This window comes from Pseudomonas lactis, assembly GCF_001439845.1.
Classification (GTDB): domain Bacteria; phylum Pseudomonadota; class Gammaproteobacteria; order Pseudomonadales; family Pseudomonadaceae; genus Aquipseudomonas; species Aquipseudomonas lactis.
In genome coordinates this window covers 1-57,671 of sequence record NZ_JYLO01000021.1, presented here as the reverse complement: position 1 = coordinate 57,671, position 57,671 = coordinate 1, and the positions used below count along the sequence as shown (strand labels likewise).

54 protein-coding genes (1 of these 54 running past the window's edge) are annotated in these 57,671 nt (G+C 61.1%); 15 read left to right on the top strand and 39 right to left on the bottom strand.

The window, feature by feature from the left end; genetic code table 11:
• The 3 genes from TX24_RS32770 to TX24_RS28160 all read left to right on the top strand — a co-directional run.
• A protein-coding gene (locus TX24_RS32770; protein WP_003189321.1) for a M91 family zinc metallopeptidase crosses the window boundary here: on the top strand, window positions 1–112 show its 3' portion. It extends 296 nt beyond the left edge of the window; the window shows 112 of its 408 coding nt (coding positions 297–408); its start codon lies off the left edge, out of view; it ends in the stop codon at window positions 110–112.
• A gap of 23 nt (window positions 113–135) precedes the next feature.
• Window positions 136–501, top strand: coding sequence for a M91 family zinc metallopeptidase (locus TX24_RS32765; RefSeq protein WP_144020139.1), 366 nt, complete (start codon window positions 136–138; stop codon window positions 499–501).
• A 164-nt stretch (window positions 502–665) separates the two neighbouring features.
• A complete protein-coding gene (locus tag TX24_RS28160) occupies window positions 666–1,556 on the top strand; it encodes a polysaccharide deacetylase family protein (protein ID WP_057711895.1) in 891 nt (296 codons plus the stop codon).
• A gap of 131 nt (window positions 1,557–1,687) precedes the next feature.
• Here the strand turns inward: TX24_RS28160 and pcaC are convergent, their stop codons facing one another.
• From pcaC to pcaR, 11 genes are all read right to left on the bottom strand, one after another.
• The gene (gene pcaC / locus TX24_RS28155) at window positions 1,688–2,086 is read right to left on the bottom strand and encodes a 4-carboxymuconolactone decarboxylase (protein WP_003189316.1); all 399 of its coding nucleotides are present in this window, start codon (window positions 2,084–2,086) and stop codon (window positions 1,688–1,690) included.
• Window positions 2,087–2,096: 10 nt separating this feature from the next.
• Window positions 2,097–2,888: a 3-oxoadipate enol-lactonase gene (gene pcaD, locus TX24_RS28150; protein WP_057711894.1), complete on the bottom strand. Its 792-nt coding sequence runs from the start codon at window positions 2,886–2,888 to the stop codon at window positions 2,097–2,099.
• Window positions 2,889–2,898: 10 nt separating this feature from the next.
• Window positions 2,899–4,263, bottom strand: a complete 1,365-nt coding sequence (locus tag TX24_RS28145) for a 3-carboxy-cis,cis-muconate cycloisomerase (RefSeq protein ID WP_057711893.1) — start codon at window positions 4,261–4,263, stop codon at window positions 2,899–2,901.
• A 10-nt stretch (window positions 4,264–4,273) separates the two neighbouring features.
• Window positions 4,274–5,569 (bottom strand): MFS family transporter, encoded by a 1,296-nt coding sequence (locus TX24_RS28140; RefSeq protein ID WP_003189310.1) that lies wholly within the window; start codon window positions 5,567–5,569, stop codon window positions 4,274–4,276.
• Window positions 5,570–5,835: 266 nt separating this feature from the next.
• Complete coding sequence (pcaG, locus tag TX24_RS28135) at window positions 5,836–6,402, bottom strand: protocatechuate 3,4-dioxygenase subunit alpha (RefSeq protein WP_057711892.1); 567 nt, start codon at window positions 6,400–6,402, stop codon at window positions 5,836–5,838.
• Between the two features lies 1 nt (window position 6,403).
• Window positions 6,404–7,108 carry a protocatechuate 3,4-dioxygenase subunit beta gene (gene pcaH, locus TX24_RS28130; RefSeq protein WP_003189306.1) on the bottom strand — a complete coding sequence of 235 codons (705 nt, stop codon included), beginning with the start codon at window positions 7,106–7,108 and terminating at the stop codon, window positions 6,404–6,406.
• Between the two features lie 21 nt (window positions 7,109–7,129).
• On the bottom strand, window positions 7,130–8,332 hold the full coding sequence (gene pcaF / locus TX24_RS28125) for a 3-oxoadipyl-CoA thiolase (RefSeq protein WP_169855585.1): 1,203 nt from the start codon (window positions 8,330–8,332) through the stop codon (window positions 7,130–7,132).
• Window positions 8,329–9,108 carry a CoA-transferase subunit beta gene (locus TX24_RS28120; RefSeq protein ID WP_057711891.1) on the bottom strand — a complete coding sequence of 260 codons (780 nt, stop codon included), beginning with the start codon at window positions 9,106–9,108 and terminating at the stop codon, window positions 8,329–8,331. The genes pcaF and TX24_RS28120 overlap by 4 nt, the downstream gene beginning before the upstream one ends.
• Window positions 9,108–9,965 (bottom strand): CoA transferase subunit A, encoded by an 858-nt coding sequence (locus TX24_RS28115; protein ID WP_057711890.1) that lies wholly within the window; start codon window positions 9,963–9,965, stop codon window positions 9,108–9,110. The genes TX24_RS28120 and TX24_RS28115 overlap by 1 nt, the downstream gene beginning before the upstream one ends.
• Before the next feature lie 248 nt (window positions 9,966–10,213).
• Entirely contained in the window at window positions 10,214–11,554 is a 1,341-nt protein-coding gene (pcaK, locus tag TX24_RS28110) for a 4-hydroxybenzoate transporter PcaK (RefSeq protein ID WP_003189298.1), read from the bottom strand.
• 152 nt (window positions 11,555–11,706) lie between these two features.
• Entirely contained in the window at window positions 11,707–12,549 is an 843-nt protein-coding gene (gene pcaR / locus TX24_RS28105; protein WP_003189296.1) for a pca regulon transcriptional regulator PcaR, read from the bottom strand.
• A gap of 685 nt (window positions 12,550–13,234) precedes the next feature.
• Here pcaR and TX24_RS28100 point away from each other — a divergent pair.
• Both TX24_RS28100 and TX24_RS28095 read left to right on the top strand, forming a co-directional pair.
• Window positions 13,235–13,435 (top strand): hypothetical protein, encoded by a 201-nt coding sequence (locus TX24_RS28100; protein WP_003189295.1) that lies wholly within the window; start codon window positions 13,235–13,237, stop codon window positions 13,433–13,435.
• A gap of 332 nt (window positions 13,436–13,767) precedes the next feature.
• A complete protein-coding gene (locus TX24_RS28095) occupies window positions 13,768–15,243 on the top strand; it encodes an inorganic phosphate transporter (RefSeq protein ID WP_003189291.1) in 1,476 nt (491 codons plus the stop codon).
• A gap of 626 nt (window positions 15,244–15,869) precedes the next feature.
• On the opposite strand, the gene TX24_RS28090 is transcribed toward TX24_RS28095, so the two are convergent.
• The 14 genes from TX24_RS28090 to TX24_RS28025 all read right to left on the bottom strand — a co-directional run bounded on the left by TX24_RS28090 (window position 15,870) and on the right by TX24_RS28025 (window position 27,881).
• The gene (locus TX24_RS28090; RefSeq protein WP_003189288.1) at window positions 15,870–16,838 is read right to left on the bottom strand and encodes a GTP 3',8-cyclase MoaA; all 969 of its coding nucleotides are present in this window, start codon (window positions 16,836–16,838) and stop codon (window positions 15,870–15,872) included.
• Window positions 16,839–16,977: 139 nt separating this feature from the next.
• Window positions 16,978–17,643 carry a TetR/AcrR family transcriptional regulator gene (locus tag TX24_RS28085; RefSeq protein WP_003189287.1) on the bottom strand — a complete coding sequence of 222 codons (666 nt, stop codon included), beginning with the start codon at window positions 17,641–17,643 and terminating at the stop codon, window positions 16,978–16,980.
• Window positions 17,644–18,088: 445 nt separating this feature from the next.
• Complete coding sequence (locus TX24_RS28080) at window positions 18,089–18,874, bottom strand: TatD family hydrolase (RefSeq protein ID WP_003189285.1); 786 nt, start codon at window positions 18,872–18,874, stop codon at window positions 18,089–18,091.
• A gap of 62 nt (window positions 18,875–18,936) precedes the next feature.
• A complete protein-coding gene (locus tag TX24_RS28075) occupies window positions 18,937–19,926 on the bottom strand; it encodes a DNA polymerase III subunit delta' (protein ID WP_057711889.1) in 990 nt (329 codons plus the stop codon).
• A complete protein-coding gene (tmk, locus tag TX24_RS28070; protein ID WP_003189281.1) occupies window positions 19,919–20,551 on the bottom strand; it encodes a dTMP kinase in 633 nt (210 codons plus the stop codon). The genes TX24_RS28075 and tmk overlap by 8 nt, the downstream gene beginning before the upstream one ends.
• 19 nt (window positions 20,552–20,570) lie before the next feature.
• Complete coding sequence (mltG, locus tag TX24_RS28065; RefSeq protein ID WP_003189280.1) at window positions 20,571–21,707, bottom strand: endolytic transglycosylase MltG; 1,137 nt, start codon at window positions 21,705–21,707, stop codon at window positions 20,571–20,573.
• A gap of 1 nt (window position 21,708) precedes the next feature.
• On the bottom strand, window positions 21,709–22,524 hold the full coding sequence (pabC, locus tag TX24_RS28060; protein ID WP_034134970.1) for an aminodeoxychorismate lyase: 816 nt from the start codon (window positions 22,522–22,524) through the stop codon (window positions 21,709–21,711).
• A complete protein-coding gene (fabF, locus tag TX24_RS28055) occupies window positions 22,524–23,768 on the bottom strand; it encodes a beta-ketoacyl-ACP synthase II (RefSeq protein ID WP_003189277.1) in 1,245 nt (414 codons plus the stop codon). Before fabF ends, pabC begins: the two co-directional genes overlap by 1 nt.
• Window positions 23,769–23,878: 110 nt before the next feature.
• Entirely contained in the window at window positions 23,879–24,115 is a 237-nt protein-coding gene (gene acpP, locus TX24_RS28050; RefSeq protein WP_003175607.1) for an acyl carrier protein, read from the bottom strand.
• Window positions 24,116–24,306: 191 nt separating this feature from the next.
• Entirely contained in the window at window positions 24,307–25,050 is a 744-nt protein-coding gene (gene fabG / locus TX24_RS28045) for a 3-oxoacyl-ACP reductase FabG (protein ID WP_003189275.1), read from the bottom strand.
• A gap of 24 nt (window positions 25,051–25,074) precedes the next feature.
• A complete protein-coding gene (gene fabD, locus TX24_RS28040) occupies window positions 25,075–26,013 on the bottom strand; it encodes an ACP S-malonyltransferase (RefSeq protein ID WP_034134932.1) in 939 nt (312 codons plus the stop codon).
• Between the two features lie 126 nt (window positions 26,014–26,139).
• Entirely contained in the window at window positions 26,140–27,150 is a 1,011-nt protein-coding gene (gene plsX / locus TX24_RS28035; protein WP_003189271.1) for a phosphate acyltransferase PlsX, read from the bottom strand.
• 4 nt (window positions 27,151–27,154) lie between these two features.
• The gene (rpmF, locus tag TX24_RS28030) at window positions 27,155–27,337 is read right to left on the bottom strand and encodes a 50S ribosomal protein L32 (protein WP_003179396.1); all 183 of its coding nucleotides are present in this window, start codon (window positions 27,335–27,337) and stop codon (window positions 27,155–27,157) included.
• 13 nt (window positions 27,338–27,350) lie between these two features.
• Window positions 27,351–27,881 carry a YceD family protein gene (locus TX24_RS28025; protein ID WP_003175611.1) on the bottom strand — a complete coding sequence of 177 codons (531 nt, stop codon included), beginning with the start codon at window positions 27,879–27,881 and terminating at the stop codon, window positions 27,351–27,353.
• Between the two features lie 105 nt (window positions 27,882–27,986).
• On the opposite strand from TX24_RS28025, the gene TX24_RS28020 reads away from it, so the two are divergent.
• Window positions 27,987–28,565: a Maf family protein gene (locus TX24_RS28020; protein WP_003189269.1), complete on the top strand. Its 579-nt coding sequence runs from the start codon at window positions 27,987–27,989 to the stop codon at window positions 28,563–28,565.
• 133 nt (window positions 28,566–28,698) lie between these two features.
• Here TX24_RS28020 and TX24_RS28015 read toward each other — a convergent pair whose 3' ends face one another.
• The 3 genes from TX24_RS28015 to rluC are packed head-to-tail and all read right to left on the bottom strand — an operon-like array spanning window position 28,699 to window position 31,312.
• The gene (locus tag TX24_RS28015) at window positions 28,699–29,682 is read right to left on the bottom strand and encodes a S49 family peptidase (protein ID WP_003189267.1); all 984 of its coding nucleotides are present in this window, start codon (window positions 29,680–29,682) and stop codon (window positions 28,699–28,701) included.
• A gap of 21 nt (window positions 29,683–29,703) precedes the next feature.
• A complete protein-coding gene (locus TX24_RS28010) occupies window positions 29,704–30,366 on the bottom strand; it encodes an HAD-IA family hydrolase (RefSeq protein ID WP_003189266.1) in 663 nt (220 codons plus the stop codon).
• Window positions 30,353–31,312, bottom strand: a complete 960-nt coding sequence (gene rluC / locus TX24_RS28005; RefSeq protein ID WP_003189264.1) for a 23S rRNA pseudouridine(955/2504/2580) synthase RluC — start codon at window positions 31,310–31,312, stop codon at window positions 30,353–30,355. Before rluC ends, TX24_RS28010 begins: the two co-directional genes overlap by 14 nt.
• A 757-nt stretch (window positions 31,313–32,069) precedes the next feature.
• On the opposite strand from rluC, the gene rne reads away from it, so the two are divergent.
• Window positions 32,070–35,228, top strand: a complete 3,159-nt coding sequence (rne, locus tag TX24_RS28000) for a ribonuclease E (protein ID WP_477749709.1) — start codon at window positions 32,070–32,072, stop codon at window positions 35,226–35,228.
• Between the two features lie 656 nt (window positions 35,229–35,884).
• Here the strand turns inward: rne and TX24_RS27995 are convergent.
• The 3 genes from TX24_RS27995 to TX24_RS27985 all read right to left on the bottom strand — a co-directional run bounded on the left by TX24_RS27995 (window position 35,885) and on the right by TX24_RS27985 (window position 38,917).
• Window positions 35,885–36,469: a nucleotidyltransferase family protein gene (locus TX24_RS27995; RefSeq protein ID WP_057711887.1), complete on the bottom strand. Its 585-nt coding sequence runs from the start codon at window positions 36,467–36,469 to the stop codon at window positions 35,885–35,887.
• Window positions 36,466–37,452 (bottom strand): XdhC family protein, encoded by a 987-nt coding sequence (locus tag TX24_RS27990; protein ID WP_003189259.1) that lies wholly within the window; start codon window positions 37,450–37,452, stop codon window positions 36,466–36,468. Before TX24_RS27990 ends, TX24_RS27995 begins: the two co-directional genes overlap by 4 nt.
• A gap of 133 nt (window positions 37,453–37,585) precedes the next feature.
• Window positions 37,586–38,917, bottom strand: coding sequence for a dicarboxylate/amino acid:cation symporter (locus TX24_RS27985; protein ID WP_003189258.1), 1,332 nt, complete (start codon window positions 38,915–38,917; stop codon window positions 37,586–37,588).
• Window positions 38,918–39,255: 338 nt separating this feature from the next.
• Here TX24_RS27985 and TX24_RS27980 point away from each other — a divergent pair, with 338 nt between their 5' ends.
• Window positions 39,256–40,254: an AraC family transcriptional regulator gene (locus TX24_RS27980; RefSeq protein WP_057711886.1), complete on the top strand. Its 999-nt coding sequence runs from the start codon at window positions 39,256–39,258 to the stop codon at window positions 40,252–40,254.
• Between the two features lie 63 nt (window positions 40,255–40,317).
• Here the strand turns inward: TX24_RS27980 and TX24_RS27975 are convergent, their stop codons facing one another.
• Window positions 40,318–41,412, bottom strand: coding sequence for a PLP-dependent cysteine synthase family protein (locus TX24_RS27975; protein WP_057711885.1), 1,095 nt, complete (start codon window positions 41,410–41,412; stop codon window positions 40,318–40,320).
• A gap of 216 nt (window positions 41,413–41,628) precedes the next feature.
• Between TX24_RS27975 and nhaA the strand changes: the two genes are divergently transcribed.
• Window positions 41,629–42,813 (top strand): Na+/H+ antiporter NhaA, encoded by a 1,185-nt coding sequence (nhaA, locus tag TX24_RS27970; RefSeq protein WP_003189252.1) that lies wholly within the window; start codon window positions 41,629–41,631, stop codon window positions 42,811–42,813.
• A 163-nt stretch (window positions 42,814–42,976) separates the two neighbouring features.
• Here the strand turns inward: nhaA and TX24_RS27965 are convergent, their stop codons facing one another.
• From TX24_RS27965 to dinG, 6 genes are all read right to left on the bottom strand, one after another.
• Window positions 42,977–43,441: an outer membrane lipoprotein gene (locus TX24_RS27965; RefSeq protein WP_003189251.1), complete on the bottom strand. Its 465-nt coding sequence runs from the start codon at window positions 43,439–43,441 to the stop codon at window positions 42,977–42,979.
• Between the two features lie 265 nt (window positions 43,442–43,706).
• The gene (pdxH, locus tag TX24_RS27960; RefSeq protein ID WP_057711884.1) at window positions 43,707–44,354 is read right to left on the bottom strand and encodes a pyridoxamine 5'-phosphate oxidase; all 648 of its coding nucleotides are present in this window, start codon (window positions 44,352–44,354) and stop codon (window positions 43,707–43,709) included.
• Between the two features lie 27 nt (window positions 44,355–44,381).
• Window positions 44,382–45,527, bottom strand: a complete 1,146-nt coding sequence (locus tag TX24_RS27955) for an OmpA family protein (RefSeq protein WP_082628894.1) — start codon at window positions 45,525–45,527, stop codon at window positions 44,382–44,384.
• Between the two features lie 142 nt (window positions 45,528–45,669).
• On the bottom strand, window positions 45,670–46,815 hold the full coding sequence (locus TX24_RS27950) for a serine hydrolase domain-containing protein (protein ID WP_057711882.1): 1,146 nt from the start codon (window positions 46,813–46,815) through the stop codon (window positions 45,670–45,672).
• An 82-nt stretch (window positions 46,816–46,897) separates the two neighbouring features.
• A complete protein-coding gene (locus TX24_RS27945; RefSeq protein WP_057711881.1) occupies window positions 46,898–49,195 on the bottom strand; it encodes a beta-galactosidase in 2,298 nt (765 codons plus the stop codon).
• An 88-nt stretch (window positions 49,196–49,283) separates the two neighbouring features.
• On the bottom strand, window positions 49,284–51,428 hold the full coding sequence (gene dinG, locus TX24_RS27940) for an ATP-dependent DNA helicase DinG (RefSeq protein WP_003189244.1): 2,145 nt from the start codon (window positions 51,426–51,428) through the stop codon (window positions 49,284–49,286).
• A 99-nt stretch (window positions 51,429–51,527) separates the two neighbouring features.
• On the opposite strand from dinG, the gene TX24_RS27935 reads away from it, so the two are divergent.
• Window positions 51,528–51,992 (top strand): CopD family protein, encoded by a 465-nt coding sequence (locus TX24_RS27935; protein ID WP_003189242.1) that lies wholly within the window; start codon window positions 51,528–51,530, stop codon window positions 51,990–51,992.
• A gap of 103 nt (window positions 51,993–52,095) precedes the next feature.
• Here the strand turns inward: TX24_RS27935 and TX24_RS27930 are convergent, their stop codons facing one another.
• Window positions 52,096–52,854, bottom strand: coding sequence for a collagen-like triple helix repeat-containing protein (locus TX24_RS27930; protein WP_032900445.1), 759 nt, complete (start codon window positions 52,852–52,854; stop codon window positions 52,096–52,098).
• 179 nt (window positions 52,855–53,033) lie between these two features.
• Here TX24_RS27930 and TX24_RS27925 point away from each other — a divergent pair, with 179 nt between their 5' ends.
• From TX24_RS27925 to TX24_RS27905, 5 genes are all read left to right on the top strand, one after another.
• Window positions 53,034–53,531, top strand: a complete 498-nt coding sequence (locus TX24_RS27925; RefSeq protein ID WP_003189239.1) for a DUF6231 family protein — start codon at window positions 53,034–53,036, stop codon at window positions 53,529–53,531.
• A gap of 4 nt (window positions 53,532–53,535) precedes the next feature.
• Window positions 53,536–54,006, top strand: a complete 471-nt coding sequence (locus TX24_RS27920) for a YchJ family protein (RefSeq protein ID WP_003189238.1) — start codon at window positions 53,536–53,538, stop codon at window positions 54,004–54,006.
• A gap of 21 nt (window positions 54,007–54,027) precedes the next feature.
• Window positions 54,028–54,510, top strand: a complete 483-nt coding sequence (locus tag TX24_RS27915; RefSeq protein WP_032893153.1) for an LEA/WHy family protein — start codon at window positions 54,028–54,030, stop codon at window positions 54,508–54,510.
• Window positions 54,507–54,707, top strand: a complete 201-nt coding sequence (locus tag TX24_RS27910) for an SEC-C metal-binding domain-containing protein (RefSeq protein ID WP_003189235.1) — start codon at window positions 54,507–54,509, stop codon at window positions 54,705–54,707. The genes TX24_RS27915 and TX24_RS27910 overlap by 4 nt, the downstream gene beginning before the upstream one ends.
• 246 nt (window positions 54,708–54,953) lie before the next feature.
• Complete coding sequence (locus TX24_RS27905; RefSeq protein WP_057711880.1) at window positions 54,954–57,395, top strand: penicillin acylase family protein; 2,442 nt, start codon at window positions 54,954–54,956, stop codon at window positions 57,393–57,395.
• The last annotated feature ends 276 nt before the right edge of the window (window positions 57,396–57,671 follow it).

Below are 57,671 nucleotides of genomic sequence, written 5' to 3'. Positions count from 1 at the left end.
CAAAGCCGCTGATAGAAACGGTGCGCCGGTCACTATCATGCAATCCGATTTCATTAACATGTATGGGTTCAATACCACTGAGCTGGAAAACTCACGCGCAGCGAACAGTTGAAAATCCCACACGACGACTCGAAAATGGGTGTGATAAACGACGGAGTAGCCGGTGCCGCTGCTGACCAGGGTATGATTTTTTACTATCCGAGCGAGTCCAATCGGAAGACAAACGCATCACCGATCGCCCAGTTCTACCACGAGATGGCACATGCCTGGAACGGCGCCAACGGTACGTTCCTAAGCGGCTCCAGCGACCCACTTCCAGAGCTCCCTGAGCGCCCTGGACCGGAAAATTCTGAGCTGCAGGCAATCGGCCTGCCGACTAACGCACCGCCCTTCGACTTCGACAACGACCCATCCACCCCGCCCACCTCCACCAACCCGGCGCCGTTTACCGAAAATGCGCTGAATTTGGAAATGGGCAAACCACCGCGAACAGGCTACTGATACCTAACGGCGGACACGGACACACCGCCATGAGCCGATGCAGCAATCAATCTGGAGGTGACCTGTATCAAGGCATAGCCCCAGAACGTTGATCTTGCTGTATCGTGCGAGCCTGCCGCTGCAGTTTCGCCCTGCAGCGGCCACTATTCGAGCCCGTGCACACCATGAAACCCTTCGCCATCACAATGGCCCTGGCGTTGAGCCTCAGCGGCTGCATCGGCCCGCCCCTCGCCCTGACGCCACAGACCGAGCAACGCCTGCAAACCCAGGCGCCGATCCGCTTTCTGCTGACCTTCGACGATGGCCCAAGTGCCTCAGGCTACAACAACCCGAGCCGCTCGGTAGTGGCCGACCTGGCCAATAACCCGGTACTGCCGGGGATCAAGGCGGTGTTTTTCCTGCAGACCGAAGCCGCTCGCTCCGGCGGCAGTTCTCGGGGGCGCAAGACCATGGAACGTGAGTTCGCCGCTGACCATGTATTAGCCTTTCACACCGCCACGGCGTTTCACACCAATCACCGCTGGTTGAACGACGCCACGCTGGAACACACCCTGACCGAAGGTGCTGCGGATATTGCCGCCATCACGGGCGCGCCACCTGTGCTGGTACGCCCGCCCTTCTGGAACTACGACAAGCGCACCTTCGCCGCCTACCAACGCCACGGCATGCGGGTACTGTTGACGGACTTGAGTGCCAATGACGGCAAGATCTGGGGCTTCAACGCCAGCCCACGTCGGCGCGCCAATCTGTATCGGCAACTGTCGGTGGTGCGCGAGCGTATTGCCTTGGGTGAGCTGCCGACGGTGGAGGGGGTGATTCCGGTAGTGGTGACCTTCCATGACATCAACCGCTACACCGCGCGGCATATGCAGGAGTACTTGCAGATCCTAATGGACAGCGCGCGGGTCAACGGATTGAAGACAGCGGCAGAGCCGTTCTATACCGACCACGCCGCGCTGGAACGTGCAGCGCTGGCACGTACGGTTAAGGCTGTGAACGAGCCGGTGCATCTGCCGGGGGTGTGGAATTGGCTGTGGGATGCTGATTCCCACTAACGCCCTGAACCTGTGACGATCCCCTGTGGGAGCTGGCTTGCCTGCGATAGCAATCTGTCAGTCAGCCCAATATTGACTGGCCCACCGCAATCGCAGGCAAGCCAGCTCCCACAGGAGATCGCATTTCATATTCAGTCTTGTTGGCGAGACTCCACACCCAACTCATCCCACACTGACTCCGCCAGGTGAAACGTCGCATTCGCCGCCGGGATCCCGCAGTAGATCGCACTCTGCATCAGCACTTCCTTGATCTCGGCGCGGGTCACGCCGTTGCTGGCGGCAGCACGCAGGTGCAGTTTCAGTTCTTCACTGCGGTTCATGCCGATCAGCATCGCGATGGTGATCAGGCTGCGGGTATGCCGAGGCAGGCCGGGGCGGGTCCAGATGTCACCCCAGGCGTGGCGGGTGATCATTTCCTGGAACTCGCTGTTGAACTCGGTCAGGGCATTGAGGCTGCGGTCGACGTGGGCATCGCCCAGTACTTCGCGGCGCACCTGCAGGCCCTCGGCGTAACGTTGTTTCTCGTCCACAAATAGCTCCTCAGCGGGCCAGCAGAAATTCGATCACCCGGTCGCTGAACGCAGCACCGGCCTGAACGTTGGACAGGTGCGCCGCATAGAACTCGGCATACTCGGCACCCTGCACATGGCTCTGGATAAAGTGGCCACCGGCTGGCGGCGTCACTGCGTCTTCGGTGCCGGCAATCACCAGGGTCGGCACCTTGATCGAGGACAATTGCTCACGAAAATCCGCATCGCGCACAGCGCCGCAGTTGGCGGCATACCCCTCGGGCGACGTGGCCGCGAGCATGTCAGTGATCTGCTTGGCCTGGTGCGGGTGGGCGGCGGCGAAATCTGCGGTGAACCAGCGCGCAATCGACGCATCGCGCAGCGCTACCATCGCGGCTGCGCCATCACGCAGGACCATTTCGATACGCGGGTTCCACACCTCGGGCGTGCCGATCTTGGCCGCGGTGTTACACACCACCAGGCGTTGCAGGCGCTCGCCGGCATGAATGCCCAGCCATTGGCCGATCAAGCCGCCCATGGACAGCCCGCAAAAATGCGCCTTCTGGATATCCAGCGCATCCAGCAGTGCGATCACGTCTTGGCCCAGTTGCTCAATGCTGTAAGGCCCCTCGGTCACCAGGGATTGGCCGTGGCCGCGGGTGTCGAAGCGCAGTACGCGAAAATGCTCGGTGAAGGCCGGAATCTGGATATCCCACATATGCAGGTCGGTACCCAGGGAATTGGACAGCACCAATAACGGTGCGTCGGCGGGCCCCTCGAGTTGGTAATGCAGTTCGCCCTCGGCGAGTTGTACAAAAGCCACAGCGTTCTCCTCAGGCAGTCAAAGCAAAATGTTCGGTCACTGCACGCGTAACCCAGGTGGACGCCTGGCCCAGGTAGTGGGCCGGGTCGAGCAGGCGGTCCAGTTCAGCCGCTGACAACTCGGCGGTGACGTGCGGCTCATCCGCCAGCACCGCGCGCAAATGGCGCTGCTCGGCGACCGCACGTTTGCAGCACTGTTCAAGCAGATGGTGCGCGGTGTCGCGGCCCAAGCGTTGGGCGAGCACGATACTCACCGCTTCGGCCAGCACCAGGCCCTGGGTCAGGTCGAGGTTCTGTGCCATGCGTTCGGCATTCACTTCCAACCCTTCACTGACCAGAATTGCCTGGTGCAAGGCACCGGACACCAAGCGGCAAATCTCCGGCAAGGTCTCCCATTCGGCGTGCCACAAGCCCAGGCTGCGTTCGTGCTCTTGGGGCATGGCGCTGAACATCGTCGCCACCAGGCCCGGTACACGGGTGGCCGCGCTGATCAACACTGCGGCACCCACCGGGTTGCGTTTGTGGGGCATGGTGGACGAACCGCCCTTGCCCGGCGCCGAGGGCTCGAACACCTCCGCCGCTTCGGTCTGCATCAACAGGCTGATATCGCGGCCCAACTTGCCGAGGCTGCCGGCGATCAGGCCAAGCAGGCTGGCAAATTCCACCAGGCGGTCACGCTGGGTGTGCCAGGGTTGTTCCGGCAAGCCCAGTTGCAACTCGGCGGCCAAGGCTTCGGCCACGGGCATGGCGTATTCGCCGAGCGCCGCCAACGTGCCTGATGCGCCGCCAAATTGCAGCACCAACAGGCGCGGCTTCAATTCGGCCAGGCGCTGGCGACTGCGCGTCACCGCGCCCAGCCAACCGGCGATTTTCATCCCCAGGGTGACCGGCGTCGCGTGCTGCAACCAGGTGCGCCCGGCCAACGGCACGACGGCGTAACGCTGGGCCTGGGCGGCCAATACCTCCCCCAGGCGAGCCAGGTCGGCCTCGATCAGTTCCACCCCACGGCGCAGTTGCAGCACCAGGCCGGTGTCCATCACGTCCTGGCTGGTGGCACCCAGGTGTACATAACGCTCGGCGTCGGCGTCCTCACTGGCGATCAACTTGCCCAACGCCTTCACCAATGGAATCGCTGAGTTGCCCGCCGTGGCAATCGCGCTGCCAAGGGCATCCACGTCATACAGCGACGCCAGGCACGCCTGGGCAATCGGTGCGACGGCGGCCTGGGGAATCAACCCGACCCGCGCCTGCGCCCGGGCCAGTGCGGCTTCGAAATCCAGCATACCCTGCAAGCGCCCCTGGTCACAGAACACGTCGGCCATGCTGTCAGCAGTGAAATAAGCGTCGAACAGTTGATTGCTCGTGCGCAACGTCATAACTCATCCCTTACAGATCGTGATGCAGGTACGCCGCCTGTTTCGGCAAGCGCAAGCTGAACAGGAAGGCCACCGCCATCATCGCGGTGACGTACCAATAAAAGGTGTTTTCCATGCCGATGGATTTGAGGCTCAGCGCAACCACTTCTGCCGAACCGCCAAACACCGCGTTAGCCACTGCATACGCCAGGCCCACGCCCAATGCACGCACCTGCGGCGGGAACATCTCCGCTTTGACCAGGCCGCTGATGGAGGTGTAGAAGCTGACAATCGCCAAGGCCAGGGTGATCAGCACAAAGGCCAGAAACGGGCTGGTCACGGTTTTCAAGGTCAGCAGGATTGGCACGGTAAACAGCGTGCCAAGGCCAGCGAACCAGAGCATCGAATTACGTCGGCCGATCTTGTCGGCCAACATGCCGAACAACGGCTGCATGCACATGTACAGAAACAGCGCGCCGGTCATGATGTAGCTCGAGGTCTTGGCGTGCATGCCCACGGTGTTCACCAGGTACTTCTGCATGTAGGTGGTGAAGGTGTAGAAAATCAGCGAGCCGCCGGCGGTGTAGCCCAGCACCGTGATGAAGGCTTTGCCGTGGTCGCGAAACAGCGCGACGATACTGCCGGCGTCCTTGTCTTCGCGCATTTCCTTGCTGGTGGTTTCTTTGAGGGTCCGACGCAGCAGCAGGGAGATCACGGCAGCTATGGCACCGATCACAAACGGAATGCGCCAGCCCCAGGCGCGCAGTTCTTCTTCGGTGAGGACCTGTTGCAGGATCACCACCACCAGCACCGCCAGCAACTGGCCGCCGATCAGGGTCACGTACTGGAACGAGGCGAAGAAGCCACGCTGGCCCTTGAGCGCGACTTCACTCATGTAGGTGGCCGTGGTGCCGTACTCGCCGCCCACCGACAAGCCCTGGAACAGTCGCGCCACCAACAGCAACGCCGGGGCCCAGGCACCGATGTCGTTATAGGTGGGCAGGAAGGCGATGACCAGGGAACCGCCGCACATCATCAGCACCGAGATCATCATCGAGTTCTTACGCCCGTGCTTGTCGGCCACCCGGCCAAACAACCAGCCGCCAATCGGGCGCATCAGGAACCCGGCGGCAAACACACCGGCGGTGTTGAGCAACTGCACCGTAGGGTCATCCGAGGGGAAAAACGCCGGGGCAAAATAAATCGCGCAGAAGGCATAGACGTAGAAGTCGAACCATTCGACCAGGTTGCCGGAGGACGCACCGACAATCGCAAAGATCCTTTTGCTGCGTTCTTCTCCGGTGTAGTGGCTGGTTTTTGTTGTCATGTTTTTTTACTCAGTGGGAACGGTTATAGCCTAGACATACTTTGCAACAACCCTGTTCCGCAAGCAGACTTTTGGATAGGTGGAGCCTGAGAGGGCCTCATCGCGGGCAAGCCCGGCTCCCACATTGGATGATCGTTCCCACGCTCTGCGTGGGAATGCCGCATGGGACGCTCCGCGTCCTGCCGTTCGCGGGTGACGCGGAGCGTCACGGGATGCATTACCACGCAGAGCGTGGGAACGATCGTCAATGGGGCCCTACAGCCAACTCAATAGTCGAAGAACACCGTTTCCTTATCTGTGCCCTGCAAAATCACATTCCACTGATACACCCCTGCCGCATCCGCCTTGGCAATCAGGGTGCTACGACGTTCGGCCGGTACACACGCCAGCAACGGGTCATCGCCATTCAAGGCCTCACCGTCAAAATAAATCCGCGTCAGCAAGTGCTTCACCAACCCACGGGCAAACACCAGCACCACCAAGTGCGGCGCCTGGGTGGTGCCCTTGAGCCCCGGCACACTGCCAGGCTTGATGGTGGTAAAGCGAAAACGCCCTTGGGCATCCACCGGCACGCGGCCGAAGCCTTCGAAGTTCGGGTCGAGCGCTTTGTCCTGCTCGTCTTCGGGGTGGGCATATTTGCCGGCGGCATTGGCCTGCCAGACTTCCAGCATGGCGTCGTTGACGACATCACCGTTGCCGTCCACCACTTGCCCGGTGATTGCCACGCGTTCGCCGAGGGTGGCAGTGACGGTCAGGTCTTCACGGTTCAGCCAGGTCAGGCCAATGTGGTAATACGGCCCGACGGTGTGGGACGTGGTCGCGTTGAGTGTCATCTCATTTCTCCATCGGCGTGGCGTCGCGGCCGCGCAGGACGATGTCCCAGCGGTAGCCGAGGGCATAGGAAGGAATGGTTTTTTCCAGATCGAAGCGAGCGATCAAGCGTTGCTTGGCGCTGGTGTCCGGCACGCAGTTGTAGATCGGGTCGTATTCCAGCAACGGATCGCCCGGAAAATACATCTGCGTCACCAAGCGCGTCAGCACGCTGGGGCCAAACAGCGAAAAGTGGATATGCGCCGGGCGCCACGCGTTGTGGTGGTTGCCCCACGGGTAGGCGCCAGGCTTGATGGTCTGGAACTGGTACCAGCCGTCGGCGTCGGTGACGGTGCGCCCGGTTCCGGTGAAATTCGGGTCCAGGGGTGCATCGTGCAGGTCGCGCTTGTGGTTGTAGCGGCCGGCGGCGTTGGCCTGCCAGATCTCCACAAGAATGCCCGGCACTGGCAGGCCGTTTTCGTCCAGCACGCGGCCATGAATGATGATGCGCTCGCCTTGCGGCTCGCCGTCATGCTGGGCTGTCAGGTCGTTGTCCTTGTCATTGATACGTTCGGCGCCGATGGTCGGGCCGGTGATTTCCGACAAGGAATGGGGCAGGAACACCAAAGGCTGGGACGGCGAACGCAGGTTCGTCGACTGGTAGGCCGGGTGCAGGTAATCAGGTTGAGTGCCCGCTTGCGGGCGCCGGTAACCGGGCTTGTCACTCATGGAGCAATCCTCTTTTAGTTATCAGACGCGTTCAATCGCCAGGGCCAGGCCTTGGCCAACGCCAACGCACATGGTTGCCAGGCCTTTTCTGCCGCCGGTTTTTTCCAATTGGTGCAGGGCCGTCAGTACCAACCGCGCACCACTCATCCCCAAGGGGTGGCCGAGGGCAATGGCGCCGCCGTTGGGGTTGACCTGGGGCGCATCGTCGGCAATACCCAGCTCGCGCAGCACCGCCAGGCCTTGGCTGGCGAAGGCTTCGTTGAGTTCGATCACGTCAAAATCGGTGACCGCCAACCCCAGGCGCTCCACCAGCTTGCGCACCGCCGGCACCGGGCCGATGCCCATCACCCGCGGGGCGACACCGGCACTGGCCATGCCCAGCACACGGGCGCGAGCGGTGAGGCCGTGTTGCTTGACGGCCTCGGCGCTGGCGAGGATCAACGCGGCGGCGCCGTCGTTGACGCCCGAGGCATTGCCGGCGGTGACGGTCTTGTCCGCACCGTTGACCGGCTTGAGCTTGGCCAAGGCTTCCAACGTGGTGTCCCGTGGGTGTTCATCGTGTTCCACCAGGGTTTCGCCTTTTTTATGCGCGACCCGCACCGGTACGATTTCCTCGGCAAAGAATCCGGCGGCCTGGGCGGCGGCGGTGCGTTGCTGGCTGCGCAGGGCGAAAGCGTCCTGGTCGGCGCGGGAAACCTGGTAGTCGTCGGCCACGTTATCGGCGGTCTGCGGCATGGCATCCACGCCGTACTGGGCCTTCATCAGCGGGTTGATAAAACGCCAGCCAATGGTGGTGTCTTCCAACTTCATGTTGCGCGAAAACGCCGCGTCGGCCTTGCCCATCACAAACGGAGCGCGGGACATCGATTCGACGCCACCGGCAATCGCCAGCTCCATTTCACCGCTGGCAATCGCACGAAAGGCGGTGCCGATGGCATCCATGCCCGAGGCGCACAGGCGGTTGAGGGTCACGCCGGGAATGCTTTCCGGCAGCCCCGCCAGCAGCAACGCCATGCGTGCCACGTTGCGGTTATCTTCACCGGCCTGGTTGGCGCAGCCGAGGAAGACTTCGTCTACGGCGCTCCAGTCCACCGATGGGTTGCGCTCGATCAACGCCTTGATTGGCAGCGCCGCCAGGTCGTCGGCACGCACCGTGGACAGGCCACCGCCGAAACGGCCGATAGGTGTGCGAATGGCATCACAGATATAAACCTCGCGCATCAGGCTTCTCCCGGTGCTTGGCCGTGGGCAGCCGCAGTGCGCGCTTCGAGGTCACGCAGGGCGGTCAATTCGGTCTCGGTGGGCTCAGCGGTGGTGCTCACCTGGTCGGCAAAGCGAATCGCCCAGCCGGTGGCGGCGACCACTTGCTCGCGGGTCACGCCGGGGTGCAGCGCAGTGACCACGAACTCATGGCTGCCATCCTCCGGTTCCATGATGCACAGGTCGGTAATGATGCCCACCGGGCCGGCGCCGGGCAGGCCCAGACGCTTGCGCGAGTCGCCACCTTCGCCGTGCCCCACAGAGGTGATGAAATCGAGTTTGTCGACAAACGAACGGGACGACTGCTTCAGGATGATCAGCACGCTCTTGGCGGAACCGGCGATTTCCGGCGCGCCACCGGCACCCGGCAAACGCACTTTGGGCTGGTGATAATCACCGACCACGGTGGTGTTGATATTGCCGAAACGGTCGACCTGGGCCGCGCCGAGAAAACCCACATCAATACGCCCGCCCTGCAGCCAGTAGCGAAAGATCTCACCGGTGGGCACCACAGTGTCAGCGGTCTCCGCCAGCTCGCCATCACCGATGGACAGCGGCAATACGCTGGGCTTGGCCCCAATCGGGCCCGACTCGTAGATCAGCACCACATCCGGCGACGATGTCAGGCGCGCCAGGTTGGCGGCCTTCGATGGCAGGCCGATGCCGACGAAGCACACCGAGCCGTTCTTGAGGCGGCGTGCGGCGGCGACGGTCATCATTTCATTGGTGGAGTAAGCCATTACTTAGCCTCCTGCGCGGTGGCCAGCTTGGCCTGGAATTCACTGAAGTCGGCAGTGCCGTGGATGTATTCGTCGATCCAGGCGGTAAAGGTCCCACGGTCGCGGGCAATCGGGTCCCACGCCTGATAGAAGCGGTTATCCCGCTCGTTGTAGCCGTGCGCATAGGAAGGATGCGCACCACCGGGTACATGACACACCGCCGTCAGCGCCCAGGTCGGCAGCACGCAGCTGTTCATCGGCGCATTCAGGTCGTCGACGATTTCCTCGACGGTGACGATGCAGCGCTTGGCCGCCAGGGCCGCTTCCTTTTGCACCCCGAGAATGCCCCAGAGCAGCACGTTGCCTTTGTGGTCGGCTTTCTGCGCGTGAATCACAGTGATGTCCGGGCGCACCGATGGCACCGCCGCCAGCACTTCACCCGTGAAGGGGCAGGTGACGGTCTTGATCAGCGGGTTGACCTTGGGCAAGTCGGAACCGGCGTAGGCACGCAACACCGCGAACGGCAGGCCGGAGGCACCGGCGACGTAGGCATTGGCCAGGTCGGCGTGGCTATGCTCTTCAATCTCCAGCGCTTGCGGCCATTGTTTCTCTACCGCGTCACGCAGGCGATGCAGGGAACCCACGCCCGGGTTGCCGCCCCAGGAGAAAATCAACTTGCGTGCACAGCCGGCACCGATCAACTGGTCGTAGATCAGGTCAGGCGTCATGCGCACCAGTGTCAGGTCTTTCTTGCCCTGACGAATGATTTCATGGCCTGCGGCCGTAGGGATCAGGTGGGTGAAGCCTTCAAGGGCGACGGTATCGCCGTCGTTCACGAAGCGCTTGACCGCATCACGCAGGGTGAGGATTTCAGCCATGGGGTTGGGCTCCCGGTGTTGATCGAAAAAGGCGCTGAGGTGGCGCCGAAGTGCTTGAAGGTTAAGCCGGGGTAATGGGCCAAACAATCCGATAATCGACTGAGTGTTCGATTATCGAACCGATTGTTGCTTAACTAACCATCGCAAAGAACAGGGTCAATGTGGGAGCTGGCTTGCCTGCGATGGCGCGAGTGAATTCAGCACCGCTATCGCAGGCAAGCCAGCTCCCACAGGGATAGTGATCGGTTTCAGGTTGCATCGGCATGGCTGACCATGCCCTTGATCACCACCGCTGCCGTGGCCAATGCCGCCGGAATCACCAGCGCCGTGAGCACCTGCTCGAAGTTCCAGCCCAGGCCCAGCAAGGTCGCGCCCATCCACGCCCCCAGGATCGCGCCGAAGCGGCCGATGCCGAGCATCCACGACACCCCGGTGGCACGGCCCTGGGTGGGGTAGAAACGTGCCGCCAGCGACGGCATCGCCGATTGCGCACCGTTGACGCACATCCCGGCGACCAGCACCAGGGTGGCCAACAGCGTGATGTTGCCCAGGCTCTGCCCCACCGCGTAGGCAAACACCCCGGCCAGCAGATAGAACGTGCCGATCACTTTGTGCGGGTTGAACCGGTCCATCGCCCAGCCCACGCCCACCGCGCTCAGCACCCCACCAAACTGGAACAACGCGCCGATAAACGCGGCCTGCTCCATGCTCGCGCCGCTGTCACGCATCAAGGTGGGGAGCCAACTGGTCAGCAGGTAAACAATCACCAGGCCCATGAAGTACGTGAGCCACAACAGCAAGGTGCCAGCGCTGTAGGTGCCCGAGAAGATCACCGCGAACACATTGCGGGCCTTGACGGTTTTTTGCTCCGGCACGCTGAAGTGAGTGGCCTGGGCGACGATGCTTGGCTCGATAGGGGCCAGGGTCTTGCGCACCTTGTCAGTGCCGCGATTGCGCACCACCAGGTAACGCGCCGACTCCGGCAGCCAAACCAACAGCACCACCGCGAGGATCAACGGCAGGATGCCGCCGATCAGTAACAGGCTGTGCCAGCCGAACGCGGGGATCAGCTTGGCCGAAATAAACCCACCGCCGGCCATGCCCAGGTTGAAGCCACAGAACATGCTGGTCACCAACAAGGATTTATGCCGCTCGGGGGTGTATTCAGAGAGCAAGGTGGTGGCATTCGGCATGCCGGCGCCCAGGCCCAGGCCGGTGAGAAAGCGCAGTACCAGCAACTGGTCGACATTGGTGCTGTAGGCCGACGCCAGGCTGAACGCACCAAACACCAACACCGCGCCGACCAGCACGACTTTGCGGCCAAAGCGGTCGGCCAGCGGGCCGGAACCGAGTGCGCCGAACACCATGCCGATCAACGCGGCGCTCATCACCGGGCCGAGGCTGGCGCGGTCGATGCCCCAGTCCTGGGACAGCGCGGGCGCGATAAAGCCCATGGCGGCCGTGTCGAGGCCGTCGAGAAAGACAATCAGGAAACACAGGATCACCACGCGCCACTGATAGCGCGAGAGTGGCTGGGCGTTGATAAAGGACTGTACGTCCAGGGTGGTACCGACAGAAGGCTGATTCATTATTTTTATTCCACACCGATGGCGGGCTGACAACCTGAGGTCGTCATTCTTATAGGGGGCAGCTCCTCAGAGCGCTGCCGCACATTAATAAGCCAAGGGAAACACCGTCAATCGAGCCAGTCGGGATCTGTGCGGTCACCGAACATCTTAGGTTAGGCAAACAGTTGCGCACTCAGCTCACGGCTGGCGCTGAGCATGCTCGGCAAAAAGCGCTGCTCCAACTCGCTGCGGCTGACCCGCCCGGCGTGGGTGCTGACATTCAGCGCGGCCAACACCTGGCCGGACGCGTCATACACCGGCACCGCGATGGAACGCAGGCCCTGCTCCAATTCCTGGTCGACAATGCACCAGCCCTGCTGACGCACCTGTTGCAGGCATTCAAATAACGCTTGCGGCGTGGTCAGAGTGCGGCTGGTCTTGGTTTGCAGGTCGGCATGGTCGAGGTAATCCTGCAGCGAGGCATCGTCGAGGGCGGCCAGCAGAATGCGGCCCATGGACGTGCAATACGCAGGCAAGCGCCCGCCTACCGAAAGGTCAACCGAGATCAGGCGCTGGGTAGTGGCAGAACGGGCGATATAAAGGATGTCATCGCCCTCCAGGGTCGCCATGTTGCAGGCTTCATGCAGTTGCTCGCTCATGCGGTCCAGATAAGGCTGGGCCGAGACAGCCAGCGGTGTGGACGACAGATAGGCATGACCGAGGGTCAGCACTTTGGGCAACAACGAATAGGTGCGCCCGTCCGTGGTGGCGTAGCCGAGCTTGATCAAGGTATGCAGGCAACGGCGCACGGCGGCGCGGGGAATTTCGGTACGGTGGCTGATCTGGGCGATGGTCAGGTGACGCTTGCGCTCCTGGAACGCCTGCACCACGGCCAGGCCACGGGCCAGGGACGTCATGAAATCCGGATCACCGGTGAATGCCTGGATACGCTTGGCCGGTGAAGCCACGATCGGCGGCGCCACTGATGCAAAGGAGTTGCGCAATTGATCGTTCATTTCAAAGGGCCTTCTCTTGTTATCACCACGGGAGGGTTGGCGGCTATTACAAGCCGTGCCGGCCGTACCGCACAAGCCAGCGGCGGCAACATTGGGCGATTATCGGACGATCATGCGATTATCGCAATTTGGCGCAGCCCCACCCGCTAACGTTTCAGATTTGCCTGATGCCTCTGTAAAGCGTAGACATCTACCCTAATGCCGATCAATCAAGCGAAATCAACGCAGAACTCATGTGGGAGCGGGTTTGCTCGCGAAGAGGTCCGCCCAGCAACATACATGTTGACTGACGCACCGCCTTCGCGAGCAAGCCCGCTCCCACATGAGATGTGCGTGTAACTCAAATGTAGACATGAAGATGACGGTGTTCACAAATAACGCGGCGGTATGTAACAAACTCCAGACATGTCGTTGACGCTTTTTAACTTCATGATGATAGTGTTATTCAAATGCGCCGCTATAATGCAACCTGTGCAGAGGTCAGCCCGGTATCACCATCGGGAGTGGAGCTCACCAGGCATTGCAGGCTGCTGGCAACGCCGGTCACAAGTACTCGCTTGAAAGAACGGCCTTCAGGCCCATGTACCAACTTGAACGGTTCGCCTGTTTTATTTGGTATCGCCCGAGCACGACTTTCAGGCATGACGCTGCGCAATCAATAAACTCAACTCAATTAGGTAATACTGTGACGAAAGATGAACTGCGCGCGGAACTTGAGCGCCAGGAGCAACGTTACAAGGATGTCTACGGCGGGGAAGTCACCACCTACGCCGCGCAACCCGAGCCGGAACGCAAGCCATGGCGTAAACGTGCCAGCCTGCTAGACCAGGCATTTGCCCAGGAAATCCAAAAGATCGAGCAGGAACTCAAGACCGAGGAGCCATAAGCGCTTCGGTTCGAGCTTCAAGAGTCGTGCTGTCTCTGCCGGTGCAGTACTGGCAGAGGGCACCTGCTTTAGCGTCCGCTGGTCAGCAACCTACATCCACCTACGAAATTTCATACAAATGTTTCAGGCATGGCGTTTTCATGAAGAACGCCCGTCTTCTGGGGCCTGCGCTTTATAAATCAAAGACTTGCCAAAGCCCCGAAAACCCTGGGATGCGTGCGTCTTGCCGCATTTTTTTCCAGGAAGATTGTTACCGATGAGCAGCTAATGCATCGATTACTGATGTTTTCTGGCATAATCGCGCCCCCTTACGACCGGGTCAGAAAACCTTCATGATCGATTTATTCAGCGGACTGGATGCTTGGGTTCTCGTGAGCCTGTTGCTCGCCCTGGCCTTTGTCCTCGCCTTCGAGTTCATCAATGGCTTTCATGACACCGCTAACGCGGTGGCCACAGTCATCTATACCAAAGCCATGCCGCCACACTTGGCCGTGTTCTTCTCCGGGGTGTTCAATTTCCTCGGCGTATTGCTCGGTGGTGTCGGTGTCGCCTACGCCATCGTGCACTTGCTGCCGGTGGAGTTGCTGATCAATGTGAACACCGGCCATGGCTTGGCAATGGTCTTCTCGTTGTTGGCGGCGGCAATCACCTGGAACCTGGGCACCTGGTACTTCGGTATCCCCGCCTCCAGTTCCCACACCCTGATCGGCTCGATCCTCGGTGTCGGCCTGGCCAACGCGTTGATCAACGACATCCCCCTGGCTGACGGTGTGAACTGGCAGAAGGCCGTGGATATCGGCGCGTCGCTGGTGTTCTCGCCGATGGCGGGCTTCCTGGTCGCCGCCCTGGTGCTGATCGGCCTGAAGTGGTGGCGCCCGCTGTCGAAGATGCACAAGACCCCGGACCAGCGCCGCAAGCTTGACGACAAAAAGCACCCGCCGTTCTGGAACCGCCTGGTGCTGGTGATTTCGGCCATGGCTGTGAGCTTCGTGCACGGCTCCAACGATGGCCAGAAAGGCATCGGCCTGATCATGCTGGTGCTCATCGGCATCGTGCCGGCGCAGTTCGTATTGGACCTGGGCAGCACCACCTACCAGATCGAACGTACCCGCGACGCCACCCTGCACCTGAACCAGTTCTACCAGCGCAACCACGAGACCCTCGGTGAGTTCCTGGCCCTGGGCAAAAGCGTGAAGGATGACCTGCCGGGCAAGTTCCGCTGCAACCCGCAGCAGACCGAACCGACGATCAACGCGCTGCTGGGCACCCTCAAGGGCGTCTCGGACTACCACTCGCTGACGGCCGACCACCGCATCGAAGTGCGTCGTTACCTGCTTTGCCTGGATGACACCGCGAAGAAAGTCGGCAAGCTGCCAGGCCTGGACTCCCGTGAGAAGTCCGACCTCGACAAGCTGCGCAAAGACCTGACCGCCACCACCGAGTACGCCCCGTTCTGGGTGATCCTCGCGGTCGCACTGGCCCTGGGCCTGGGCACCATGGTGGGCTGGAAGCGCGTGGTGCTGACCATCGGTGAGAAGATCGGCAAGCAAGGCATGACCTATGCCCAGGGCATGTCGGCGCAAATCACCACGGCCACCATGATCGGCTTTGCCAATATCTTCGCCCTGCCAGTGTCCACCACTCACGTCCTGTCTTCTGGCGTGGCGGGCACGATGGTTGCCAACAAGAGCGGCCTGCAAGGTGGCACGGTCAAGACCATCCTGATGGCTTGGGTATTGACCTTGCCAGCGACCGTAGGCCTCTCGGCCGGATTGTTCTGGTTGGCGTCCAAGGCATTGGGCAACTGATAGCCAGCCGGCAATAAAAAAGGTGCGATCCGCGAGGGTCGCACCTTTTTTTATGTTCCAAGCGCACCGTAGTCCACCTGTGGCAAGGCATCTTGCCCCCGTGGCGACCGGACAGCCGACACATACCTACCTGACACCCCGCAGTCAAACTGTGGGAGCTGACTTGCCTGCGATGGCGGCCTGACAGTCAACACAGTTGGGCCGTGTACATATCCATTGCTGCGGTAACGGCCACTTAGGGTTCCGCCCTGACGGCGGCTCACTTTGGAAAAGCCGGAATGCCGGCCCAGCCCAAAGTAACCAAAGGGCTCTTGCCCCACCACTCGGCACCTCGCTTAGGCTCGGTGTGCCCGTAATCCACCAGTGATTTGGGGGGCCGCCGCCACGCGCCATCCATGGCGCGGGACGGCTAAACCGGCATCCCTGCCGGTTCCCCCCCCAAATCCCTGTCGAATTCCGGCCAGCGTGGTTTAACGGGGCGCCTGAGATCAAAAGCAAGATCAAGAGCGGCTCGCATCGCATCGTGGTGACCGTCGGTGGCTACAACCTAGAAAGCTGTGAAGGATCTATAAGCATCGCTGGCAAGCCAGCTCCTACCACTGATGTGCAACTGAATTAAAACGGGATCAGCCGCCGATGATCTTCATGATCGTGGCACCGCCGGAAAACGCCACTTCCTGCTTGTCAGCCAAGGCTTTCATCAACAAGCCCTGCAACGCCGGCAATGCCTGGTGACGAGGTTGATCGAGCAAGTCACCGACATAATGGCGATTGCTGGACGACAGGCACCCATGCAGCCAACCGGTGGAGGACAATCGCAACCGCGAACAGGTGCGGCAGAAGGGTACGCTCTCGTTGGCGATCACGCCGAAGAAGCCCTTGCCCGGCACTTCATAACGTACCGCTGTCGCATCGACGGGCGCGTTGGCTTGCAGATATTCATGTTGCTCGCCGATCAAGCTGAGCAGCTGTTGCAAGCTGACGAACTGTTGCAGGAATGCGTTGGAGTCTTTAGCCAGGTGGCCCATGCGCATCAGTTCGATAAAGCGCAGCTCGTAACCACGCTGCAGGCAGTAATCGAGCAGCGGCATCACCTGGTCCAGGTTCTGGCCGCGCAAAGGCACCATGTTGACCTTGATCTTGATCCCGGCAGCACTGGCCTGATCCATGCCATCGAGCACCGTGGCCAGGTCGCCGCCACGGGCGATGCTGCGGAAAGCGTCGGCATCCAGCGTGTCGAGGGAGACATTGATGCGCCGAATGCCGGCAGCCACCAGCAACGGCAGTTTGCGCGCCAGCAGTTGGCCGTTGGTGGTCAGGCTGATGTCGCTCAGGCCCATCTGCCCTACCGCGCCCATGAAGGCTTCCAGCTTGGGGCTGACCAGCGGCTCACCGCCAGTAATGCGCAAGCGCTCGATACCCGCCGCTTCGATCAGGTAAGCCACGCCCCGGGCCATGGCTTGGGCCGACAGTTCATCCTGGGCAGCCACCAGCCGCTTGCCGTCGGGCACGCAATAGGTACACGCATAGTTGCAGGCTGAAGTCAGGCTGATCCGCAAATTGCGAAAACGCCTGCCTTGACGATCAACGATCATGGATCACTCCGGCAGAGGATAATTCGGGCGCGCTAAAAGCTGACTCATAACTCAGCTTTTAGCAAGGTCCTTGCCTGAGTATATTCCTGGGTTACTGCGCCTGGCAGCAAATCATTGCGCCATCACTGTGGCGAATAACTTACGTGGCAGGGGTTTCGCCGCTCTTCTCGGCGCCCGGCAGTTCCGGGCTGTGCTTGCGCTTGTTGCCCATGCGCACGCCGATGTCCATCAGGAATTGGAAGAAACCTTCCTGATCTTCCAGCACATTGCTCCAGAATGGCGAGTGGTACAGCGCCACAGCGCCATGCACCAGGGCCCAGGCGGCGCAGTAGTGGAAATACGGAGGCACGTCTTCAAGCTTGCCTTCGCTGATACGGCCCTTGATCAGCAGGGTCAGTCGTTCGAAGTTCGAGGCGCGGATCTTGTGCAGCTCCTCGACCATCTCCGGCACTTGGTGACCTTTGACCACCTTCTCTTCCAGGCGGTCGAACAGGCGATAGCGCTGCGGGTCACGCATGCGGAACTCGAAGTAAGCGCGGGACAGGGCTTCCTTGTCTTTGTCGACATCGGCCGAGTGCAGCAACTCGTTCAAATCGCGCTCGTAGTCGAGCATCAGGCGCAGGTAGATTTCGGCCTTGGACTTGAAGTGTTTGTAGATCGTGCCTTTGCCGATACCCACGGCATCCGCAATCATCTCGACGGTGACGCTGTCTTCACCTTGTTCGAGGAACAGCTTGAGCGCGGTGTCGAGAATTTCCTGCTCACGGCGGCGAAACTCACGGACCTTACGGGGTTCTTTGTGCATGAGGAAGAGTCTGCAAAGGTCGGAAATAGGGAGGGTTGCGCAGCGCCATGGATACGTGGCGATACGATTTACCCGATGCGAGGGATTATCCCGACTGAACGGTCGTTGGGCAATGTCTATGTGAACCCGCCAGGCACATAACTTTCAATGCGCCAACGATTTCGTGGTTATCAGTCAGAAATAATACGCAACATCTGAACCCGCCCATCAGCGCAATGAGAACTCAAGCGAAGGCGGCGTATTCCAAATCTGTTTAAAAAACGATCAATCACGACTGGACTGAATGGGATAGTGGTCAATACTTCAACTGTCGGCGCGACATCTCCCCCAAGTGACGCGTCGACCTGGGTACCGACGGACTGCGTGCCCTTGTTTTACTCCTAATGGTCTTAGCCCGGATTCACCCCCCAGAACCCGGGTTTTTTTTGCCTGCGATTCGGCCGCTTTAACCTGCTACGTGAGCCAGCGGGAACAGGCGCTTGAAGTTTTCAGTGGTCTGCTCGGCAAAACGCTCGTAAGGCTCACCGCGCAGCATCGCCAGGTAATCAGCCACGTCACGTACATATTCGGGCAGGTTCGGCTTGCCGCGATGGGGGATGGGTGCCAGGTACGGCGAGTCGGTTTCCACCAACAGGCGGTCGGCAGGCACCTGGCGGGCCACATCGCGCAGCGCGTCGGCATTGCGGAAGGTGACGATGCCCGACAGGGAAATATAGAACCCCAGGTCCAGGGCCGCCTTGGCCATGTCCCAGTCTTCGGTAAAGCAATGAAGCACGCCAGCCTGCGGCAACGCGGCTTCACGCAGCAAGGCCAGGGTATCGGCACGGGCGCCTCGGGTATGGACAATCACCGGCTTGCGCGTCTGCTGGGCGGCTTGCAGGTGCAGGCGGAACGAGGCCTGTTGCAACTCGGCAGCTTCAGGCTCGTAGTGGTAGTCCAGGCCGGTTTCGCCAATAGCCACGACCCGCGGGTGGTTGAGTTCACCCAGTAACCAATCGAGCGCCGGGGCTTCGCCAGGCTTGAGGTCAAGCGGGTGAATGCCCACCGAGCAATCGACGTCGGCGTAGCGATCAGCCAGGGCTTTGACGTCGGCGGCGTTGTCGGCGCTGACGCCAATGCACAGGAAGTGCCCTACCCCACGCTGGCGGGCAGCTTCAAGGGCGGCGTCGAGGGAGCCGCCGTGCTGGGCAAGGTCGAGGCGATCAAGGTGGCAATGGGAATCTACGAGCATAGGAATCAGGGCTTAAGTCACAAAAGAGGTAGGGCCAACGATACACCCGTCGGCCACGGAATTTAACGGCGCCCGAGCAGGCCTACCCACTGCACCAGCAATGCCTCGAGCAACAGCACGCGGTTGAGGTTGGCCTTGCCGAGGACTTTCTGACGCTGGGCGAGGATCCAGTCCTGGATGTTGAGCACTTTGTCCTGGGCACTTTTTTGCGCCAGGTATTGCACGACCTTGCGCATATCCGCCAGGCCCAGGCCGCTCTCATCCTGGGTAAGCTGATAGCGCAGGATCAGGCTGGACCAGTCGCAGAACCAGTCGAACAGCAGCAACAGCGGAATGTCCTTCCAGGCGCTTTCGGCCAGTTGCGTGGCGGACAGTTCCTGCTTGAGTAGTTTCTTCACGCCATCCACGACCAGTGCACGCTGTTCGCGCACGCCCTGGGCCTGCAGCTTCACTGCCGCCAAAGGCGAACCGGCCGCCAGGGTCAGCAACTCGCCGCGTTCTTCCGCGCTGCATTCCGGCAAGGCCTGCGCCAGCCATTGCAGGCTCATGGCTTCGCTGGGCAACGGGCAAGCCTGCTGCACGCAACGGCTGCGAATGGTCGGCAACAAGCGGCTGGACTGGTGGCTCACCAGCAACAGCACGGTATCGCCGGACGGCTCTTCAAGACTTTTGAGCAAGGCGTTAGCCGCGTTGATATTCATCGCCTCGACCGGCTCGATCAGTACCACTTTGCGCCCGCCCATCTGCGCGGTCTGTACCACGAAGCTGACCAGGTCGCGCACCTGGTCGACCTTGATGGCCTTATGCGCTTCCTCGGGTTCCAGCACATAGTTGTCCGGGTGACTGCCGGCCTTGAGCAACAGGCAGGACTTGCACTCGCCACACGCCTCCAGGTTGACTGGGCGTTGGCACAACAGGCTGCCCATCAGGCGTTCGGCGAGGTGGCGTTTACCGATGCCCACCGGCCCATGCAGCAGATAGGCGTGGGCGTGCTGGGCGCGCCCTGCCAGTTGCTGCCAGAGTCCGTCCTGCCACGGGTAGGACTCAGCCACGGTTACGCTCCAACAGGGTGGGCAACAGCGCGTCGATCGCCTGTTGCACCTGGCTCAGCGGCTGGGCGGCGTCCAACAGGTAATAACGTGCGGGCTCAGCCTGGGCGCGCTGCAGAAAAGCACTGCGCACCGCATCAAAAAAGGCCAGGCCTTCCAACTCGAAACGGTCCAGGCGGCCCCGCGCACTGGCGCGGGCCATGCCCACTTCCACCGGCAGGTCGAACAACAGGGTCAGGTCGGGGCGCAGATCGCCTTGCACGAAGGTTTCCAGGGTGGCGATGCGCTCCATGGACAAGCCCCGCCCCCCGCCCTGGTAGGCGTAGGTGGAATCCGTGAAACGATCGCAGATCACCACGGCACCCCGCGCCAGGGCTGGGCGAATCACTTCGGCCAAGTGCTGGGCCCGGGCGGCAAACACCAGGAGCAACTCGGTGTCCGCGTTCATCGGCTCGTCACCCGGGGCCAGCAGGACTTCACGGATGCGCTCAGCCAAAGGCGTACCGCCCGGCTCACGGGTCAGCACCACCTCGATGCCCTGCGCACGCAGGCGCTCGGCCAGGTAGTCACGGTTAGTGCTTTTGCCGGCGCCTTCCGGGCCTTCCAGGGTAATAAACAAGCCAGTCACAGGCAGTCCTTAGTCAGAGTCATTGCGGGCTTTGCGGCGCGGTAGTGTCCGGCGCGGGCTCGATCGGTGCGTCGGGGGTGGGTGCATCGCTGGAAGGTGCCGAATCTTCCAGCGGTTTCACCACCGGGGCCGGGCTGGAACGGTAATCGGCACGGCGCTTGAGCTGGAACTCACGCACGGCGGCATTATGCGCATCCAGGTTATCCGAGAAAATATGGCTGCCATCGCCACGGGCGACGAAATACAGGCTGCTGCCCGGCACCGGGTTCAACGCGGCATGGATCGCCTCGCGGCCGACCATCGCGATGGGCGTAGGCGGTAGGCCGGCGACCATGTAGGTGTTGTAGGGGTTGGCTTCCTTGAGGTGGGCCCGGGTCAATTTACCGTTGTAGCGCTCACCCAGGCCGTAGATCACGGTGGGGTCGGTCTGCAGCAGCATACCGATCTTCAGGCGACGCACAAACACACCGGCAATCTGCCCGCGCTCCTGGGGCACACCGGTCTCCTTTTCCACCAGCGACGCCATGATCAGCGCTTGGTAAGGGTCGGTGTAGGGCGCGTCGGCAGCCCGCTTGCTCCACTCCTGGGCGAGTACATCGTCCAGGCGGTTGTAGGCTTTTTTCAGGAATTCGACATCGGTCATGCCGCGAACAAAACGGTAGGTGTCGGGGAAGAACCGCCCCTCAGGAAACACACCTGGGTGGCCGAGCTTATCCATCACTTCGCTGTCAGTCAGGCCCGCCAGGGTCTGCACGATCTTTTCATGCTTGGCCAGGGCGGTGCGCACCTGACGGAAATTCCAGCCCTCCACCAAGGTCAGGCTGTACTGCACCACTTCGCCGCGCTGCCACAGGCCGATCAAACCCTCAGCGGTAAGGCCCGGACTCATGCGGTACTCACCGCTGTGCAGCGGCTGGCCTTCGAGGTTGAAGCGCCAGTACAGGCGCAGCCAAAAGGCATCGTCGAGCACGCCGTCGGCTTCCAGACGATTGAAGGTGCCCGTCGGCGTAGCGCCAGCGGGTACGTCGAGTAACTGCTCCTGAGGCAGCTTCAGGGGCTGCTTGAGGGCAGAGTCGAGTTTCCAGGCCGAAAAGCCCACGAGCAACGCCGCCGAGACCAGGCTGATCTGCAGCAGTAACACCAGTTTTCGTATCAACTCAAATATCCAATAACGCGCGAACAATGCCCTGCAGTTTACGGGTGAGCGGCCCAACCGGCCAGCTCATCGCAGCGCAGCCACGCACCGGCCAAATGCCATATACGCTGTTGCAGACGAAGACTTCATCGGCCTGTTGCAATTGCTCAATACTGATGTCGGCCACGGCCACCGGGACGCCCAGCGCTTGTGCCTGGGCCAGCACTTCGGCGCGCATTACGCCGGCAACGCCACAACGGCTCAGATCAGCGGTTAGTAACAAGCCGTTGCGCACCAGGAAAAGGTTGCTGAATATGCCTTCGATCACCCGACCAGACATGTCCAGCATCAGGCCTTCGGCATGTTCGGTATCTTGCCATTCGGCACGCGCGATCACCTGCTCCAAACGATTGAGGTGCTTGATACCGGCCAGCAGCGGCTGCTGCGCCAAACGCGTGGCACACGCAAACAGGCGCACGCCTTCGACTTCATGAGTGGGTGGGTAAACAGCGGGCGCACTGCCCTGCAAGATGCGGCGCACCGGCGCGCCAGGGTTGATGCCATAACCGCGCAAGCTGTCGCCACGGGTAAGGATCAATTTGAGAATCCCGTCGCCAAGGGCAGTGGCGAAGGTCAGCACTTCGTGGCGAATCAACCCGTGATCCACCACCAATGCCAAACGCCTGCAACCCTCTTCCAGGCGTTGCAGGTGACGGTCGAGCAGCAACGGCTGCCCGGCCTTGACGGCGATGGTCTCGAAGACCCCATCGCCATACGCCAGGCCGCGATCTTTCAGGGGCACGTTGTCCGCTGGCTGACCGTCGACCCAGCTGTGCATCATTCGGCGAACCGGCGAAACACCAGGGAACCGTTGGTGCCACCGAAACCGAACGAGTTGGAAATCGCCACGTCGATCGGCATGGGTTGCGCTTCGTGGGGCACGAAGTTCAGGTCGCAGCCTTCGTCAGGCTCGTCAAGGTTGATGGTCGGCGGAGCGACCTGATCCCTGATTGCCATCACACTGAAGATCGCCTCGACCGCGCCCGCCGCACCCAACAGGTGGCCGGTCATGGACTTGGTGGAGCTGACTGCCAGCTTGTAGGCATGCTCACCGAACACCGACTTGATGGCCTCGGCTTCCGCCAGGTCGCCAGTCGGGGTCGAAGTGCCATGGGCGTTGATGTACTGCACCTGGTCGGGGTTGACCTTCGCATCGCGCAGGGCATTGGTGATGCAACGCGCAGCACCCGCTCCGTCGGACGGCGGTGAGGTCATGTGGTAGGCGTCACCGCTCATGCCAAAACCGATCAGTTCGGCGTAGATGGTGGCGCCACGCGCCTTGGCGTGCTCCAACTCTTCAAGCACCAGCGCACCGGCACCGTCGGACAGCACGAAGCCGTCACGGCCTTTGTCCCACGGACGGCTGGCACGGGTCGGCTCGTCATTGCGGGTCGACAGCGCACGGGATGCGCCGAAGCCGCCCATGCCCAGGCCGCACGCGGCCATTTCGGCGCCACCGGCGATCATCACGTCAGCTTCGTCGTACGCGATGTTGCGTGCCGCCATGCCAATGCAGTGGGTGCCGGTGGTGCACGCCGTGGCGATTGCGTAGTTAGGTCCCTGTGCTCCCAGGTGGATGGACAGGAAGCCGGAAATCATATTGATGATCGAGCCCGGTACGAAGAACGGTGAAATTCGACGTGGGCCAGTCTCATGCAGCGTACGGCTGGTTTCTTCGATATTGGTCAGACCGCCAATACCCGAACCCATGGCCACGCCGATGCGGTCACGGTTGGCGTCGGTGACTTCCAGGCCAGCGTTACGCACCGCCTGAAAACCGGCAGCCAGGCCGTACTGAATGAACAGGTCGAGCTTGCGGGACTCTTTGATCGAGAGATATTCCTCGACATTGAAGCCCTTTACCGAGCCGCCAAAACGGGTGGAATAGGCAGAAAGGTCCGTGTGTTCGATCAGACCAATACCACTGCGGCCAGCCAGAATGCCCTCCCAACTGCTCGGCACATCCGTACCCAGTGGCGACAACATACCCATACCGGTGACTACGACGCGTCTACGCGACACAGCACTCTCCTTTTTCTAATGACGACACTTTTCATCGCCGCTAAAGAAAAAACCGCACGCCGTTACAGCAGTGCGGTTTTTCCCTGACAGCAAGCGACGACTACAAACTATTACGCCTGGTGGCTAGTAACGTAGTCGATGGCAGCTTGAACAGTAGTGATTTTTTCAGCTTCTTCGTCCGGGATTTCGGTCTCGAATTCCTCTTCCAGAGCCATCACCAGCTCAACGGTGTCAAGGGAATCGGCACCCAGGTCTTCTACGAAGGAAGCAGTGTTGACCACTTCTTCTTCCTTAACGCCCAGTTGCTCGGCGACGATTTTCTTGACGCGCTCTTCGATGGTGCTCATACCTTGTTTAACTCCTAATGGACAAATTCAGGCAGCTGGCCAGTGGGTAAGTGTATAGAAAGCCATTTCAGCTTTTCAACTGAAAGCTTCACCCTGTACCCCGTCGGCCACCTGCCTATAAATTAAGTTGCAGCTTTATAACGGATTTTAGACAGCTCGTATGACATTTTTTTGAAGCGATCCGTCACAATTTAACTCATGTACATCCCGCCGTTAACCGGGATTGTAGCCCCAGTCACGTATGCCGCACCGTCAGATGCCAGGAAAGTGACCACATTCGCGATCTCTTGGGCCTGGCCCAGACGGCCCAGCGGAATCTGCGTCAGCAAGGCTTCGCGCTGTGCTTCCGGCAGTTCGCGGGTCATATCGGTGTCGATGAACCCAGGGGCCACCGAGTTGACCGTAATCGACCGCGAGCCGACTTCACGCGCCAGTGCGCGGCTGAAACCTTCCAGGCCGGCCTTGGCAGAGGCATAGTTTACTTGGCCTGCGTTGCCCATGGCACCCACTACGGAGCCAATATTGATAATTCGACCCCAACGCGCCTTGGTCATGCCGCGCAAAACGCCCTTGGACAGGCGAAACAGACTGTTCAGGTTGGTATCGACCACGTCGTACCACTCGTCGTCTTTCATGCGCATCATCAGGTTGTCACGGGTGATCCCGGCGTTATTCACCAGGATAGCCGGCGCACCGAACTGAGCAGTGATCTGGGCCAGTACGGCAGCCACGGACTCATCGCTGGTCACATTCAGTTCAAGACCGGTGCCTTGCACGCCGTTTTCCTTCAAGGTCGCGGCGATACGCTCGGCGCCCGAGGCGGAGGTGGCGGTGCCGATCACAACGGCGCCCTGACGGCCCAGCTCCAGGGCGATGGCCTGGCCAATGCCACGGCTTGCGCCGGTAACCAGTGCAACTTTACCTTGCAGACTCATGCAGGCTTCTCCTAAGTACGGGATTCAGGCCAGTGCCGCGCGAGCGGCAGCGAAGGCTTCAGGGGTATTGAGGTTGGCGGTCGACACACCGTCGGCGCAGCGCTTGTTCAAGCCGGCCAGGACTTTGCCCGGGCCGCACTCGACCAGTTCGGTGGCACCGTTGGCGGCCAGGGTCTGGACCGATTCAACCCAGCGCACCGGCTTGTACAGTTGCTCCAGCAGGTCGCGCTTGAGGGTGTCGAGGTCGCCGGCCACGGCCGCGCTGACGTTCTGCACCAGCGGGATCTGCGGCGCCTGCCAGTTGATGGCCGCGATAGACTCGGCAAAACGCTCGGCAGCCGGGCGCATCAGTTCGCAGTGGGACGGTACGCTCACCGGCAATGGCAACGCTCGCTTGGCGCCACGGGCCTTGCAACCTTCGATGGCACGCTCGACAGCTGCCTTGGCGCCGGCGATCACCACCTGACCTGGGGAGTTGAAGTTCACCGCGCTGACCACTTCGCCTTGCGCCGCTTCGGCGCAGGCCTCGATCACCACCGCGTCGTCCAGGCCCAGGATAGCGGCCATGCCGCCCTGCCCGGCCGGAACGGCTTCTTGCATCAGTTGACCACGACGCTCGACCAGCTTGACCGCTTCAGCCAAGGTCAGGCTGCCCGCAGCCACTAGGGCGCTGTACTCGCCCAGGCTGTGACCCGCGACGAATGCAGGGCGGGCGCCGCCTTCTGCCAGCCACAAGCGCCACAGGGCGATCGAGGCGGTCAGGATGGCCGGCTGGGTTTTATCGGTTTGGTTGAGCAGCGCTTCCGGCCCTTGCTGGGTCAGTGCCCACAGGTCGTAACCCAGGGCGTCGGAAGCTTCCTTGAAGGTGTCCAGGATCAGCGGAAATTGCGCGCCCAGCTCGGCCAACATGCCGAGGGACTGCGAACCCTGCCCTGGAAAGACGAATGCGAGGGATGTAGACATGTAACAAGCCCCTAATGATCTGGTCGTCAAAAATGCTCGCGCCTACGGTGGGAGCGAACGAAACTGACAGATTGGATGGTCAATTGAACTGGCCGGTCACATTTAAGCACTCCCGGGCCAATTCGCCTAAGGCAACAGATCCTCAAGACGGCCGTGCAAGCGTTGCGGCAGGTTCTCTTGAATCTCGATCAGGGCCCGCGCAATTGCACTTTGAAAGCCCAGCACACCGGCCGAACCGTGGCTTTTCACCACAATACCCTGCAAGCCAAGAAAGCTTGCACCGTTGTGCCGTGCCGGCGCCAAGTCGGCCTGCAGGCGTCGCATCAGGGGCAGCGCGAGGGCACCCACCATACGTGACGCCAGGTTGCGCTTGAATAAAGCTTCAATACGCGTGGCAATCATAGTTGCCAGGCCTTCGCTGGACTTGAGCAGGATATTACCGACAAAGCCGTCGCACACCACCACGTCAGCTTCGCCGCGGTACAAACCATCACCCTCGACAAAGCCGATGTAGTTCAAACCCCGCGCGCCTTGCAACAAGGTGGCGGCAAGCTTGACCTGCTGGTTGCCCTTGATGTCCTCGGTACCGATATTCAGCAGGGCCACCCTGGGTCGGGCTACGCCGAGCGCCTCGGCGGCCACCGAACCCATTATGGCGAACTGCAACAGGTGCTCGGCGCTGCAATCGACATTGGCGCCCAGATCCAGCAGTTGGCAATAGCCCTTCTGCGTCGGGATCGCCGCCACCATGGCCGGCCGATCAATACCCGGCAAGGTTTTGAGCACATGCCGCGACAAGGCCATCAACGCGCCCGTGTTGCCGGCACTGACGCAGGCTTGCACCTTGCCATCACGCAACAACTCAAGGGCCACCCGCATTGAAGAATCGGGTTTGCCACGCAGGGCAACCGCCGGCTTTTCATCCATGCCAATGGTTTCGCTGGCTGGCGTAATCGTCAGGCGCGCGCGATCCACCGCCGGATGGCTGGCAATCAGTTCTTCAAGTAGGGAGGGTTGACCGACGAGGGTCAGGTGCAGCGAGGGCGTGGCAGACAGGCTGGCAATGCAGGCCTGAACAATGCTGCGGGGACCGAAGTCCCCGCCCATTGCGTCAATCGCGATGACTTGAGCAGACAAGTGATTACTCGTCAGCGCCCTTGTCGATCACTTTACGGCCACGGTATACGCCTTCTGGCGATACGTGGTGACGCAGGTGAACTTCACCAGTGGTCTTTTCCACAGACAGGGTGCTAGCCTCGAGAGCGTCGTGCGAACGGCGCATGTCACGGGCGGAGCGGGATTTTTTGTTCTGCTGAACAGCCATAATTGATTAACTCCTAAACGTTTGGGTCACGCTTTAACTGCGCCAATACACTGAACGGGTTGGACCGCGTTACCTCGTCCTCGCTCGGCTCGGCCTCGTCATCGAGACCCTCCGGCTGCTGGCATTCTTCCGGATGATGAGCAGGCACAATGGGCAAGGCGAGCAAAAGCTCCTCCTCGATCAGTGCATGCAGATCCAATGGATCTTCGCCCAGTTCCAGCACGTCATAACCTTTCGGCAACGACTGGGTATTCGCACCCTCTTTCACCACAGCATAACTGCATTCGCTGTGGATCGGCAGGGTGACCAGCTCAAGACAACGCTGGCAAACCATTTTGACTTCGGTGTCGATAACGCTGTGGATTACCACAGATTTACGTTCATCTCGTTCAAAAACGAATTTCGCCTGCACCGTACCGACAGTGTCGGAAAGCGGGTCGCAGAGTCTCTCCAAATCGGCCAGCAGCACTTCACCTTGAAGGGTGGTGCCACGATCAGCCAATTTGCGCGGGTCAACGTGAGGTGGAATCGGGTCATTCAACATAGGCGCAGCATTATAGGGATGCACCCGGCCATGTCAAAGGAAATTCAGCCCTGTGCGTCAGCCGGTCACGTCGCTAGAATCGGCGACTGCCTTGAGGAGACGTATATGCTGCCTTTATTACTCGCGTCCAGCTCGGTCTATCGCCGGGAATTACTGAGCCGCCTGCACCTGCCATTCACCTGCAGCTCGCCGGATATCGACGAAAGCCACCGCCCGGATGAGTCCGCCATCGAACTGGTCAAGCGCCTGGCCGAGCAAAAAGCCCGTGCCCTCGCCGCCAGCCATCCGGGCCATTTAATCATTGGCTCGGATCAGGTCGCTGCACTGCAAGGCCGAATCATCGGCAAGCCCCACACCTTCGAAAACGCCCGCGAGCAACTGCTGGCCGCCAGCGGCAAGCGCGTGAGCTTCCTTACTGGCCTGGCACTGCTCAACAGCGAGACTGGGCACTGCCAGGTGGACTGCGTGCCGTTCACAGTACACATGCGCGAACTGGATGCAGAACGTATTGAGCGCTACCTGCGGATCGAGCAGCCTTATGACTGTGCGGGCAGCTTCAAGGCAGAGGGACTGGGTGTGAGCTTATTCCAGAGCACGGACGGGCCGGATGCGACCAGCCTTATAGGACTGCCACTGATTCGGCTGGTGGACATGCTGCTGACCGAAGGCGTGAAAATCCCTTAAGAACACTGCAAAACCAAATGTGGAAGCGGGCTTGCTCGCGAAAGCGGAGTGTCAGCCAATACAAGTGCGACTGATCCAGCGCCTTCGCGAGCAAGCCCGCTCCCACATTTTGAGCTATGTCAGCCTTCAGGTTTCAGCGCAGGGACGGCCCCTGGAAGCCCATATACAGAGCTAGCTTCTCCGCCACACTGGCACCGAGCTTCTTGGAGAAGCGATCAAACGGCGATTCCTCAACCGTAAAATCCACCAACTCCTTCTCACCCACCACATCCCGCGCCACCGAACTGGCACTGCCCAGGCCATCGATCAGGCCCAGCGGCAACGCCTGTTCACCCGACCAGACCAGGCCGGAGAACAGCTCTGGATGGTCTTTATCCTTCAGACGATCCCCACGGCCCTGCTTGACGCTGGCGATGAACTGACGATGAGTAGTGTCGAGAACGCCCTGCCAGAACGCGGTTTCATCCGCCTTCTGCGGCTGGAAAGGATCGAGGAACGACTTGTGCTCACCCGAGGTGTAGGTGCGACGCTCTATCCCCAGCTTCTCCATAGCACCGACAAAACCGTAACCGGCCGCGGTCACACCAATAGAACCCACCAGGCTGGCCTTGTCGGCATAGATCTGGTCTGCGGCACTGGCAATGTAATAGGCGCCCGAGGCACCCAGGTCGGAGATCACGGCATAGAGCTTGGTATCCGGATGCAAGGCGCGCAGACGACGAATCTCGTCATACACATAGCCCGACTGCACCGGGCTGCCGCCTGGGCTGTTGATACGCAGGACCACGCCTTTGACCTTGGGGTCCTCAAAGGCCGCGCGCAGGCTGGTGACGATATTGTCGGCACTGGCGGGCTCCTTGTCGGCAATCACGCCGCGCACCTCGATCAAGGCGGTGTAATGACTGCCGCGGGTGGCGCTCTTTTCCATGTCCATCAGCGGGCTGAACAGCGCCAGCATCCCAAGCAGGTACACAAAGGTCAGCAGCTTGAAGAAAATCCCCCAGCGCCGCGAACGCCGCTGTTCCTGGACGCTGGCCAGGAGGGTCTTTTCCAGCAGCTTCCAGCTTTTATCATCACTGCTCTCGGCCTTTTCAGGCGCTTTCCACTCGTCACTCATGCCATCAACCCCAGCAAAGACTTATCGGGCCCGGCTGAGCCAGGCCTGCAGTTCGGAAAAATGATCAATCGTCAGTTTCGGTTCGTATTGCTGCAATGCCTCGGCAGACTGGGCGCCGTAGCTGACGGCGACGCTGTCCATGCCCGCATTGCGCGCCATCATCAGGTCGAAAGACGCATCGCCCACCATCAATGCCTCACGTGGCTTTACGCCACAGTGTGCAAGGATCTGCTCCAGCATCAACGGGTGGGGCTTGCTGGCGGTTTCATCCGCAGCGCGGGTGATATCAAAGTAATCTTCCCAGCCGTGGGCCTTGAGCACACGGTCCAGGCCGCGACGAGCCTTGCCGGTGGCGACAGCCAGGTGATACCCCAGGGCACGAAACGCTTCCAGCGATTGCACCACGCCTTCAAACAGCGGCGAAGGCGTAGCTTCCAGCGCGATGTAGTGGTCGGCGTAGTGCTCGCGAAACGCTACCAGCTCGGCGTCGCTGATGTCGGGGTACAGGGTGCGAATGGCTTCAGGCAAGCCCAGGCCGATAATGCCCTTGACTGCCAGGTCCGTGCACAACTCATAGCCCGAGCGGGTCGAGGCCATGTGCATGGACTCGACGATGCGGCCAATGGAATTGGCCAGCGTCCCGTCCCAATCGAAGATCAGCAGCTTGTAGTCAAGGTGCGACACTCAAACGCTCCACGGTCTTGGCCCACATTTCATCGACCGGCGCCTGCAGTTTCAGCTCGCCGCCATCGGGCAGCGGCACGGTGAGCATGTAGGCGTGCAGGAAAAGCCGCTTACCGCCCAGATCGCGAATTTCCTTGGAGAAATCCTCGTCGCCGTACTTGGTGTCACCGGCGATGCAGTGACCTGCATGCAGGGTGTGCACCCGAATCTGGTGGGTGCGCCCGGTCACCGGCTTGGCCTCGACCATGGTGGCAAAGTCCCCGAAGCGGCGCAGCACCTTGAACAGGGTCAGGGCTTCTTTGCCCTCCTCATCCACTTCGACCATGCGCTCGCCGGAGCGCAGGTTGCTCTTTTGCAACGGCGCACGCACGCTCTTGATCGAGCTGGCCCAGTTGCCGCGCACCAGCGCCATGTAGCGTTTGTCCACGCCATCGCCACGCAGGGCGGTGTGCAGATGGCGCAACATGCTGCGCTTCTTGGCGATCATCAGCAGGCCAGACGTGTCGCGGTCCAGGCGATGAACCAACTCCAGCTCCTTGCAATCGGGGCGCAACTGACGAAAGGCTTCGATCACGCCGAAGTTCAAGCCACTGCCACCGTGAACCGCAATGCCACAGGGCTTGTTGATCACGATCAGCTTGTTGTCTTCGAACACAATCGACGCTTCCAGGCGCTGCAAGAGGCCTTGGGCCAGCGGTACCGGCTCGTCGCGCTCAGGCACGCGCACGGGCGGCACACGGACGATATCGCCCGCCTGCAGCTTGTATTCAGGCTTGATGCGCCCCTTGTTCACGCGCACTTCGCCTTTACGCAAGATGCGGTAAATCAAGGTCTTGGGCACGCCTTTGAGCCTGGCCAGGAGAAAATTGTCGATGCGTTGGCCGGCATATTCCGGCGAGACCTCAAGCAGCTGGACGCTGGGGGTCGGGGGGGCGGTAGTCGTCATGGCGGCGATGATAACAATTTTTTATGGAATTGAAGCACTTAATCATTACTGCTATAGTCGCGAACGCCGCCAAAAGCGGCCTGGACAGAGGACATGCGGCAAACTGCCGGCCCTGACCATCGCAATTCATCAGGACGCGAGGCCGTCCTACGGGGCTTTCGCCACCCAGGAAGGCTCAAGATTGTAACAAGCGCAGGTGACATGAGGCCTGAAGCGAGTGCAGAAAGCAGAGTGAATACTCGCCTTTTGCGCCGATATTTACGGCCAGTTCACAAAGTGCAGTCAGTTTTGAGCCAGACCATGGCGAATGCTTCGGAAACAACGCCTGTTAAGAGCTGAGTGAGAGCGCAACCGCCCACACCTAGTCTTGTTTAGCCATGAGCGTGGACTCCCCATTGGAGTACACGGTAAATGCCAACCCGCTGCGGATTCTGCGCGCGGCAGCACCCGAATTATCAGGGATACGTGTAGGGTGGAGATGCACAACCGTCGGACTGTGTAGCACTAGGCTTGTTTTAGACGCTTCATCTCGTCCACAGTCGCCGGTTGATTCCTCCTCCTGACCTTAGCTTTTGTTGAAGTGGTGCCTTTGTCACCACCGCTAACGAGCAGGACGCGTCCGTCGCGATACCGGCCCAATTGGCCGATTTTGCTGGACACTGGAGTGGCCAACCACTCTTGACGCACCTGACACCGACCGTGAGAAGTCGTGTGTGCCGAACGCCGTTTCCGGCAGCCCGGAAACCGACGGTACAACATGAAAAGAATGCTGATTAACGCAACTCAACCCGAAGAGTTGCGTGTTGCACTGGTAGATGGCCAGCGCCTCTACGACCTGGACATCGAATCCGGTGCACGCGAGCAGAAAAAGGCCAACATCTATAAAGGCCGTATCACTCGCATCGAACCAAGCCTTGAGGCTGCCTTTGTCGATTTCGGCTCCGAGCGCCACGGCTTCCTGCCCCTTAAAGAAATCTCCCGCGAATACTTCAAGAAAGCCCCCGAAGGCCGCGTGAACATCAAGGACGTCCTGAGCGAAGGCCAGGAAGTCATCGTCCAGGTCGAAAAAGAAGAACGTGGCAACAAGGGCGCAGCCCTGACCACCTTCATCAGCCTCGCCGGTCGTTACCTCGTACTGATGCCGAACAACCCACGTGCCGGCGGTATTTCCCGTCGCATCGAAGGCGAAGAGCGCAACGAACTGCGTGAAGCGCTGAACGGCCTGATCGCACCGGCCGACATGGGCCTGATCGTGCGCACTGCCGGCCTTGGCCGCAGCAGCGAAGAAATGCAGTGGGACCTCGACTACCTGCTGCAACTGTGGACCGCTATCAAAGAAGCGTCCCTGGATCGTTCCGCGCCGTTCCTGATCTACCAGGAAAGCAACGTGATCATCCGCGCCATCCGCGACTACCTGCGCCAGGACATCGGCGAAGTGCTGATCGACAGCGTTGAAGCCCAGGACGAAGCCCTGACCTTCATTCGCCAGGTAATGCCGCAGTACGCCAGCAAGATCAAGCTGTACGAAGACAGCGTGCCACTGTTCAACCGTTTCCAGATCGAAAGCCAGATCGAGACCGCCTTCCAGCGCGTGGTCGAACTGCCTTCCGGCGGCTCCATCGTGATCGACCCGACCGAAGCCCTGGTGTCCATCGACATCAACTCGGCGCGTGCGACCAAAGGCAGCGACATCGAAGAAACTGCCCTGCAGACCAACCTGGAAGCGGCTGAAGAAATCGCCCGCCAGCTGCGCCTGCGTGACATCGGCGGCCTGATCGTCATCGACTTCATCGACATGACCCCGGCCAAGAACCAGCGCGCCGTGGAAGAGAAAGTCCGCGAATGCCTGGAAGCTGACCGTGCCCGTGTACAGGTCGGCCGCATTTCGCGCTTCGGCCTGCTGGAAATGTCCCGTCAGCGCCTGCGTCCGTCCCTGGGCGAGAGCAGCGGCATCGTCTGCCCGCGTTGCAACGGCACCGGCATCATTCGTGACGTTGAATCGCTGTCCCTGGCGATCCTGCGCCTGATCGAAGAAGAAGCCCTGAAAGACCGTACCGCCGAAGTTCGCGCACAAGTGCCGATTCCGGTTGCAGCCTTCCTGCTCAACGAAAAACGCAACTCGATCACCAAGATCGAACTGCGCACCCGTGCCCGTATCGTCATCCTGCCGAACGATCACCTCGAAACGCCGCACTTTGAAGTCCAGCGCCTGCGTGATGACAGCCCGGAAGCCCACAGCGGCCAGTCCAGCTATGAAATCGCCGCAGCTGCCGCCGAAGTCGAAGAAGTCCAGCCAGCCGCTGCGACCCGCACCCTGGTTCGCCAGGAAGCGGCCGTGAAGACTGCGCCGGCCCGCGCCAACGCACCGGTACCGACCGAAGCTGCCGCCCCGGTTGCCACGCCGGCCGCCCTGCCTGAGCCAAGCCTGTTCAAGGGCCTGGTGAAGTCGCTGGTCAGCCTGTTCGCCACCAAGGAAGAGCCTGCTGCCCCGGTTGTGGTTGAAAAACCTGCCACCGAGCGCCCGGCGCGCAATGAAGAACGTCGCAACGGTCGCCAGCAGAGCCGTAACCGCAATGGCCGCCGTGACGAAGAGCGCAAGCCTCGCGAAGAACGTGCCCCGCGTGAAGACCGCGCACCACGTGAAGAGCGTGCGCCTCGCGAAGCCCGTGAAGACACCCCGACCGTAGCCCGTGAAGAACGTGCACCGCGTGAAGAGCGCGCCCCACGTACCCCACGTGCTCCACGTGAAGACCGCAAGCCACGTGGCGAGCGTGAAGAACGTGTGCGTGAACTGCGCGAGCCTCTGGACGCGGCACCTGCCGTTGCCGCTGCCGCAGCCGTTACCGCCGAAGAACGCCCGGCCCGCCAGCCGCGTGAAGAGCGCGCCCCCCGTGAAGAGCGCCAACCGCGCCCGCCACGTGAAGAGCGTCAACCACGCGCCGAGCAAGCCGCTGCCGCCAGCGAAGAAGAAGTACTGACCGGCGAAGAGCAACTGCAGGAAGACGGCCAGGACAACGCCGAAGGCGATCGTCCACGCCGCCGCTCCCGTGGCCAGCGTCGTCGCAGCAACCGTCGTGAGCGTCAGCGTGATGCCAACGGCAACGTAATCGAAGGTTCGGAAGAAACCGGCGAGAACGCAGAAACTGCCAACAATGAACCAACAGGCGCCGAACTAGCTGCCGGCTTGGCCGTTACCGCTGCCGTTGCCAGCTCGGTCATCAGCGCCCCCGCTGAAGCCCAGGCTCACGAGCAAGCCGAACGCGCTACCGCTGCCGTCCAAGACACTGTTGCCGTAGAAACGCCAGCCGCCGAAACCCCAGCGGTCGAAGCGCCGGCTGTTGAAGCGCCAGTGGTTGAAGCCACAACTCCTGTCGAAGCCCCAGTGGTTCCGGAAGTGGAAGTTGCCCCGGTTCGCGACGCACAGCCAGAAACTGAAGCGGTTGCCATTGAACCGGCTCCAGTGGTTGAGCCTCAGCCAGTAGTCGAAGCGGCTGTAGAAACTCCGATGGTCGAAGAAGCTGCCCCGGCTGTGCGTGAAGTTCGCGAAGAACAGACCGCCTTCCAGTGGACCGCCGAACCAGCTGCCCCGGTGGAAGCGCCAGCACCTGCCCCAGTGGTAGAAGAAGCGCCGGCACCGGTTGCCGAAATCGTCGCCGAGCCAGCCCCAGTGGTTGAGCCGACGCCGGTTGTGGAGCCTGCCCCCGTGGTTGAAGTTCAAGCCCCGGTGGTTGCCGAAGTGGCAGCCCCTGTGGTTGAAGCTGCACCTGCAAGCGCCCTCACCGAAAACGGCCGTGCGCCGAACGACCCACGTGAAGTGCGTCGTCGCCGCAAGGAAGCCGAAGCTGCTGCAGCCGCAGCCCAGGCGGTAGAGCACAAGGCCCAGGAAGCAGAACACGAGCCTAAACCCCTCGCCTGATTCCAACCGCCACTAAAAAGCCCCGCCTGAGTGATCAGGCGGGGCTTTTTTATGGCTGGCTATCTCGATTTGAAATGCAATCACTGTGGGAGCTGGCTTGCCTGCGATAGCGGCGGTTCAATCGACAAACATCTCGAATCTGCCACCCAACGGTAACCACGATGCGAAGCGAGCCGCTCCTGATCTTGCTCTGCTTTTGATCTCAGGCGCCCCGTTAAACCACGCTGGCCGAACGCAGGCTTGAATTCGTGGGTAACCCGGCAGGACGCCGGGTTAGCCGCCCCGCGCCATGGATGGCGCGTGGCGGCGGCCCACGGATTCAAGCCTGCGTTCGGGCACACCGAGCCCAAGCGAGGTGCCGAGTGGTGGGGCAAGAGCCCTTTGGTTACTTTGGGGCTTTTCCAAAGTGACCCGCTGTCAGAGCGGAACCCTAAGTGGCCGTTACCTAAATAACGGATATGTACCCGGTCCAACGGTGTTGACTGCCAGGCCGCTATCGCAGGCAAGCCAGCTCCCACATTTGGATGGTCGCGTGTCAGGTAGATAAGCGCCAGCTATCAGTCCGTCACGGGAGCAAGCTCCCTCGCCACAGGTCCAGCGTCAGCTCTAAATTGTGTAGATACCTATGGCTATCACAGGCAAGCCAACTCCCACACTTAACCTGGGGTAAAACTCAACCGTTGCGGCACATCCACATCCCACAGCACGCCAGGATCATCCACCTGCACGCCCCGCACCTGCGCTTGCGCAAACAAAGGCTTCGCGCCACGGTCCCCGGTCAACGCCATCAATGCAGGCCCACATACACGCGCGAAAGCCACCGGATGTCCAAACTGCCCGGCATGCACCGGCACAGTGATTCTCCCCGGGTCGGCCAGCACACGCTCAACCGTCGCGGATCGAATAAACGGCATATCCCCCAGCACCACTAGCCAACCCTCTGCCCAAGCGCTGGCGGCAACAGCTGCGGCAATGCTGTCGCCCATCCCGGCCGATTCCAAAAGCAGGACCTTGCAACCATGCGCCTCAGCCAACCGAATCACCTCACGGCGCTCCGGCAAGGTCACCACCCAGCGCTCAACAAGCGTCGCCGGCAGATTCACCAGGACCTGCTCGATAACCGGTCGGGTAACCCCATCCAACCCCACACACGCGGCGAGCAACTTGTCTTGATCAGCTCCAGCTTCAGCCCGAAAACGACTGCCCTGCCCCGCTGCCAACACAATCGCTGTAACGGTCACTGCGCCGCTACCGCCAGGGGCTTTTTCTGCATCGGTGCCACCCCGTTCTTGATCGCAACAATTTCCGCCATCAGCGACAGCGCAATTTCCGCCGGCGTATGGCTGCCGATGTGCAGGCCGATCGGCCCGTGCAAACGCGCGATGGCCTCCGCCGACAAGCCCAGCGCAGCCAGGTTCTCCCGACGCTTCTGGGTATTGACCCGCGAACCCAGGGCGCCGATATAGAACGCCGTGGAGTTCAGCGCCGTCAGCAACGCCATGTCATCCAGACGTGGATCGTGGGTGAGGCAGACAATGGCCGTGCGTTCATCGGTATGAATATTCAACACCGCCTCGTCGGGCATGCCCGGCACAAAGCGGCCATGCTGGTCTTCCCAGCCGTAGACGAACTCTTCGCGGGGGTCGCAGATCAGCACTTCGAAATCCAGCAGACGTGCCATTTCCGCTACGTAACGCGACAGCTGCCCGGCGCCGATCAACAGCAGGCGCCAGCGCGGGCCATAGATGGCGCGCAAGCGTTCACCGTCGAAGCTCACCACGTCGGTCTTGCTGGCGGCGCTCAAGGTCACCTCGCCGGTGGCCAGGTTCAGCTCGCGAGCGACAATCTGATGATCTTCACAACGCGCCAGCAGCGCTTCGACCCAACCCCACTCCTCCACGCGCTCCTCGGTGAGCCGCAGGGTGCCGCCGCAGGGCAGGCCAAAACGTGCGGCCTCATCGCGTGTGACGCCGTAGGTCACCAACTGCACGGGCGGGCCATCAGCAGGCAAGCGGCCGTCCTGCAGGCGCGCGATCAAGTCATCCTCGATGCAACCGCCCGACACCGAGCCAATCACCACACCATCACCGCGCAGGGCCAGCATCGCCCCCGGCGGGCGCGGCGCGCTGCCCCAGGTTTGCACCACGCTGTACAACATCACGCGCTGCCCGGCGCGGCGCCATTGCAGCACGCTGCGCAGGACGTTCAGATCCACACTGTCCATCAGGCCTCCGGTAAGTACTGTCGCGCTCACTGTAAACCAAAAATATCCGTTGTATCCCGCCAGAAACGCAAACGCCCCGAACCAGTCGGGGCGTTTACGGATAGCGTTGGCGTCAGTTCACGCCAGCAGCCACTTACTTGACGACAGGCGCCGGGCCTTCAGCCACGCCCAGGTCATCGAGTTCGCGGGTTTCGGAGATACCGGTACCGCCAGACGCCAGCTCGCTTTGCAGCTTGTCGGTGTCCAATTCCTTGACCCACTTGGCCACAACGATGGTGGCAACGGCGTTACCCACCAGGTTGGTCAGCGCACGGGCTTCGGACATGAAGCGGTCGATACCCAGGATCAGCGCCAGGCCGGCAACTGGCAGGTGGCCGACGGCCGACAGGGTGGCAGCCAATACGATGAAACCCGAACCGGTCACGCCAGCCGCGCCTTTGGACGACAGCAGCAACACCAGCAGCAGGGTGATCTGGTGGGTGATGTCCATGTGGGTGTCGGTCGCCTGAGCGATGAACACGGCCGCCATGGTCAGGTAGATCGACGTACCGTCGAGGTTGAAGGAGTAACCGGTTGGAATCACCAGGCCGACCACGGATTTCTTCGCGCCCAGGCGTTCCATCTTGATCAGCATACGCGGCAGTGCGGATTCCGAAGAAGAGGTGCCCAGTACGATCAGCAGTTCCTCACGGATGTAGCGGATCAGCTTCAACACGCTGAAACCGTGAGCGCGGCAGATAGCGCCCAGCACCAGCACCACGAACAGGATGCAGGTGATGTAGAAGCAGATCATCAATTGGCCCAGTTGCACCAGCGAACCTACACCGTAGGCGCCGATGGTGAACGCCATGGCACCCAGGGCACCGATTGGCGCGAGCTTCATGATCATGTTGATGATGTTGAACATCACGTGGGCGAAGCGATCGATGAAGTCCAGCACCGGCTTGCCATAGGCACCCAGGCGGTGCAGGGCGAAACCGAAGATCACCGAGAACATCAGCACTTGCAGGATGTCGCCATTGGCGAACGCGCCGACGATGGTGTTCGGGATGACGTTGAGGATAAAGCCCACGATGCTCTGGTCTTTACCGGCGGTGACGTAGGCCGCCACTTTGGAAGCATCCAGGGTCGCGACGTCGATGTGCATGCCGGCGCCCGGCTGCACCACGTTGACCACGACCAGGCCAATCAGCAGAGCGATAGTGGAAACGATTTCGAAGTAGAGCAGCGCGTAGCCGCCGGTCTTGCCCACCGACTTCATGCTTTGCATGCCAGCGATGCCGCTGACCACGGTACAGAAGATGATCGGGGCGATGACCATTTTGATCAGCTTGATAAAGCCGTCACCCAGTGGCTTGAGGGCCACGCCGGTCTGCGGGTAGAAGTGGCCGAGCAAGATACCGATAACGATTGCGACGATCACCTGGAAATACAGGGATTTGTAGATTGGCTGACGAGTCGTCATTGCAAAGTTCCTCAATCGTCCCGTGTGGCAAATATCCGCCATTGCCCACGGCACTTGAATTGCGAACCCTCCTGCACTGGAGGGATTTGTTGTTTGCCAAGCCTGTAGGAACAAGCCTGCGCTGTAATCCCTATCGCAAACAGCGTGCCACTTTGCTTAAACGCGCTGAAGGCCTTTAGACATCAGGGCTTGGGGTTTACGGTCGACTCCGAGGCGTGCAACAAGGTGGCGGATTTCCGCCCACTCACCCTGTCTCGTCCTACAATTTGGCGGATATCCGCCTTGTCGCCCCGCCGGGTGATGGCTACCATCCGCCACTCCATGGATGAGGCCCTCGCATGCGTGAACGTACCATCGCCAGCCATTACGCCCGAGCGGCCCTCGGCGGTGCGCGCCGAGTCGGTTTTGACTACTCGGGGGTGTTGCACCAGGTGGGCATTACCTCAGAACTGCTGACCGAGCCGCGCGCCCGCATCGCTCCAGAACAATTTACCCGCTTGTTGCAAATGCTCTGGCTGGGGCTGGATGACGAATACCTGGGGTTTGCCGAAGGGCCGAGCAAACGTGGCACTTTTGCCATGATGTGCCACGCGCTGATTCATTGCCGCACGCTGGAAAAGGCGCTGGAGCGCGGCTTATTGTTTTATAGCCTGTTCCCGCAAGGCCCGCGCTGGCAGCTGACGAAAGAAGGCGACATGGCGCGCCTGAGCCTGGACGACTCGCAGCTATGGGACCCGGACCACTTTCTCAGTGAATGCCTGCTGGTGATCTGGCATCGGCTGGGCAGTTGGTTGATCGGCCAGCGTATCCGGCTGCAGCAGGCCACCTTCAGTTACCCGATGCCGGCCCATGCCGGTGAATACGACCTGCTGTTCCCCTGCCCCCAGGTGTTCGGTGCGCCGACCAGCAGCCTGGTGTTTCCCAGCCGCTACCTGAGCTTGCCGCTGTTGCAGGATGAACGCACCCTCAAGCACTTCTTGCAGCGCTCCCCTGCCGACTTGTTATCCAGGCCGGATGAAGGCGACAGCCTGAGCAGCCAGCTGCGCCGCCTGCTGAGCCGCGACCGCACACCCTGGCCAGACCTGGAAGCCGTCGCCCAGCACTTGCACATCAGCCCACAGACCCTGCGCCGGCATCTGCGCGAAGAAGGCACGAGTTTTCAGGCATTGAAGGATGAGTTACGCCGGGATATCGCCATTTACCACTTGGGGCGGGCGGATTTGTCTTTGCAGGAGATCGCCGAACAATTGGGGTTTTCCGAACCATCGGCGTTTCATCGGGCGTTCAAGAAGTGGACGGGGTTGACGCCGGGGGCCTACAGAGCGCAGGAGAGTTAGAGGTGTATCGACTGGGAGGGCCTGTTCGCGGGCAAGCCAGCTCCCACACTGTTTCGCAGGGTGTCAGATATTGGCGCGCAGGATGCTATCGGGTAGCGCTTCACCACGTTCGACACTTGCTGCTACAGCCGTGATCAAACCCTCCAGCTCATAGCCCTGCCCCGCCAGCCACGCTTGATCATAATAGGTCGTGGCATAACGCTCTCCGCCATCGCACAAGATCGCGACAATCGACCCCGACGCCCCCGACGCTTTCATCTGTTGCGCCGCCATCAGGGCACCGATCAGATTGGTCCCGCTGGAACCGCCAACCCGTCGCCCCAAACGCTGCGCCAGGTAATGCATGGCCGCCAGGGATAATGCATCTGGCACCTTGACCATGGCATCAATCACCGCCGGCAGAAACGATGCCTCCACCCGAGGCCGACCAATCCCTTCAATCCGCGAGCCACAGTCCAGGCGCAGGCTCGCGTCACCGCTTTGGTAGAAATCGAAGAACACCGAGCGTTCGGCATCGGCACACAACACTCGCGTGCAATGCTGGCGATAACGCACATAGCGACCCAGGGTCGCGGTGGTGCCGCCGGTGCCAGGGCTGGAAATCAGCCAACTCGGCTCCGGGTGCTGTTCAAAACGCATCTGCTGGAAGATCGACTCGGCAATATTGTTGTTCGCCCGCCAGTCGGTGGCACGTTCGGCGTAGGTGAACTGGTCCATGAAGTGACCACCGCTTTCCTGGGCCAGGCGTTCGGACTCGGCGTAGATCTGCGTCGGGTCCTGGACCAGATGGCTTTTGCCCCCGTAGAAGGCAATTTGGGCGATCTTCTCTTGAGATGTAGTTGCGGGCATGACGGCAATAAACGGCAAGCCAAGCAAGCGCGCGAAGTAGGCTTCCGAGATCGCCGTGGAGCCGCTGGACGCTTCGATAACGGGGGCGCCCGGCTTGAGCCAGCCGTTGCACAGCGCATACAGAAACAGCGAGCGCGCCAACCGGTGTTTCAAGCTGCCAGTGGGGTGGCTGGACTCATCCTTGAAGTACAACTCGATGCCTGGCAAACCCGGTAATGGCAGCGGGATCAGGTGGGTATCGGCGCTGCGCTGGAAGTCCGCTTCAATGATGCGAATGGCTTCGCGGGCCCAGGTACGGTGGTCGCTCATGGTGGCTTCTCTAAAGGTTTTCAGCGGTGATCTTAAGATGTTTCCTACACTCCACACAGATACAGTGACGACGCAATTGGACACACAATTGCTAGTCTTTGGCTCACCGATGTCCCGGGCCATCTCTTATAACAAATAAGAATATAACTTTTGTTTTAACAACTAACGGTACGGGTTAGGGTACCCACCTATTGAACCTGGATTGGAGAGCATCCCTTGCCTCTGCGTAGCACTTTCACCCGTTTCTTCCAGCTGGAAGCCGCCAGTGGCCTGTTGTTGATCGCCGCTGCCGCCTTGGCGCTGATTATCAACAACTCACCGTTGTCGCACCTGTACAACGCCTTTCTCGACACGCCAGTGGTTGCACAGGTTGGCGCGCTGAAAATCGCCAAGCCGGCGCTGCTTTGGATCAACGATGGCTTGATGGCCCTGTTCTTCCTGCTGATCGGCCTGGAGGTCAAGCGCGAGCTTTTGGATGGCCACCTGTCCAAGCCTTCCCAAGTGGTGCTGCCTGGCGCAGCGGCCATCGGCGGCATGGTGGTGCCGGCGCTGATCTACTGGGCGCTGAACAAGGACAACCCCGCCGCCCTGGCTGGCTGGGCGATCCCTATGGCCACCGACATTGCCTTTGCGCTGGGCGTTTTAGCCCTGCTGGGCAAGCGCGTACCGGTGTCGCTGAAGCTGTTCCTGATGACCCTGGCAATCATTGATGACCTTGGGGCCATCATCGTCATTGCCCTGTTCTATTCCGCAGACCTGTCCACCGCATCCCTGGCGGGCGCGGGGGCGTGCTTGATTGCGCTGATTGCGATGAACCGCCTGGGCGTGATCAAGCTGGGGCCGTATATGATCATCGGCCTGATCCTGTGGGTGTGCGTGCTCAAGAGCGGTGTACATGCGACGTTGGCGGGTGTAACCCTGGCGTTCTGCATTCCACTGCGCACCAAGAATGCCGAAACCTCGCCGCTGCTGAGCCTGGAACACGCCCTGCACCCATGGGTGGCCTACGCCATCCTGCCGCTGTTCGCGTTCGCCAACGCCGGGGTCTCTCTGACGGGCGTCAGCCTGGAAAGCTTCACCCACTCCGTGCCCATGGGCATCGCCGCCGGCCTGTTGATCGGCAAGACCGTCGGTGTGTTCGGCCTCACCTGGCTGGCGATCAAGACCGGCATCGCCTCACTGCCCAGCGGCGCCAATTGGGGCCAGGTAATGGGCGTGGCGATCCTGTGCGGGATCGGCTTCACCATGAGCCTGTTTGTCGGCTCCCTGGCATTTGTGCCAGGCGCCAGTGAGTTTGCCGGTGAAGACCGCATGGGGATTCTGACCGGGTCGATCCTGGCAGCCTTTATCGGGTATGCGGTAACGGCGATGGCAAGCCGCAAGAAAGCGATCGTTGCATGATTGAAGTAGGAGCGAGCTTGCTCGCGAAAAACTTACAGGCGCCGCGTTCATTGAGCACGCGTTATCGTTATCGTTAACGTTTTTCGCGAGCAAGCTCGCTCCTACAAAAAAACCCCCAACCGGTCACCCGGTTGGGGGTTTTTCTTCGCCTGTAGTTTAAGGCTTAGCGAGTCACGCGGCTGGTACCGTCGACGGTCATGATGCGTACGCGGTCGCCAATGCGGAAGATTTCATTTTCCTGCACGGCTTGTACGTAGGCGCGCATGCTGCCGTCGTCTTCGCGCACGGTGATTTCCACGCCCTGGGTGCGGGTCAGGCCTTCTTCAGTGGCCGAGCCCAGCAGGCCGCCCGCAACTGCGCCGATCACAGCAGTGACGATGCTGCCACGGCCGCCACCGATGGCGCTACCGCCAACGCCGCCGATGACCGCGCCCGCAGCGCCGCCGATTGGGGTTTTGGTGCCTTCGATTTTCACTGGACGCAGGGATTCGATGGTGCCCATGCGAACGGTCTGTACACGACGCGCCTCATCACGAGAGTACGAGTCGCCGGTCAGACTCGAGGCGCAGCCACCCAACAGCAACGACAGGGTGGTAAAGCAGGCAACTAGTAAAACGGACTTACGCATAGCATCAACTCCAAAGGACAGGTATTCATTAAACGCTGTGGCTTGGCGCGTGTCACGGCGCGCCAGGCAGAAACTTGCTTTCATTCAGCCTGAGTACAGACTGCCAGCACCAGAGAACTCGACGAACGGTAACCAAGCCAGGGTACAGAACGATGCCATAACCGGCTCGATCAGTGTAGCCGCACAGCCGAAAGCGCTCGAAGTCTCTTGAACAAAGACTTCGACGCAACGGTGTTGATTCAGGTGGGATGACGAAAGGTGACGCTCAGGGCGCCAGACGCTCGCGGGACCATTGGCCGTCTTGCAAACGATAGTTGAGGCGATCATGCAGGCGGCTGGCGCGGCCTTGCCAGAACTCGATGCGCTCGGGCAGTAAACGGTACCCTCCCCAATGCTCGGGGCAATCGGGCTGGGTATCGCTGAAACGCTCTTCAGTGGCCTTGAGCAGCGCCTGCAGCTCTTCGCGATCACGGATGACCTTGCTCTGCGGAGAAGCCCAAGCGCCCAGGCGGCTGCCCAACGGGCGCACCTGGTAATAAGCATCCGACTCTGCAGGCGTGACCTTGACCACGCGCCCTTCAATGCGTACCTGGCGCTCCAGAGTTGGCCAGAAGAAGGTCATGGCCGCGAACGGCCGCGCCGCGAGTTGTTCACCCTTGGCGCTCTGATAGTTGGTGAAGAAGGTAAAGCCCCGTGCATCCAGACCCTTGAGCAGCAGGATGCGGCAGTGCGGGCGACCGTCATGGTCGACCGTCGCCAACGTCATGGCATTGGCCTCCACTGGCGGCTGTTCGGTTTTAACCGCATCGCCAAACCATTGGTGGAACAACGCAAACGGCTCGTCCGGGGCCTGGGCCTCGCTCAAACCGTCCCGTGTGTAGTCACGGCGCATATCGGCCAGTGCCTGGGTCATGCGGCTTTATCCTTGTGGTTCAACAGCTCAGTTTTTCGCCTGGTCGTTCGAAGCGGGTGCCGCCTTGGCTTTTGCAGTAGCCGGCTTCTTGGCAGCCGGCTTGGCCGCAGCCTTTTTAGCCGCTGGCTTGGCGGCCGCTTTCTTGGCCGTGGCCTTTTTGGCAGGCGCTTTTGCCGCCGGTGCTGGCGCAGGCACATTCTGCACCGCGACCATTTCAGCTACGGGCGGAGTTTTGCCCGAGTTGTACTTGCTCAGCAGTGCCAACATCGTTGTACGCTGAGTGAACATGATTTCCATGCGACGGTTCAGCGCACGCCCCTGATTGCTGTCGTTGGCGGCACGCGGCATAAGGTCGCCCATGCCACGCAGCATCAAGCGATCCTGTTTCAGACCACTCAGGCTGAAAATCGAGGCAATGGACTGCGCACGTTCCTTGCTCAACGCCTGGCTGGCGGGAGCGCTGCCAGTGGCATCAACGTGGCCCAGCACCAGTACGGCGGTTTTCGGGTCAGCTTCAACGGCCTTGGCCACCCGCGTGAACGGGCCCAGGGTCACCGGCAGCAACATGGCCGGGCGCTTGGGGTTGTAGGAACCGTCTACCGGGGCAATCACCACCAGGGTGTTGTCACGGCGCTCAAGTTGCAGGTTGCTGTCCTTGATGGCCGCACGCAGGCGTGGTTCGTATTCGTCCAGCCAGGCTTGGGTGATCTTCGGGTCAGGCATTTGTACGTTGGTCACGTCGACCTTGGCCAACGGCTTTGGCTTGCTTTCGAACGGCCACCACCAACGCGGCTCGCTGTCGGTCTTGGCGACGACTGGCGCCGCGTCCGAGGCCGGGGTTGCGGCCTTCAGGTCGGCCTTCAAGTCAGCCTTGGCGTCGGCAGCTTTTTCTTCGGCACTCTTGGTGGAAAACGGCCACCAGCTGTAACCGGTGTCAGCCTTGGCAGGCGCTGCTGCAGCGGCGACAGGTTCAACAGGCTTGGCACCCGCGGTCGGCTTGGCGTCGGGCTTGGCATCCGGCTTGGCGTCGATCTGAGCCACTGGATCCTTGGTTGCCGCTTTGTCAGATCCAAATGACCACCAATGCCCACCTTCGGCATCATTTTGTGGAGTTTGTGCACAACCCGTAATAGTGAGGCACAGCGCCAGTGCCAAAGACTTGTTCGATAACATGAGATATCCACAAAATGAGAAAAAACAGGGGGTCGCGGGACCCGTTAAACAGACGCTAAAAGAACATTCAAGTTACAACATGTCGTTCAGCATCTTTTTTATACTTGCCTTTGTAACAAAAAATTGTGAAACAGCAAGGGGTTTATAGACAACCGGCCAATATTCCGACCAACTTCTGGGCACGCGGGTCCATAAGTACGTAAGGCCCTAGGGTATTAGTCACAAAACCGAAGGCTACATCATGTTCAGGGTCGGCAAACCCGACTGAGCCTCCTGCCCCGGGATGCCCGAATGCACGGGGCCCAAGGCCGAACGTGGCATTGGGCAACTGCGGTTGATCCAACATGCAGCCCAGGCCGAAGCGGGTTTGGGTCAATAAGGTTTTATCCAGCCCGATACTGTGCTCGCGGGTCAATTGTTCGAGCATGTCGCTTTCCAGCAAACTACCGTCCAACAAACCACTATAAAACCCGGCCAGGCTGCGCGCATTACCGTGGCCATTCGCCGCAGGCTGCTGCATGCGTCGCCATTCGGGCTTATTAGTGCTGGTCAAAATAGACGGTGGGTTGGCAAATGCACGGGTAGTCATCGCCGCAGGCTCGCGCATCATTACTTGAAGTAACCGTTGCGCGGCTTCATCACCCATAGTGCCCTTGCTGCGCGCGATATGGGCGACGCGATAAAACTCTTCATCCGCCAAGCCCACATGGAAGTCCAGCCCCAATGGGCGTGCCACCCGCGCCACGATCGACTCCCCCGGCCCGCGCCCATCGGCGCGGCGCAACAGTTCGCCAACCAGCCAGCCGTAGGTGATCGCCTCATAGCCATGGCCCTGGCCCGGGGTCCACCACGGGGCCTCGGCCGCCAGGGTATCGACCATCAATTGCCAGTCATACAGGGCTTCGGTGGGCAGCATTTCGCGGATGGCCGGCAACCCGGCCTGGTGGCAGAGCAACTGGCGCAGCGTGATCGTTTCCTTGCCAGCAGCGGCAAACTCCGGCCAGTAATCGGCCACCGGCGCATCGAGCTTGAGCTTGCCTTCGGCCACCAGTTGCAGGGCCGTCACTGCCGTGAAGGTCTTGGTGCAGGAGAACAGGTTGACGATGGTATCGCTGTGCCAGGCCTCGGCACCGTCCTTGTCGGCAGTACCGGCCCACAGGTCGACGACGGTTTGCCCGCCAACCTGGATGCACAGCCCGGCACCACGCTCCTGAGGATCATCGAACAGGGCGGCGAAGGCTTCGCGCACCGCTTCGAACTGCAGCTCGTAATGACCCTGAATCTGCACCTAAGTCCCCTCGGAAAACACCATGAAAAGTGGCCGCCATTCTTTCAGCCATTGTAGGTTTTGTGAACCCGTCAACGGTGAATCAATGCCCATTCCCAGCGTGCCCACCAGCATGCCCAGCGCCCTGCCCCGCGCCTTTGCCGTCGCGCCCCGGCTTGCCGGCTTCACTTTCACGCATCGCTTGGGCGGCCTTGGCTTTTTGCGCCTCACGGCCCAACTGGTCGAGCGCGGCCAGGTTGCTCTTGCGCACCGTCTCGACAAAGCCCTGGAACGGTACATCGGTGATGCCGACCAGGCCGAAATGGCCGTTTTCTCCATCCAGCAGACGCCCGGTGACCGGCTGGTCCAGGTACTGGAACCAGTGCACCCCGACAATCGACGGCTCGGCCACGGCCTGCTTGAGGAAGGTGGTGTAAGCCGCGCCACGGTCTTCTTCGCGGGCCAGTTGCGTCACGCCGCCCCAGAACGGGCCACGGTCGGCAGAGCCAAAGTTGAATTCGGTGATCAGTACCGGTTTGTCCAGCGCACGCAGCGCGGCGAAGTCGTAACCGTCCTGGGGTTTCAAGGTGTACATGTTGAAGCTCAGCACATCGCAATACTGCGCGCACGAAGCGACCGCTTCCGGCGTACTCACCGCAAAACGACCGCCCAGCAACAGCTGGTTGGGCGCGTGCCACTTCAGCGAGTCGGAGATGGTTTTGAAGTAAGCATCGGCGAAGGTCTTCTGGAAATACTTGAAGTCGGCTTCGATTTCCGGGTGCTCAGGGCTAGGCATCGGCGGCTCAAAACCTGGGTCTTCCATCAGTTCCCAACCGGCCAGTTGAATGCCCCAGGCTTTGGAAAGGCCTTCTTCATTGCGGTATTTGTCGCGCAGTTGCTTGAGGAAAGCGCGCTTGGCCGGGACGTCGGTGGTCATGCGCAGGGTGCCGTACGCCAGGGCGTAGCGGGATTTTGCGTCGTCGCCAGGACCGGCCCAGGCCAGTTCGTTGTCGGCAAAGAAACCGATCAACCACGGATCGTCGCGGTGATCGCGAGCCGCGATGGCCACGGCGCGTTCGGTGGCCATGGCAAAGCGCGGGTCAAACGGATCAGGCATACCGCCCCACCAGTCGGTGCCGGTGCTGATACTGGCATAGTCACCGACAATCGACAGCGGCAAGGTGTACGGCACGCGGTCGGCAGTGGCCAGGTCCGGATCGCTCCAGTTGCCCACGGTGTTGAAACCCCAGGCTTGCAGGCGATCAAGGGTATGGGTCACCCAGCGTGGCTGGTCCAACGCGTCACCGCCGTAAGTGCGTTGCAGGTTGGCAGCATAGAAATCGTACCAACGCCCCGAGCCAAAGCCGCGACCTTCGCCGGCACCGTTGCCGGTGCGGCTGTCGTCGCTGCCGTAGTACTTGTCAAAGGGTTCGCCGGCCTTGGGCAGCGCCGCAAACATCCACTCGCGCCCCGCCACGTAGGTCTGGCTGTTGTCTGGCGCCACGGTGTTCACCCCCAGGGAGTAGAACGGATGCCCGTCCGGCGTCACCAGGTACCAGCGGCCGTCGCGCTTCTGGGTGCGGAAAAAACCGCTGGCGTCGAAGCCCGGGCCCTTTTTCCAGCCGCCGTATTGATCCAGCGAGGACTTGTCCCGCTCGGCCAGCCAGGCCTTGAGCTGCTGTTGTTCCTTGGCAGCCGATGCCTTGAGTTGCTCGTCGCTGCTGACCTTTTCCGGCCAGCGTGCACGGGTGGACTGACCATAGGCATCCACCAGTTCAGTGTAGGCGGCCTTCAATACCGGCTCGCTGTCCTGCACGCCGAAGCGCTCCAGCAGGATACTTTGGGCGGCATTGGGCTTGAGCATCGACAGGGTCACCGAGACGACCTGGCTGCGGTCGACTTCCCCGGCGCTGGCGGCCAGCAACACCCGCTGGCCATCCACGGTCATTGGCATCGGCGGGCCGGCCTTCATGCCCTGGCTCAGGGGGGAGTTGGCTTGCAGCGGGACGAGCAGCGTCTGGGCCGGGCCGGCCGGCAGGTCGATGCGGCTGACGAGCGTCTTGCCATCGGCGCTCTGCACCTTGACGTAAAGGGTCAGCGCCCAGTTCATCGCGCTCTGGATACGCAGGCTCATGGCGCTCGATTGCGACCAATCCCACGTCCCCGTCTGCGGGCTGAGCACCAGGCTCGGCTCGGCCGCTGGGTTGAAGGTGATGCGGCGCAGCACCTCGCCTTCGGGGGTTTGTTCGGCGTTGTATTGCGGCAGGCTGGCGTCCTGGGTCGCCACCTTGACCACATCGGCAGGCCTGACGAAGTTGAACAGCGTTTGTTGCCCCTCGGGCGCCGCCATCAACGGCGCAGCGAACAGCAGGGCAAAAAGAGCGGGCAGCGTGCGGATCATACGAACAAAGTTCTCCCAAACGGCCGATGACTGGCCTGACGATAGTGATGAGATAGACCACGCAGTGGGCGAATCCGCCCACAGTGGCTTAAGAAATTTCGCGCCTGAACGGCGGCAAGGCATTGAGGATCGCCTTGCCATAGCGCTGGGTAACCAGGCGCCGATCGAGCAAAGTGATGGTGCCGCGGTCTTCTTCGGTACGCAGCAGCCGCCCGCAGGCCTGTACCAGCTTCAGTGAAGCATCTGGCACCGAAATTTCCATAAACGGGTTACCACCTCGGGCTTCAATCCACTCGGCCAGTGCGGCCTCGACCGGGTCATCCGGCACCGAGAACGGGATCTTGGCGATCACCACGTGTTCGCAGTAAGCGCCGGGCAAGTCCACGCCTTCGGCAAAGCTGGCCAGGCCGAACAACACGCTGGAATCCCCACCGTCGACCCGCGCCTTGTGCTTGTTCAGGGTTTCCTGTTTGGACAGGTTGCCCTGGATAAACACCTGCTTGCGCCAGTCGCGGTCGAGGCCGTCGAACACGTCCTGCATCTGCTTGCGCGACGAGAACAGCACCAGGGTGCCGCGGGAGCCTTCCACCAGCGACGGCAGATCGCGAATGATCGCCGCCGTGTGCGCGGCCGCGTCCCGTGGGTCGGCCTTGAGGTCTGGCACCCGCAGCACGCCGGCGTCAGCGTGATGAAATGGGCTGGGTACCACGGCGGTAACGGCCTTTTTCGGCAGGCCGGCGCGCATGCGGAAGCGGTCAAAAGTGCCCAGGGCTGTCAGCGTGGCCGAGGTCACCAGGCAGCCGTAGGCGACGTTCCACAGGTTGCGGCGCAGCATTTCGGCGGCGAGGATCGGACTGGCGTTGACCTCGATATCGAACAGCGCACCGCTTTCCGACAGCGTCAGCCAACGGGCCATGGGCGGGTTGTCTTCCGGGTCTTCGACGGTAAAGGCGGTCCACAGCTCCCAATTGCCTTGGGAACGAGACAGCAGGCTGCCGAACAAGGGGTACCACTCTTCGGCCTGGTTACTGGCAATGCCGATATTGACCTCGCCATCCATGCCTTCCTTGAGCAAGTCCGTCAGGCGCGTGAACAGGTCGGTGAGGCGTGAAAAGCCTTTCTTCAGCTCGATGCCCATTTCGCGCATGTGCTCGGGGATCATCCCGCCGACAAAACGATGGCGCGGGCGCTCGCGGCCCTCGACGTCTTCACCGGGCTTGAAGTCCGCCACCTGCTCGCAGGCGCTGAACATGAACTGCTGCTGGGTCTTGATCTCGCGCGCCAGCTCCGGCACTTGCTCGATCAGCTTGCCCAGGTCGCCGGGTAACGGGTGCTGGGCCAGCAACTTGGTGAGATTCTTGGCGGTGGTTTCCAGCCAGTCGGCCGTGGAACGCAGGCGCGTGTAATGGGCGAAATGGCCAATGGCCTTGTCTGGCAGGTGGTGACCCTCGTCGAAGACGTAGAGGGTGTCGCGGGGGTCGGGCAGTACCGCACCGCCGCCCAAGGCCAGGTCAGCCAATACCATGTCGTGGTTGGTGACGATGACGTCCACTTTGCCCATGCCTTCGCGCGCCTTGTAGAAGGCGCACTGGCCGAAGTTGGGGCAGTGGCGGTTGGTGCATTGGCTGTGATCGGTGGTCAGGCGCGCCCAGTCGGAGTCTTCCAGGGCAGTGGGCCAGCTGTCGCGGTCGCCGTCCCATTTGTTGCCGGCCAGCTTCTCGATCATGCTGGTAAACAGCTTCTGGCTGACCTCATCCACCTCGATCTTGAAGCCTTCTTCTTCGAACAAGGAGGCGGTGGCGGTTTGGGCGTGGCCTTCCTGCAGCAATACGTCGAGCTTGGACAGGCACATGTAGCGGCCACGGCCCTTGGCCAGGGCGAAGGTAAAGCTCAAGCCGCTGTTGCGCATCAGGTCGGGCAAGTCTTTGTAGACAATCTGCTCTTGCAGCGCGACGGTGGCGGTGGCGATCACCAGGCGCTTGCCAGCGGCCTTGGCCGTGGGGATCGCGGCCAGGCTGTAGGCCACGGTCTTGCCGGTACCGGTACCGGCCTCGACGGCTACTACCGCAGGCTCACCCTCGCGGCGGCCTTCGTCGTCGGTGTCGATATCCCCGAGGACTTTTGCCACTTCGGCGATCATCAGGCGTTGACCGTAGCGCGGTTTCAAGCTTTTGGCTTCGAGAAAACGCGAATAGGCGCCCTGGATCGTGGTTTTGAGTTCAGTGCTGATCATGGATAGTCGGGCGCAAAAAACGCTGGATAAATTTTCAGTGGTTCGGATCGGCCGCTATCATACCCCGCTAATTAATCCCGCGCAGAACGGAGTACCACAATGACCGCGTTTAGCCTCGCTTATACCCTGCATGTACTGGCCGCCTTGATCTGGGTCGGCGGTATGTTTTTCGCCTGGATGATCCTGCGCCCCGCCGCCATGGCGGCACTTGAGGGCCCTGCCCGGCTCAAGCTATGGGCAAATGTGTTTCAACGTTTTTTTGTGTGGGTATGGGTGGCGGTGGTGCTTTTGCCGATCAGCGGCATGGGTTTGCTGCACCTGCGCTTCAGTGGTTTTGAAACGGCGCCGCGTTATGTGCAGGTGATGATGGGCTTGTACCTGGTGATGACGGCGCTGTTTATCCGCATCCAGGCGTTGAAATTCCCGGAGCTGAAGGCAGCGGTGGCGGCTGAAGATTGGCCGGCGGGCGCGGCTGCGCTGGGGCAGATTCGCAAGTTGGTGGGGATTAACTTGATTGTCGGATTGGTGGTGGTGGCAGTGGCTTCGGCTCGGCCGATGTTCTGAGGCGAGCCTTACACCGCTATCGCGGGCAAGCCCGGCTCCCACACTGGAATGCATTCCAAATGTGGGAGCCGGGCTTGCCCGCGATAGCGTAAGGCCAGGCGAATCAGAGCCGCTGGATGGTCACAGACCCCGCAGGCCCAGCCGGCCCCGGTTGCCCCTCCAACCCTGGCCGGCCCTTTTCGCCGCCGTCCGCGCGGTATACCAGGCAGCCCTTGGACTGCCCGCCCTTGCCGGGTTTGCCCGCAACCCCAGCCAGGCCACCGGGCCCGCCATCGACCCAGACCTTGATCTGTTCAGCCGGGAACGCCTGCGGCAACTCCAGACGTACCTGCGCGCCCGCTGCCCCTGGCCGGCCATCGCCGCCGTTATCGCCATTAAAACCGCGCCCGGCTGAACCCCAGGTGCAACCTGGGTCCACGCCGTTGGCACCGTCCAGGCCCGCATACCCTTGGGCGCCGGCGCCGCCACGGGCATCCACCGACAGCGCTTCGGCGGTCAGCGAATTAATGCGCAACGTCAAGTCACGCCCAGCCTTGGCGGGTTTTTCGTGGGTGCCGGGAGCGCCCCGAGAGGTGATCTGGCTACCGTGCTCCAACTGCGCATCGCGCACTTGCATTTGCAGTGCGGTATTGCCGGGAACAATGGTGATGCGTGCGTCGCGCCCCAAGTGCAGCTCATCCACCGTAACCTGGCTGATGGTGGCCGGAATCAGCAAGGTGCCGTAATCCGCCACGTCCAGACGCTCGAGCTGCAACACGCTGGTGCTGCTGGGCAAGCGCATCAATGAATTGGTTTCGACACTGACGCTCTGGGCCAGGGCAACGGGGCTGACCAACAGGGCCAGCAGAAAAACCTTACGCATCATGGGGCTCCTGAGTGTTTTCAAATTTTTCTTTGAGCGCACAGTAACGACTTCTACAGGCGATTTGCCAGTGAAGGATCAAAAAACTTCAGTTCTCCCCCGGCGGCTATCGACCGCCGCGCTCTAGGCCCACGCGCCCAGCCGCGCTAGTCTCTACGGTCTTGATGCGAGGATCTGCAATGACCGCTGGAATTTCTGCCCGTACGCCCCAACAAGCCTTGGCGGCCCTGCTGGACCTTCACAGGCCAAAACGCCTGTTATTAGTGGGCGCCAGCCATTTTCCGGCGCTGGATGCCTTCAAAGCTGCGCACCCGGACACCGAAGTGTTCTATGCCGCGCCAGGGCCGTTGTCGGAAGACCTCGCGGTGCAGCGCTTTGACCTCGCGCTGGTGGTCGACTGCCTGGAGCACCTGACCAAACCCCAAGGCCTGACCCTGCTCGGTGGCATTCGTAACCTCAATGCCAGCCGCATCGCCGTGCTGGCCGACCTGGGCGCCTGCGACTGGAAGGACACCGACTTTTTCTCCCTGGCCCTGCAAGCCGGCGAACGCTTCCAACGCGATGATCAGGTACTGACGCTGTTTACCTATGATCTGCTTGACTATAAACAGGTGCCGGACTGGCTCAACGCCCGCTTCTGGGCCAACCCGGAAAACTTCGGAAAGTATTGGTGGTAACCCGATGAGTACATCCATTTGCCCGTGCGGCAGTGGCAATCTGCTGGATGCCTGCTGCGGCCATTATCACGCCGGCCACCCGGCCCCCTGCGCCAGCGCGTTGATGCGCTCGCGCTACAGCGCCTATGTGCTGGGCCTGGTCGATTACCTGGTCGCCACTACATTGCCTGCGCAACAGGCCGGCCTGGACCGCGACGCCATTGCCGCCTGGAGTGCCCAAAGCACCTGGCTGGGCCTGGAGGTGGAAAGCTCCGAGGTGTTCGGCGGCCAACCGGAACACGCCTTTGTCACCTTTACCGCGCGCTGGCATGACGCTACTGGTGAACATAGTCACCGCGAGCAGTCTTCTTTCGTACAGAATGAGGGGCGCTGGTACTTCATCGACCCTACGGTAGAAGTGAAGGCCGGACGTAACGATGCCTGTTTGTGTGGCAGTGGGCAGAAATTCAAGAAGTGCTGTTCCAGCTACTTCTAATCACTGGACGGGGAAAACGCCATGCTTCGGATGTATAGCTTGATGCTGGCGTTGACCCTGGGCCTGACCGGCTGCGCGTCCTGGTTCGAAGACGACACGCCGCCGCCACACGTTTCCCTGGTCAAGGTCGAAGTGGTACGGGCCAAGCTGCTGGAGCAGAAATTCAAGCTGTACTTTCGCGTGGACAACCGCGACGACGCCGACCTGACCGTGCGCGGCCTGGTCTACAAGGTCAGCCTGGGCAACCTGGTGTTGACCGAAGGCGAGTCCAACGAGTGGCTGACCGTACCGCCACGCGGGCATAAATTCTTCAAGGTCTCGGTGCGCACCAACCTCTGGCCACAGGTGCGTGAGGTGGTGCAGATGCTGAAAAATCCCGACCGGCCCGTGCCTTATCGTCTGGAAGGCGAACTGAAAACCGGATTATTCATCGGTAATGACGTGCAGGTGGCACACAATGGCGAGATAATCCCCGGCGATTTTATTCCGGAGCAACATCGATGACACAGCAACCCCATGTCCATGGTCCTGACTGCAACCACGATCATGACCACCATGATCACGACCACGGCCATGTCCACGGCCCGAACTGCGGCCACGCTCACCAAGAGCCGGTGCGCAATGCGTTGAAGGACGTCGGTCGCAACGACCCCTGCCCGTGCGGCAGCGAGAAGAAATTCAAGAAGTGCCACGGCGCTTAAACCGCACGTGTAGGAGCGAGCTTGCTCGCGAAAAACGTCAACGATTACGCGTGTTTCCTGAATAAACACAGCGCCCATGGGTTTCTCGCGAGCAAGCTCGCTCCTACAAAGCCTTAAACCAGCCCCCACCTCAATGGGCGGCTGTTTCAAGTTCTCACGCAATTGCCAAAACTCCCGCTTGCGTCGTTTCGCCGCGCTCACTAACGTAGCGCCTTTACTGACGCTACCCCCCGCAGGAGCTTTGCCATGGCCTCGCCAGCCCTCTTACATTTTCTTCCCCGGTTCGGCGTTGCCGCGGCAGTGGTCAGTGCCTTGGGCCTGGCCGGTTGCCAGCTCCAGAACACCCAGGACACCCTGCCGCCCGTTGCTGGCGTGCAGCCGATCAAGGGCCTGGCACAGAATGTGTCGGTGCGCCGCAATGCCCAAGGCATGCCGCTGATCGAAAGCAACACTTTCCACGACGCTCTGTTCAGCCTCGGTTACGTGCACGCCAGCGACCGCATCACCCAGATGGTCACTCTGCGCCTGCTGGCTCAGGGCCGTCTGGCGGAAATGTCGGGCCCGCAAGTGCTGGATGTCGACCGCTTCATGCGGGCGGTCAACCTCAAGAAAAGCGCTGGCGAGTTGTACAATGCCTCATCGCCACGCCTCAAACGCTTCTTTGAAGTGTATGCCCGAGGCGTCAACGCCTACCTGTTCCGCTACCGCGACAAGCTGCCGGCGGACCTGGCCCAGAGCGGCTACAAGCCCGAGTACTGGAAGCCGGAAGATTCGGCGCTGCTGTTCTGCCTGCTCAATTTCAGCCAGTCGAGCAACCTGCAGGGGGAGCTCTCGTCCCTGGTGCTGGCGCAAAAGGTCGGCGTCGACAAACTCGCCTGGCTCACCCCAAGCGCACCGGACGAACCTGTCCCGCTGGCCGAAGCCGACAAGCTCAAAGGCGTCAACCTGAGCCAGATCACCGGCCTCGCCGGGCTGGAAACCGTAGGCCAGCAATTGCGCAGCCTCAACGCCCTGAGCGTCACCACCTCAAGCAACTGGGCCATTGGCCCGCAACGCAGCCGCAGCGCCAAGAGCCTGTTGGCCAACGACATCGCCGCGCAGCCACAAGCACCGTCGCCGTGGAACTACGTGCAGATTCGTGCGCCCAAATACCAGGCCGCCGGTGCTTCGATTGCCGGCCTGCCGACCCTGCTCTCCGGTTTCAACGGCAAAGTGGCGTGGAGCATGAGCGCGGTCAAGGGCGACACCCAGGACCTGTTCCTGGAGAAGGTCAAACGCCAGGGCAACGCGCTGTACTACGAGAACAACGGCAAATGGATGCCGGCCGGCGTGCGCAACGAAACCTTCTTCATCAAGGGCCAGCGCTCGATTCGCGAAGTGGTGTACGAAACCCGCCACGGCGCCCTGCTCAACAGCAGCCAGGCGCTCACCAGCGGTCTTGGCCTGGCCTTGCAAACCGCCGACTTCAAGGACGACAAGAGCCTGGATGCATTCTTCGACCTGTCCCGCGCACAAAACGCTGGCAAAGCCTCGGATGCCACCCGCGAGATTCGCGCCATAGCCTTGAACATGATCTTCGCCGACGCCAGCAACATCGGCTGGCAAGTCACCGGCCGCTTCCCCAACCGCCGAGAAGGCGAAGGCCTGTTGCCATCGCCGGGCTGGGACACGCGCTTTGACTGGGACGGCTACGCCGACGCGATGCTGCACCCGTACGACCAAGACCCGGCCCAGGGCTGGATCGGCACCGCCAACCAGCGCACCGCACCGCGTGGCTACGGCATGCAACTGTCCAACGCCTGGGATGCACCGGAGCGCAGCGAACGCCTGGCGCAACTGGCCAACGCTGGCAAGCATGACAGCCGCAGCCTGATCGCCATGCAATACGACCAGACCACCCTCTTCGCCGCCAAGCTCAAGAACATGTTCCAGGCGCCGGGTATGGCCCTGCCCCTCAAGCAGGCCATCGATGCATTGCCGGCAGCGGAACGCGCCAAGGCCCGCGAAGCGCTCGACCGCCTGATGGCCTTCGATGGTCGACTGGCGACCACCTCGGCTGACGCGGCGATCTATGAACTGTTCCTGCAAGAAAGCGCCCGGCAGATCTTCCTCGACAAACTCGGCCCGGAAAACAGCGCCAGCTGGAAAGCCTTCGTCAGCAACGTCAGCCTGTCCTACTCGGCCATCGCCGACCACCTGCTGGGCCGTGAAGACAGCCCATTCTGGGATGACACGCGTACCGCGCAAAAAGAAGACAAACCCGCGATCCTGGCCCGCACCCTGGCCGCCGCCATCACTACTGGCGACAGCCAATTGGGCGCCGATCACAAGGCCTGGCAGTGGGGCAAGCTGCACAGCACCACATGGAAAAATACCAGCGGCCAGGTCATCCGCGGCCCCTTCGCCAGCGGTGGCGATCACAACACCCTGAACCCGGCACCGTACACCTGGGGCCAGGATTTCAACGCGACCCAAGTATCGGCGCTGCGCATGATCATCGACTTCGGCCAGGCGGAACCAATGATGGGCCAGAGCGGCATCGGCCAATCCGGCAACCCGGCCAGCCCGAACTATGCCAACGGCATCGACCCGTCGTTGAAGGCGCAATATCTGAGCTTTCCGATGCAGCCGCAGAACTTTGAGAAGGTGTACGGCAAGACAAGGTTGACCCTGACGCCTGGTAAGTAAACCGGGTTTCCACTGACGAAACCGGATAACCCTGTGTGGCTTGCCTGCGATAGCAGCCGAGTAACCACGATGCGAAGCGAGCCGCTCTTGATCTTGCTCTTGATCTGCTTGTGATCTTGATCTCAGGCGCCCCGTTAAACCACGCTGGCCGAACGCAGGCTTGAATTCGTGGGTAACCTGGCAGGACGCCGGGTTAGCCGCCCCGCGCCATGGATGGCGCGTGGCGGCGGCCCACGGATTCAAGCCTGCGTTCGGGCACACCGAGCCTAAGCGAGG

Excerpts from the sequence above, each read along its gene's own strand:
- rne (WP_477749709.1), top strand. The coding sequence starts at position 32,070 with ATGAAAAGAATGCTGATTAACGCAACTCAACCCGAAGAGTTGCGTGTT.
- pcaG (WP_057711892.1), bottom strand. The coding sequence starts at position 6,402 with ATGACACTCAACGCGACCACGTCCCACACCGTCGGGCCGTATTACCAC.
- TX24_RS27910 (WP_003189235.1), top strand. The coding sequence starts at position 54,507 with ATGACACAGCAACCCCATGTCCATGGTCCTGACTGCAACCACGATCAT.
- TX24_RS27935 (WP_003189242.1), top strand. The coding sequence starts at position 51,528 with ATGACCGCGTTTAGCCTCGCTTATACCCTGCATGTACTGGCCGCCTTG.
- TX24_RS28140 (WP_003189310.1), bottom strand. The coding sequence starts at position 5,569 with ATGACAACAAAAACCAGCCACTACACCGGAGAAGAACGCAGCAAAAGG.
- fabD (WP_034134932.1), bottom strand. The coding sequence starts at position 26,013 with ATGTCTACATCCCTCGCATTCGTCTTTCCAGGGCAGGGTTCGCAGTCC.
- TX24_RS27945 (WP_057711881.1), bottom strand. The coding sequence starts at position 49,195 with ATGATCCGCACGCTGCCCGCTCTTTTTGCCCTGCTGTTCGCTGCGCCG.
- pdxH (WP_057711884.1), bottom strand. The coding sequence starts at position 44,354 with ATGACCCAGGCACTGGCCGATATGCGCCGTGACTACACACGGGACGGT.
- acpP (WP_003175607.1), bottom strand. The coding sequence starts at position 24,115 with ATGAGCACCATCGAAGAGCGCGTCAAGAAAATCGTCGCCGAGCAACTG.
- rpmF (WP_003179396.1), bottom strand. The coding sequence starts at position 27,337 with ATGGCTGTTCAGCAGAACAAAAAATCCCGCTCCGCCCGTGACATGCGC.
- TX24_RS28085 (WP_003189287.1), bottom strand. The coding sequence starts at position 17,643 with ATGCACAAAGAACCCCGTAAGGTCCGTGAGTTTCGCCGCCGTGAGCAG.
- TX24_RS28115 (WP_057711890.1), bottom strand. The coding sequence starts at position 9,965 with ATGGCTGAAATCCTCACCCTGCGTGATGCGGTCAAGCGCTTCGTGAAC.
- TX24_RS27955 (WP_082628894.1), bottom strand. The coding sequence starts at position 45,527 with ATGTTATCGAACAAGTCTTTGGCACTGGCGCTGTGCCTCACTATTACG.
- TX24_RS28025 (WP_003175611.1), bottom strand. The coding sequence starts at position 27,881 with ATGTTGAATGACCCGATTCCACCTCACGTTGACCCGCGCAAATTGGCT.
- TX24_RS28145 (WP_057711893.1), bottom strand. The coding sequence starts at position 4,263 with ATGACGTTGCGCACGAGCAATCAACTGTTCGACGCTTATTTCACTGCT.
- pabC (WP_034134970.1), bottom strand. The coding sequence starts at position 22,524 with ATGCACAGCTGGGTCGACGGTCAGCCAGCGGACAACGTGCCCCTGAAA.
- TX24_RS27980 (WP_057711886.1), top strand. The coding sequence starts at position 39,256 with ATGCGTGAACGTACCATCGCCAGCCATTACGCCCGAGCGGCCCTCGGC.
- fabG (WP_003189275.1), bottom strand. The coding sequence starts at position 25,050 with ATGAGTCTGCAAGGTAAAGTTGCACTGGTTACCGGCGCAAGCCGTGGC.
- TX24_RS28160 (WP_057711895.1), top strand. The coding sequence starts at position 666 with ATGAAACCCTTCGCCATCACAATGGCCCTGGCGTTGAGCCTCAGCGGC.
- pcaK (WP_003189298.1), bottom strand. The coding sequence starts at position 11,554 with ATGAATCAGCCTTCTGTCGGTACCACCCTGGACGTACAGTCCTTTATC.
- pcaR (WP_003189296.1), bottom strand. The coding sequence starts at position 12,549 with ATGAACGATCAATTGCGCAACTCCTTTGCATCAGTGGCGCCGCCGATC.
- TX24_RS27965 (WP_003189251.1), bottom strand. The coding sequence starts at position 43,441 with ATGCGTAAGTCCGTTTTACTAGTTGCCTGCTTTACCACCCTGTCGTTG.
- TX24_RS28015 (WP_003189267.1), bottom strand. The coding sequence starts at position 29,682 with ATGAGTGACGAGTGGAAAGCGCCTGAAAAGGCCGAGAGCAGTGATGAT.
- dinG (WP_003189244.1), bottom strand. The coding sequence starts at position 51,428 with ATGATCAGCACTGAACTCAAAACCACGATCCAGGGCGCCTATTCGCGT.
- TX24_RS27905 (WP_057711880.1), top strand. The coding sequence starts at position 54,954 with ATGGCCTCGCCAGCCCTCTTACATTTTCTTCCCCGGTTCGGCGTTGCC.
- TX24_RS27975 (WP_057711885.1), bottom strand. The coding sequence starts at position 41,412 with ATGAGCGACCACCGTACCTGGGCCCGCGAAGCCATTCGCATCATTGAA.
- TX24_RS27915 (WP_032893153.1), top strand. The coding sequence starts at position 54,028 with ATGCTTCGGATGTATAGCTTGATGCTGGCGTTGACCCTGGGCCTGACC.
- TX24_RS27985 (WP_003189258.1), bottom strand. The coding sequence starts at position 38,917 with ATGACGACTCGTCAGCCAATCTACAAATCCCTGTATTTCCAGGTGATC.
- TX24_RS28080 (WP_003189285.1), bottom strand. The coding sequence starts at position 18,874 with ATGCTCGTAGATTCCCATTGCCACCTTGATCGCCTCGACCTTGCCCAG.
- TX24_RS28095 (WP_003189291.1), top strand. The coding sequence starts at position 13,768 with ATGATCGATTTATTCAGCGGACTGGATGCTTGGGTTCTCGTGAGCCTG.
- TX24_RS28090 (WP_003189288.1), bottom strand. The coding sequence starts at position 16,838 with ATGATCGTTGATCGTCAAGGCAGGCGTTTTCGCAATTTGCGGATCAGC.
- TX24_RS28120 (WP_057711891.1), bottom strand. The coding sequence starts at position 9,108 with ATGGCTTACTCCACCAATGAAATGATGACCGTCGCCGCCGCACGCCGC.
- pcaH (WP_003189306.1), bottom strand. The coding sequence starts at position 7,108 with ATGAGTGACAAGCCCGGTTACCGGCGCCCGCAAGCGGGCACTCAACCT.
- TX24_RS32765 (WP_144020139.1), top strand. The coding sequence starts at position 136 with ATGGGTGTGATAAACGACGGAGTAGCCGGTGCCGCTGCTGACCAGGGT.
- TX24_RS27990 (WP_003189259.1), bottom strand. The coding sequence starts at position 37,452 with ATGGACAGTGTGGATCTGAACGTCCTGCGCAGCGTGCTGCAATGGCGC.
- TX24_RS27930 (WP_032900445.1), bottom strand. The coding sequence starts at position 52,854 with ATGCGTAAGGTTTTTCTGCTGGCCCTGTTGGTCAGCCCCGTTGCCCTG.
- TX24_RS28020 (WP_003189269.1), top strand. The coding sequence starts at position 27,987 with ATGCTGCCTTTATTACTCGCGTCCAGCTCGGTCTATCGCCGGGAATTA.
- TX24_RS27920 (WP_003189238.1), top strand. The coding sequence starts at position 53,536 with ATGAGTACATCCATTTGCCCGTGCGGCAGTGGCAATCTGCTGGATGCC.
- TX24_RS27925 (WP_003189239.1), top strand. The coding sequence starts at position 53,034 with ATGACCGCTGGAATTTCTGCCCGTACGCCCCAACAAGCCTTGGCGGCC.
- rluC (WP_003189264.1), bottom strand. The coding sequence starts at position 31,312 with ATGACGACTACCGCCCCCCCGACCCCCAGCGTCCAGCTGCTTGAGGTC.